The sequence below is a fragment of the Sporosarcina gallistercoris genome, assembly GCF_014836415.1.
Taxonomy (GTDB): Bacteria; Bacillota; Bacilli; order Bacillales_A; family Planococcaceae; genus Sporosarcina; species Sporosarcina gallistercoris.
In genome coordinates this window covers 1-57671 of record NZ_JACSQY010000011.1, presented here as the reverse complement: position 1 = coordinate 57671, position 57671 = coordinate 1, and the positions used below count along the sequence as shown (strand labels likewise).

Below are 57671 nucleotides of genomic sequence, written 5' to 3'. Positions count from 1 at the left end.
TTTCTCGACACCATCTGTCCATTCTGCTACTTTGTCTTCGTTGTCTTTAACCCAGTTCTCTGCCGCTACTTTAGGATCTTCTCCATCGATAATCGCAATCATCACTTCACCCATATCTTCTTCATCCCACTTGAAGTTTTGAAGAATTTGATAGGCTTCCGGATAGTCTTCTTTCAATCCAAGACGACCGATCGTATGGATTTCCTCTTCTCCCCCATAGGAGCCTTTCGGATCGTCCAAATATTTAAGATCATACTTTGTGAACATCCAGTGAGGAGTCCACCCCGTAATGATGATCGGCTCCTCCTTGTCAATCGCCTTTTTCAAAGAAGCCGTCATCGCAGCACCTGATCCGGTCGTCAATTCCCACTTGTCGAGCCCGTAATCACTAATGGCGCGGTCTGTTGCTTCCATGATTCCAGCGCCTGGGTCAATTCCCGTAATTTTGTAATCCACCATCTCACCAGCGGTTTTATCCGAACCACCTGAAGCATTGTCCTTATCGTCATCCCCACATGCTGCGAGACCTAATGCCAATAGTGAAACTGCGCTAATTCCTGCTAATTTCTTCGTCCATTTCATGATTCTTTTCCCCCTTGTTTTGAGCGACCTGCATGTTGTGTGATGCGGTCTAAAATTATAGCAACGAGTACGATTGCGACACCCGTTTCAACCCCTACACCGGTTTTCAGCTGCGTAACGGCTTGATACACTTTCGCCCCTAATCCAGGCGCCCCGACCATGGACGCGATAACAACCATCGACAGCGAAAGCATGATACTTTGGTTCACACCCGCCATAATATTCGGCTTCGCGAGCGGAATTTGCACTTTCAACAAGCGTTGCCACGTCGTCGAACCAAATGCTTCAGTTGCTTCAATCAAATCTTTCGGAACTTGTTCAATTCCGAGCATCGTCAATCGGATTGTCGGCGGCATCGCAAAGATGATTGACGCAACTAACCCTGGCACGACACCGATATTGAAGAAGAAGATCGCCGGGATCAAGTACACGAACGCCGGCATCGTCTGCATCAAGTCCAAAATCGGTGTAATAATCCTCCTAGCCGTCAGCTGCTGCGACATCCAAATCCCGATCGGTACGCCAATAATGATGGCGATTGCGACTGAGGTCAGAACGAGCGCAAGCATTTGAAGCATCGGATACCAATACCCTAAGTAGTCGATGAAGAGAAAGCCGATTAACGTGAATAGAGCAATCTTCTTCGTCGAGAACCACCATGCTAGCAAAGCAAAAATCACGGCTAGTAAAATCGATGGTGGAAAATCCATAATGTCGACGAACGTCTCAACGGTCGCTTCGAGTCCCGTGGCGATGCCGTCAAACAACGGTCCGAACACATCCACGAGCCAGTCAACGCCCGTATCAATCCAATCTGCAAACGGTAAGCGCGGTAATAACTCATTCATGTGCAGTCACCTCCGCTTCAACCTGTTTCGGCTTCGAAATCTCGCCGTTTTCGTTGATGAACTGATTATCACCAGCAAGCGCACCAATCATGGCGCCACGAATGATAATGCCTTTCAACCGGTTTTTTTCATCTACCACGGCAACAGGAATCGTCGCCGTCGAAACGATATCGAATAGATCCGTAAGCACACTGTCCCCTGTAGCCGTGATCACGTCTTTGATTAAAACGTCCTCGATTTTAAGATTTTTCTCTGCAGCAGCGACCGCGTCTTGAGCAGTCAGCGCGCCCATCAGACGGCCGCCTTTATCTACCACATAAATCGAAGAAATACGCAGACTCTCCATTAAACGAAGGGCAACACGAGGGCCTCTATCGATCTGAACCGTATCGGCATGTTTCATAATGTGGTTCGCTGTCAATACTTTCGACAAATCTACATCTTCCACGAAACGTTCGACGTAGTCATTCGAAGGATTCATCAGAATCTCTTCTGGTGTACCGATCTGCACGATTTCTCCGTCTTTCATAAGTGCGATTCGATCGCCAATCCGTAGTGCTTCATCCAAATCATGGGTAATGAAGATAATCGTCTTGCCCATATCTTCATGCAACTGGAGCAATTCGTCCTGCATATCTTTGCGAATCAATGGATCGAGTGCACTGAACGCCTCATCCATCAGTAAAATGTCAGGATTATTCGCGAGCGCACGCGCAAGTCCGACACGCTGCTGCATCCCTCCGCTCAACTGTCCCGGATATTGAGATTCATAGCCTGCTAGTCCAACGAGCCGCAATGATTCGATCGCTTGGTTCTTGCGCTCATCTTTATCTACCCCTTGAATTTCAAGGCCATACTCCGTGTTTTCCAAAATTGTACGATGCGGGAACAACGCGAAGTTTTGGAATACCATTCCGATTTTCTTACGACGGACATTTCGGAGCTGTTCTTTGTTCATCTTCACAATATCTTCCCCGTCCAACAGAATCTGTCCGGCTGTCGGATCGATTAATCGATTCAATAGGCGGACAAGTGTGGATTTCCCGCTTCCTGAAAGGCCCATGATGACAAATATTTCGCCATCGAGCACATCGAACGCGGCGTTATTGACCCCGACTGTCGCACCTGTTTCTTTTAAAATCTCTTTCTTCGTTTTACCTTCTTTAAGAAGTTGAGCCGCGCGTTTACTCGATTTCCCGAATATTTTCGACGCGTTTTTCACTTCTATTTTCTTTTTCAACAGTGCTTCTTCCATGCGAACCCCCCGATTCAATTTAAACGATGTTTCATAGTATAGCTGTAATCTGTTTGTAATACAAATTATTCACTTAATGTATCGTACGTACAGTTTTTTCTGTACATAACGATTGATTTACAACTAGAACTGTTCTAAGCTATACTGAAGTGTTCAAAGACTGATGAAAATGGTTCATCACAAGGAGGATCATCCATGACGGATGCGTACGAAAAACTAGAAAAATCCCGTAAACGAATTACCGAATCCATTGCCCAAAACATTCATCTCTATGGACTGCCGCCTTCTGCCGGAAGACAATTCGGCATGATGTTTTTTGAGAATCGCCCGCTCACCTTGGATGACATGTCCGCAGAACTCGGGATGAGTAAAACAAGCATGAGTACGTCGATCCGTTCACTTTCAGAAGCGAAACTGGTCGATCGAGTGTGGGAACGTGGCGTCCGCAAAGACTTATATGAAGTAAAAGACGACTGGTACCAAATCTTCGTCGATATGTTCACTGTCAAATGGAGAAGAGCCGTCTCGTTACATACGGCCGCTATCCGAAAATCACTGGCTGAATTGAAGGAACTGAAAAAAGCTGACGACATAACTGATGAACTCCTCGCACTTATAGAGACAGATATTGAAAAACTGCTGTACATCCGCGAATATTACGACTGGCTGGACCGGTTGATCGATGCGTTTGAAGACCAGAAGATATTCGATCTGGTTCCTAGATTAGAGGACGAAGCATAATAAAAACGACATCTCCTTGAATTGCGAGATGTCGTTTTTTGTGTGGATGGATATAAGGGCAGGGGAGCGCTCCTAATTAAACCCTTAAGATGGGTGAATTGTGTCCCATTATCGAGAAATTTCGCTAGGTGTCGGACAAATGCTGCTACGTGAGCGAGAAATTCCATCCATTGAACGGCAACCCGCTCCCAGTGTCGGATAACCCAGCATTTTTGATCGAGAACGCAGACAAGCAAAAAGCCCACCTGCCACTAGCGGCGGGTGAGCCTTTCTCCAAGCTATTTCACTTACAACTTGAATTCTCGTACCAATCCATTCAAATTTTCGGCAAGCTGGGCAAGTTGAGCAGAGCTGCCTGCCACTTCTTCCATGGAACTGCTTGTCTGCTGTGAAGCAGCTGCTGTTTGTTGAACGCCCGCAGCGGATTGCTCGGAAATGGCTGCGATTTCTTCGACTGATTCGCTCATTTCTTCACTTCCCGCTGAAATTTCTTCCAGGTTTTGAGAAATGATACCTATATCAGCCGTCATCTTATTGACTGCATCGCTGATTTCGCTGAACGTTTCGCGCGTCGTCTTAAGTTGTGCAGTCCCTTTTTCAACTTCTACATAACCCGCCTCAAGCGAACCCGCTACACTGCTGGACTCTTGCTGGATCGTACCGACGATTCCAGTAATGTCTGTTACAGATACAGCGACTTGTTCCGCCAGTTTGCGCACTTCTTCTGCGACAACGGCAAATCCTTTACCGTGCTCCCCAGCGCGAGCTGCTTCTATCGCTGCATTCAACGCTAAGAGATTTGTCTGATCTGCAATTGCCTTGATGACAACGACAAGCTTCGAAATTTCTTGTGACTGGACATCCAACCCTTTGATTTTCGCAACTGCTTCTTGGACAATGGTGTCAATACGCTGCATTTGTTCAGTGGATGTCTCCATCAATCGGGCACCGTTAGTTGTCTGTTCCAATACATTTTTAGACGTCTGCTGAATCGCTTCACCCTTCTGGTTGGCATCCTCAACCCTTCCCACAAAACGTTCCATCATCATCGCCAAATCAGTTGCAGTATTCGCTTCACTTTCGATCCCTGAGGTCAATTCTTGCATCGTCACTGCGATTTGTTGTGACGCCGCATTCACTTCCGTCGAGGACTGCGTCAGCTCTTCACTATGAGCTGAAACGGACGATGAAACATCATTGATTTCAGTGAGCATTCCACGCGTATGCTCACTCATTTCATTCGTAGCAGCCGCTAGTTGACCGACTTCATCCCGCGATGTCACGGCTAACGGTTCGTGGCTCAAATCACCTTCTGCAATCAGCTGCATGCGTTCCATTACTCGCTTTATTGGAGCTGTGATCACACGTGCCGTAACCAACGCTGCTCCAATACTGATGACGAGAACTAACAGCAGTACAATAGAAATCCAAATGAGCGTATGTTGACCACTCTCGATAATCTCTTGACCATGTGTTGTTGTCAGCTTTTCGCGTTTATCAGCAATTTTATGATACTCTGCAATCAATTCTGTACCTTCTGCAGATAATTCCTCCAGATTTTTAGCGGCACGCTCTTTACGGTTCGAGTCATACACATCGATTACATCAGACGCTAACTTCTTACGCCAATTGATCATTTTGTCGACTAAGTCCCCGAACTCTCCCGAAGTCCCTATCTTTTCAGCTTCAGCCTGCAGTTGGATACCGTCGTCAGTCAAAGAGAAAAATTCCTCCTTGTAGTGTTCATCTCCGAATAGCACGTAAGCACGAACTGCGGACATACGCCCCGCCATCGTATTCGCCAACTTCAAATCGATCGCCATTAACTGAGTATCTGTTTCAACAATCTCCTGGGTCTTTTGGTTAACTGCATTCACTGACAGTATCGTATAAATGCCCAACGCAAGAACTAATAGAACTACCACGCCAAATGCCGTCAACAGCCTGCTTTTCACACTTTTAAAACCTGATTTTCTTCTCATAACGCTCTCCCTCTAATGATTCTTTAGAATCATCCGTAACTATTTCTTTCGAATCAATTTCACCCATAATTATAGCCCTATAAATGTCTAAAGTCACTATCTTTTACATTATTTTAATGTTTTCATTTTATAACTCACAGTACAATACTTGTTGACCCAAGTTATTTACTAACATTCCGTACTAAATACGATACTTCTCAATAAGTAGTTATAAAATAGACATGACTTTGTATACTTAAATTAAAAATCTGTGAATAAATATTTAGACCTTTAGCAAGGCAAGGTGATAGTACCATTACTCTCTGACTTTCAACTGGATAACCTTTTATCATAAGATATGGAGCTTCGAGTACGCTACATGTTGAACTTCCAGCGGGTGTTTGCGCATTTTTCCGAACTTGTTCAGCAACATCTGCATCAGTTCTATGCACAATCCCCCTCGCTAACACCTTCTTTATCGGTTACGGTGCAGGCACTTTCAAGTCAGTTGACAGGAAATTTCTACTAGAGAGATAAATCCCGCTTTTTCAGAAGCCAAGCGATTGTTGAATCAGCTACTGACTTATTCTTATTAATCGATAAAAGCAGCCTACTCCAGAATATCGGAGAGGCTGCTTTTACGACGAAACTATGCTGGCTAATGAAATCTACTTCTTTACAATTTAAATTCACCCACTAGCTCTCTCAAATCTTGTCCTAGTTCAGCAAGCTGTGCAGAACTGCCCGCCAATTCTTCCATCGAACTGCTTGTCTGTTGTGAAGCAGCAGAGGTTTGCTGAACACCTGCAGCCGCTTGCTCAGAAATCGCAGCAATTTCTTCCACAGACTCGCTCATTTCTTCACTGCCAGCCGCAATATCTGAAAGATTCACCGAGATGACGCCGATATCCTCTGACATTTTGTTCACAGCATGACTGATCTCTACAAACGTTTCGCGTGTCGTCTTAAGTTGAGCTGTCCCTTTTTCCACTTCTTCATAGCCCGACTCAAGCGATCCGGCAACGCTGCTGGACTCTTTTTGAATTGTACCAACTATGCCCGTAATATCCGTCACGGAAACGGCTACTTGTTCAGCTAGTTTACGTACTTCTTCTGCAACAACCGCGAACCCTTTACCATGTTCTCCAGCGCGAGCGGCTTCAATCGCTGCATTTAATGCGAGTAAATTCGTCTGATCGGCAATCGCTTTAATCACAACGACAAGTTTCGAAATTTCTTGCGATTGGACATCCAACCCTTTAATTTTCGTAACGGCTTCTTGCACGATAGCGTCAATTCTCTGCATCTGTTCAGTAGAAGATTCCATTAACGCCGAGCCGTTTTCCGTCTTTTCCATGACGCTTTCAGAAGCTTTTTGAATCGCTTCTCCCCGTTTGTTTGCACTTTCAACACGTTCCACGAATTGTTCCATTGCCATCGCTAGATCGGTTGCGGTGTTCGCTTCACTTTCAATCCCTGATGTCAGCTCCTGCATCGTCACTGCGATTTGTGCTGATGCTTGTTTCACTTCAATGGAGGACTGCGTCAATTCCTCACTGTGTGCAGAAACGGATGAGGAAACATCATTGATGCGATTCAGCATATTACGGGTATTGTCACTCATTTCATTCATCGCGACCGCCAGCTGCCCGGCTTCGTCTTCCGAAAGAATTTCTAGTGGTTCCTGGCTTAAATCTCCGTCTGCAATAGATCTCATGCGATTTCTAACTTGCGTAAGTGGTTTTGTAATGGCTGCTGTAGTCGTAGCGGATGCCGTTCCACTAACTACCAATGTCAGAATTGAAACTGCAAATACCAATCTCAGCGTGATAATTCCACTGTGAATGATTTCATCGCCATGAGTCATGGTTTGTTTTTCACGTCTATCTGCAACTTTATGGTATTCAGCAATCAATTCCGTACCTTCTGCAGACAAACTCTCCAAATTTTGTATGGCTCGTTCTTTTCGATTTGCATCATACATGTCTAAAACATCTGTTGATAGCTTCTCGCTCCAATTTGATGTTCTTTCCTCTAAATCTCCCAAATCCCCTCCAAGTTTAACGGTCTCTCCTTGAAGGGTATTGGCATAATCCGTTAACATATTGAATTCTTCAATATATTGCTCATCGCCAAACAACATATAAGCCCGAACAGCAGACAGCCGTCCAGCCATCGAATTCGCCAATCGTAAATCCGCGACCGCTAATTTTGTATCATGTTCAATAATATTTTTCGTTTTTTCATTCACTCGTTGTATGGAATTCAACGTGAAAAACGCCAACCCTAAAACGAGCAGCATAACAATTCCAAATGACCAGTAAAGTCGCGATCTAATGCTTTTATATCTCATTCTTCTCTTCATAATAATGTCAATCTCCTTCTATTTAAGTAATAACACTCCAATATTCACATATACATCCGGTTCCTTCCAATCAACAATTATAGTCGTGATGAGGTCTAAAGTCACTACTATTTTCAGAATATGTCCTATTATTTAATAGGTCATTCAGATTAAAAACAGCCTATTCGCTATTCGAATCAAGCAAGTTGGATCTACTTATAGGTTAATAACAGAGATTATTGGAGCATACTAGGTAATCTATGAATTTTGTAAAATCAGTCCACCATGCACTCCGGGTTCAGCCATGGGCATGTCACTAACCTCTCCCTCAACAAACGAAGCGCTGCCAATTAATTCCTAAAACCCGTTGAATTGGGTCCCGTTATCGACAAACTTCACTAGGTGTCGGACAAATGCAATGAGCTGATTGGTAAAGGGCACTTTGTGATCGAGAACTCTTACCAGGTGATGGACAAACGGCGGAAAGTGTCGGTGAACGCAGAAACCGCTAGGGCCGATTGTCTAGCCTATCTCCCAACAAGCGAAGCGCTACCAATTAATCCCTTAAATCGGTTGAATTGTGTCCCGTTATCGACAAACTTCTCTAGGTGTCGGACAAATGCAATGAGCTGATTGGTAAAGGGCGCTTTGTGATCGAGAACTCTTACCAGGTGATGGACAAACGGCGAAATGTGTCGGTGAACGCAGAAACCGCTAGGGCCGATTGACTAGTCTATCCCTCAACAAGCGAAGCGCTACCAATTAATCCCTTAAATCGGTTGAATTGGGTCTCGTTATCGACAAACTCCGCCAAGTGTCGGTGAAATGCAATGAGCTGATTGGTAAAGGGCACTTTGTGATCGAGAACTCTTACCAGATGATGGACAAACGGCGGAATGTGTCGGTGAACGCAGAAACCGCTAGGGCCGATTGACTAGTCTATCCCTCAATAAGCGAAGCGCTACCAATTAATCCCTTAAATCGGTTGAATTGTGTCCCGTTATCGACAAACTTCACTAGGTGTCGTACAAATCCCGAGAGATGTCCAAGAAATCCTGGCCAGTGACAGACAAACACCCCTAGTTGATAGAGGAACGTCGATTGGTGAACGACAACACGAAAAAAACCCATCTCGCCAATGCGAAATGGGTCTTTCCTTAATCTTATATCTCCTAGCTTCTGTCCTGCATCGTCGGTACTTGCGGTGTTCGCAGCGATACTGTGATTCCTAGGATGATAATGAATCCGCCAATCAGCTGTGGCAAACTGATGATGTGCTGCAAAATCACGTAACTGAAAATCATGGCGATGAACGGTTCCAAGTTAAGCAGCAGCGCGATGTTCGATGCACCTGCTTCCCGGATGACGCCGTTCCACAAATACGTGCATAATCCGTGCATCACGATTGCGGTGACAATGAGCAGCAACCAATAGGTCCAATCGACTTCCAATGTCGAAGGAATCGCCTTCCAAGACACAAACGGCAACAAGCCGATCATGCCGATCAGGTTCGTGTACCAAGTGATTACACCTACGCTCATCGTTTTTGACATATGCTGAACGAGAAGCAGAAAAACGGAAAACGATAGCATCGTTCCTGCAATCAGCAATTCCCCCCGCCCAATGGAAGGGACAAACCACGTCCCTTCGGTGATGACCAGCCATACTCCGCAAAGTCCGATCAATGCCCCTCCCCAAAATATAAGTCGCCGCTTCTCTTTCAAGTAATAAACGGAGAGTGAAACGGTCACGATTGGGGAAAGTGCTAAAATCAGCGACGCCGTCACGGGATCGGTGTACTGGAGGCTCGCGTAAAAACTCCATTGGTTAAAAGAAACACCGATAAGTCCGCCCACAATGAGCAACAGCCACCCCTTTTTGTCTATGCGCATTCCGCGAACTTGCAGCCGGGTCACTGAATATAGGAACATTAATATGAACAGCAACCGGATAACCGCAATGATTCCCGGATTAAACTGCTCCACTAATATCGAGCCGAAAACAAAGTTGCTTCCCCACGCAATGACACAAAACAATCCAATCAGATATAACTTCATTTGACTACGTTCCACGCGTTCACCTGCCATCTAAAAAAGGATGGCTGCACTCGGCAGCCATCCCTTACTCATTACAATGCTGGAGTTACAATTTTACCTTTTACCATTACGCAGCGGTCGACCGGCTTTCTTGCGACCACTTCCGCCGTTGACGCAGCATCGAAGAAAACAAAGTCCGCTTTGTCTTTCACTAATGGCCACATGCGTTCGCCTTGGGCATTCAATGGCGTCACTCCATTCGTAGCAAAACGTAACGATTGGCGCAATGCTCTTTCTTCGATTTTACGGTTGAGCTCCCCGAAACGCGTCACTTTCTCTAACACGTCACCTGTTCCATACGGACTCCACGAATCATAAAACCCGTCGCACCCGAAATGCACGCGAACTCCGTGCTCGTCCAGCAATTCGATAGGTGGCAGCGTTCTGTTCAAGTTAATCGGAACTGTCGACATGATCGCCACGTCCTGTGCTGCCAGACGCTCTGCTATTTTCACTTGCTGTCCAATCGGTACATCGCCTAAACAGAACGAATGGCTCAGTGCTGTGCGTCCGCGATATCCTGCATCCTCCACTATATCAATCCATTTATCCGATGTATAGTACCCGACCATTCCGCCGTCATGCAGATGGATGTCGACATCCGCGTCAAACTCAGTCGCAATGTCCATCACTTCGTGCAGCGAGCGTTCAATGGACTGATCAATTCCAGCAGGATCGAGTCCCCCAACGATTGTCGCTCCACTCCGCATCGCTTCACGCATTAACGCCGGAACTTCACCTCGAAGCAGACCGTGTTGCGGGAATGCGACGATTTCATGAGTCACAATTCCATCATAGGCTTGAAGAGCCGCTTTCACCCCCTCCAAATTCTTCAATCCGATATAAGGATCGATGTTCACATGCGTGCGGATATGAGTGACACCGTAGCCAAGAAGTGTTTCAATCATTTTCTTTGCTCGCGTCTCAGTGGAACCCGCCAATTCATTCAGCTCCGCTGCTTCATGCTGCAGCCGCTCTTTCAAATTCGCCACTGGTGTAACTGCTTTCCAGTCCAACGTCATGTAGGTTTTGTCCAAATGATTGTGCATTTCTTTTAACGGCGGCACTGCAAGTTTACCTTTCATATCAATCTGTTCGCCATCCATATGGACAGGACTTCCGGCATCATGGATTTCCTCGATCACTCCATCCACAACTTTCAAAGTATGCAGCGCCGTCTCAGTTTCAACCGCTCCGTTATCCATCATTCTATTACCCGTCTCCAACTTTACATTCACAAGCCACGTTGTTTCAGCCACGTTGAACGCCCCCCATCTGTAAACCGCTCTGTACAATGCCATTTTCCGCAACCACTTTCCCTTGGAAGATGACTCGTGTAATCGGCTTGCGGCGAGCCACAGCTTGTGCTGAACAAACTGCATCGATTAGCAGGAAGTTTGCGTCGTCTCCGACTTTTGGCCAGACAGCATTGCCTTCGTCATCGAGCGGCATGATTCCGCCTGTCGCATACTGCCAAGTACGATTCAATGAGAATTCATCCATAAAACGGAAGCGTTCTGCCAGAATCGATAGCTTTTCAATGGTATCCCCGGTCCCATAAGGTGACCAGTGGTCTGTCAGACTATCGTGTCCCAGTGATACATTCACGCCGTTCTTTTGCAAATACTGGACTGGAATTGTTGGACGATTCGTTGGAATCGTTGTCGTCACGTCGATTTGAGCTTCTCTCAAAATCGCTGTCATCGCCTCAAGTTCAGCGCCTTGCAGATCGCCAAGAGCTATCGCATGGCTGATTGTCGTCTGTCCGGTTTTCCCTGCTTGTGTCGCAAGTTCAGCCAGCTTTCTGAATTCAAATGCTCCGAGAGAGTCACCATCATGGATATGTATATCCAATCCCTTACCTGACTCAGTCGCAATGTCCATTGTCGTTTCTAGTGAGCGCTCAATATCCCGATCGATCGTTGCAGGGTCGACACCGCCCACCAGCGTTGCGCCTTTTCGCATCGCTTCTCTCATCAATGATTCGGAATTCGAACGCAATAAGCCGTGCTGCGGGAATGCGACGATGTCATACGTCAACATCCCTTCGAATTTCGCAAATGCTTCCAACGTGATTTCAATGTGCTTCGTTCCAATTTGAGGATCGACATTACAATGAGATCGAATGTGTGTATGACCTTGTGACAACAGCCATTCAATCATTTTTTCTGCACGCTGCAAGGCAACAGGAAGTTGTTGTGGCAACAGTTTTTCTTCTTCTTCAATCCGGGTGATAATACCGTTTGTGATTGGCACACACGCTTTCCATGGACCGCTAAAATAGGTTTTGTCGACATGGATATGCATTTCACGCATCGAAGGCATGAGTAAGTTTCCAGACACATCGATGACGGTATCAGCTGGAACCGTTAGCGACTGCCCGATTGTCTCCACTTTACCGTCTTTTACAAGGACATCATATACAGCGGTATTCGTACCTGTTACTCGGTCCCCATCGTATTGGAATCCTGTTTCCAACGTTACATTTTTCAACAACAAAGTTGTCAATTCCATCACTCCTTCAAAAAGATAGAGTAAGGCCCGAACTTGCGGCCTTACTCTTCAGTTTTACTTACTCACAGTTGTTTCATTGATAATCAGATAGTTGGATGGGTTCAAATAGAAGTCTTTTACATCGTTATTGTAGACCGCTAGATGCTCATAGTTACGGATCGGAACATACACAGCGTCGTCCATCTCTTGCTGCATAGCTTGTTCATAGATCTCTTCACGTTTACTAGGATCCATTTCCACTCGGCCTTGTTCGATCAGCTTATCGATTTCAGGATTTTGATAGTAGAAGTGGTTCCCAGGGGATCCAATGGAATCTGAGTGGAACAGGTTATATTGGTTATAGTCTCCATCGCCTGTTGCATTTCCCCAGCCGCCAATGAACATCTGATGTTTACCGCCATCGACTTCATCGATATACGCACCATATTCCATTACTTGGATCTCTACGTTCACACCAATTCCTTTAAGTTGTGACTGGATGACTTCCGCCATGTTAATGCGTTCTTTCCGGTCACTCGTCAGTAATTTCACCGTGACTCCGTCTTCCAGGCCAGCTTCTTTCATCAGTTTCTTCGCTTCATTAATGTCATACGGATATGCTTCGATATTTTTACTGTAGCCGAACACTTTCGGACTCATGGCAGAATTCGCTAGTGTTCCTACATCATTATAGACACCACTCAAAATCGCCTCGCGTTCAATCGCATAACTGACAGCTTGTCTTACTTTCACGTTATCAAAAGGTGCTGCTGTCGTATTGAATCCTACGTACTCGACAGCCAACCCTTCAGTACGGTATAGATTCAGTGTATCAGAGCTTTCGATTCGATCAATTTCGGTGACTGGCACCTGGTCTGAGATTTGAGCTTCACCTTGCTCGATCATTGCGAGTCTAGTTGCATCTTCAGGAACCACTTTAAATACGACTTTATCGAGTTTCACTGGAGTGCCCCAGTAGTCTTTGTTTTTCACTAATGTGATGTCTTGACCTGACTTCCATGATTCAAATACGAATGGTCCTGTGCCGACTGGATGTGTCGCAAGTTTTTCAGCCGACTCGTCAATTGCCTTCGGACTAATGATACTTCCTTCATTACTTGCAAGGATTGAAAGTAACGGTGCATACGGTTCAGATAGTTTGAGAGTGACGTGAGTCGGATCTTTCACGACTACTTCTTGAATCATCCCAAGTTTCGATTGTTGAGGAGAACCCGTTGCCGGATCCAAGATACGATCTATCGTCTTTTTCACAGCTTCTGCATCAAACGGTGTACCGTCGTGGAATTTCACATTCTCGACGAGTGTGAATTCCCAAGTGAGGTCATCCGTCTGTTCCCACTCAGTTGCGAGCAACGGTTTAATATTCATATCCTTATCAAACTGGACGAGCGTTTCATAGACTTTGCCATGAATGACGTTTGCTGAAGGGATATCTGTGATGAAATGCGGATCGAGCCCTGTTGCATCCGATAATCGGACGACTGTGAGCGTACCGCCGTCTTCTGACTTCTCCTTATCCCCACCTGCACTTGCTTTATCATCTGAATTCGATCCGCTTGTTGAACAAGCTTGCAAAATCAGAAGCAACACCCCTGTTAGTACTACTGTAAGAACCCTTTTCCAACTCTTCATTGTGCTCCCCCATTTCAAATCGTTTTGTCGTTCTAATCTGATTATATAAAACTAAACCGGAAATCACTTTCACTATCTTGCTCACCTTTTTTAATATTTCAACTACTTAGAGTATTCCTATTTACAGGGACATCCAAGCGTTTTACATTTGAGTTATCTTCTACAGACTACCGCAGGGAGGGAATGGAAAATGGCTACAAAAATTACTGCAGCACAAACCATGGAATTAGCGAAAGCTAGACAGAACACACGCAAAGAAAGGTGGCAGTCATTTCGGAGTGTCATGACTCAGAACAAGGCGGCGATGGCGGGTGCTATCATTATAGGAATTTATCTCCTCATGATGCTTGTCGCTCCACTTGTCGCCCCTTACGATCCTTTCGAGATTTCACTGGAAGACAAATTGACGCCACCTTCCATGGAACATTGGATGGGCACGGACGATAAAGGCCGGGACATATTGAGCCGGATCCTCTATGGTTCACGATTATCCATCGGCGTCGGTTTCGCTTCCGTATTATTCGGGGCATTCTTCGGAATCACGTTAGGACTCATCGCCGGCTACTACGGTAAATGGGTGGATACCATTATTAGCCGCCTGTTGGATGTCATGCTTGCATTCCCAGGAATTTTGCTTGCACTTGCGATCATCAGTGCTCTTGGACCTGGTCTCATTAACGTAACGATCGCAGTCGGGGTATTCTCGATTCCCTTGTTTGCAAGGATTGTCCGGGGATCCACGATGGAAGTGAAAAAGCTCGAATACATTGATGCGATCCGTACACTTGGAGCCAATGACTTTACTATCATCTTTAAACACGTCTTTCCGAACGTACTCTCACCTATTATCGTACAAGGTTCTATGCGTCTAGCTACCGCAATCCTTTCAGCAGCCGGACTTTCTTTCTTAGGACTTGGCGCTCAGCCTCCATCACCGGAATGGGGTGCGATGTTATCCAGCGGACGTGATTTCCTGTTCAGCGCACCGTACATGGCCATCTTCCCTGGTTTGATGATTTCAGTTCTCGTTCTCGGATTCAATCTTTTCGGGGATGGATTACGGGATGCACTCGATCCTAAACTTAAAAAATAAGGAGGTCCATTCATGTTACTATTTATCGCAAAACGTTTAGTTCAAATTATCCCCGTCATATTAGGCGTGACACTTGTCGTGTTCTTGATCATGCAGATGGTGCCTGGAGATCCCGCGGCCATATTAGCTGGAGAAGGTGCGTCCCAAGAAACAATTGAACAATACCGTGAAGACTTAGGATTAAATCGTCCGATAGCGGAGCAATACATGTCCTACGTGGGCAATGTTTTTCAAGGGGACCTTGGGAATTCGTTAAAAAACAAGCAGCCCGTACTCGATGAAATCTTACTGCGACTTCCGATTACAATGGAACTTGCCTTCTATAGTATTCTCATCACCATCGTCCTTGGATTAGCTGCCGGAATCATTTCTGCAGTCAAACCTTACTCCATCCGTGATGTAAGTGTCATGGTTGTGGCATTACTCGGGATTTCACTGCCAAGCTTCTGGCTCGGATTACTATTGATGTACCTATTTTCCGTAAAACTTCAATGGCTCCCAGTAGCAGGATGGGATGGCCCCTTAAATATCATCTTACCCGCACTCACATTAGGCGTTGGCGGAGCAGCGATTGTTGCACGGATGACGCGTTCGAGTATGCTCGATGTCATTGGGCAGGATTACATTCGTACTGCACGAGCGAAAGGCTTGAAGGAACACTTTGTCATTTACAAGCATGCGCTGCGTAATGCTTTGATCCCCGTTATTACAGTAGTCGGATTGCAGTTCGGCAGCTTGTTAGGCGGAACTGTTCTCGTCGAATCCGTATTCGCGATCAATGGACTTGGACGAATGATTGTGGATGCCATCCGGACTCGCGATCTGCCAATGGTTCAAGGCGGTGTCCTTGTAGCGTCACTGGTTTTCGTATTTGTGAACTTACTCGTGGATGTGCTTTACCGTGCTGTGAACAAACGGATCGATTTAAACTAAAAGGAGGATTTAGCGATGAGCAAAGAAGTCGTTTTACAAGTGAAAAACTTAAAGACCCATTTCACAACTTCAAAGGGGACTGCAAAAGCGGTGGACGGTGTGGATTTCACGCTCCATAAAGGGGAGACGCTCGGGATTGTCGGGGAATCCGGCTGCGGCAAGTCGATCACCTCGCTCTCTTTACTGCGACTCATCCCTTCTCCTCCCGGGAAAATTGTAGAAGGTGAAATTTTACTCAACAACAAAGATATCGTACACATGAAAGAAGAAGAACTTCGCAAAGTCCGCGGCAATCAGATATCCATGATTTTTCAAGAGCCGATGACGAGTTTGAATCCGATCATTCCTGTAGGCGAACAAATTGCAGAAACCATCCGCTTACACCAGCGTCTGCCTAGAAAACAGGCATGGCAAAAAGCAGTGGACCTGTTGGAAATGGTCGGCCTCCCTTCGCCTGAGAAGCGTGCTAAACAAGAGCCGTTCCAATTGAGTGGCGGAATGCGCCAGCGTGTCATGATCGCGATGGCGCTTGCGTGTACACCAGAAGTATTGATTGCCGACGAACCGACAACTGCGCTGGATGTAACGATCCAAGCTCAAATCTTGGAGTTGATGAAAGACTTGCAAAAGCAGATTGGCATGAGCATCATCTTCATCACCCACGATTTAGGAGTCGTGTCCGAAGTATGTGACCAAGTGGCGGTCATGTATGCCGGTCAAGTCGTCGAGCATCGGAACGCGAAGGACTTGTTCAAAACACCGTTACATCCATATACGCAAGGATTGCTCAGTTCCCTTCCGAATATCCATGAAAACCAGCAGGAACTTCAGACAATCGAAGGATCCGTCCCGAGTCCCTATGACTATCCAGTTGGGTGCCGCTTTGCAGACCGTTGTCCGCATGCACGGGAAATTTGTCGGGCTGAAGCTCCAGTTTTGTTGGAAACGACCGATTCAGAGACAAAAGTCCGCTGCTTCATGTACACGGAAAAGTGGGAAGCGATTGAAGAAAAGGAGGAATTGGTATGTCCGTAAAAACGAAGGAACCCATTTTGGAAGTGAATCATTTAAAACAATATTTCTCACTGAAAAAAGAAACTCTTTTCTCACCGAAACAGACCGTGAAAGCAGTGGACGACATCTCCTTCAAGCTATACCCGGGTGAGACACTTAGTATCGTTGGTGAGTCAGGATGCGGAAAGTCAACAACCGGCCGCTCCATATTGCGTCTCGATGAACCTACAGAAGGAGAAGTCCTGTTCAACGGCACTTCCATGACGTCATTGAGTAAAAAAGAACTCCGCAGTATGCGCGGAGATATCCAAGTCATCTTCCAAGATCCATATGCGTCGCTGAATCCACGTCAAACGATCCGTAAAATGCTGCAAGAAGCCATGACCATCCAAAAAGTGATGCCGAAAGAACAAATGGAAGCACGCCTTCTGGAACTCATGTCACTAGTAGGTCTTCGTCCAGAATATTTGGAGCGTTATCCTCATGAATTTTCAGGAGGCCAACGGCAAAGAATCGGGATAGCCCGAGCACTTTGTGTGAACCCTAAAGTCATCATTTGCGACGAAGCCGTTTCGGCATTGGATGTCTCGATCCAAGCCCAAATCATTAACTTGCTTAAGAGCATGCAACGGGATCTGGACTTGACCTTTCTCTTCATCTCACACGATTTAAGTGTCGTACGCCATATTTCCGACCGTGTCATCGTGATGTATTTAGGAACTATCGTTGAAATTGCAGACAAAGACTCGCTCTTCGATTCACCTAGCCATCCTTATACGAAAGCCTTACTGTCTGCAATTCCATCAATCGACGAACAACGTAAAAAAGATCGCATCATTTTGAAAGGGGATGTCCCTTCCCCTATCGATCCGCCGACTGGATGCAGATTCCATACACGCTGCCCTTTCGCTACCGATCACTGCAAAAAGGAAGTCCCGGCGTTAAGAGCTTTATCCGAAACCCATCAAGTTGCATGCCATTACGCAGAAAGTCTACTCAGCAATTGACACATCTGCTAGAATAGGAACAATCCTTTACCCGCTGGAGGCGTCGCTCATGATGTCCATCGACACGTTTTCGCTATATGTATTATTATGTATACTCGCCCCTCTTGCAGGGGCTTTTACACTTGCGTTCATCATGATATTCGAAAGCCGATTCGATTTCCTTCAGAACGTTGCAAGTAAATCGAAACTGGAAAAGGAATTGCAATATGCCCAATATTATCAGCTCAACCAACGCATTAAACCCCATTTCTTCTTTAACACGCTAAATACTATGCTGAGCCTCGCACGATTGGATCGAAAGCAAGAGCTGATCACAAGTTTGGAAGTGATGTCGAAATTCATGAGATACAATTACCAAACGAACGAAATGCTCGTCCCACTCATGGACGAATTAGCTTATACGAATAGTTATTTGGGTATTCAGCAATTACGTTTCGGCCAGCGAGTCCAAATCCATCAACAAATCGAAGAGCAAGCGAAGCCAGCATACATTCCTCCCTTCGTCCTTCAGACAATGGTTGAAAACACATTCAAGCACGCTTTTGAAAAATATCCAGGGCCTGCAGTCTTAAAAATCATTGTATTCCGTCAAAAGAGTCTGATTCATATAGAAGTGTGGAATACGCATCTCCAACAATCCTCACAGAAAAAGGAAGACTTCACCCGGGAAGACGGTCTAGGTGTAGCCAACATCCGCGAACGTCTGAACCTGTTATTTCCAGATGAACCCGCCTCATTCACGATGTCGTTCGTCGGCGAAGAGGCGTGCGCACAAATCATTATCCCTTTTCGCGAAACACCTATTGTCTAAGAAGGAGTGAGCTTATGTACATTTTACTAGTCGATGACGAACCATTAGAGCTCGAGCAGCTTGAGTATCTCATGAAACCTCATTTCCCTTACTGGACGTTCTTAAAAGCGACGGATGCCACTACAGCATTAGCGTTGGCGAAGTCCCAAAAAATCTCCATTGCATTCCTCGATATTCAAATGCCAGGAAAAGACGGATTGACACTCGGTATGGAGTTGAAAGAGTTGTATGAATTAGACATCATCATGGTCACTGCTTATCAATCCTTCGACTATGCCCGTCAATCGATTCGAATCGGAGTGAACGACTATATTACAAAGCCGATCATCGAAGACGAACTGATCCAGACGTTGAAAAAGTATGAAAAATGGAATGCAAAGTCGGATGCTATCCAACAAGCATTACACATCATCCACGAACGCTATGCAGAAAAGCTCCCGTTAGCAGCCGTGGCAGAAAAGATCCACCTGAGCCCTACGTATTTGAGCCGGAAGTTCCTTGAGGAAATGGGCATCGGCTTCGCAGACTATTTGAATGCCTATCGTCTCGAGATGGCAAAGTCGATGCTGATCAATGATCCTGAAGCAAGTATTTCCGCTGTGGCTGACCATACAGGATTCAACAGTCAACATTACTTCAGTTCGTTGTTCCGAAAAAACTTCGGGATGACACCGACTGCCTATCGCGTACAATTTTCGAATGACTCCGAGGCGAGTCCTGTATGAAAAACTACAATTATTATATGACAGGGGCAATTACACTTGGCTTCTCCACCGCCATTATCTCGTTGCTTGCCCGCTGGATTACCGCAAACACCATTTTGTCATCTCCTGAAGCACTCATTAAATACGGGTTAGTCGGAAGTATCGGGTATTCGTTCATGGGAGCCGTTGCGCTCCTTTTATTCGGGTTCATCTCACTTCGTATCCGGACTTCCTACCCTGATTTACGGACGATTGGAGATTTGTTTCAAGTCCGATTGTACAAAGACGGCTATTATGTTTTGTCCTTTATCGTCCTGTTTCTAGGACTGGACTCCCTATTCATGCAGGCGATCGGAGCTTCCGTACTCTTTGAATTGCTGCTAGGTGTTCCCGTCTGGATTTCCTTACTCTTCTTTTTCATGTATACGTTCCTCCTAGCTGGAGTAGGCGGTATGAAATGGATCCATAGACTGGAAGGACCTGCCCTCATCTTTATTTTCAGCGCAATTATTTTCATCCCGATGTTTTTCTTTATAGGCGAAGGTGCCACAAACATTTATCAAGGTATACGGCTCTTGCATCCTTATCTCCTGTTCACAAACAACCAGGAAGCCTTCTACTTTACAGCGACTGCGATGCTGATCGGATTCGGTCAAATGCTATCCGATCGAGCAACTTGGCAGCGCTTATATATGATCGATTTGAAAAAGGTACGAATCAGCTTTTATTTGACTGCTTTAGTTTGGAGTACGATTCCTTTGGCTCTTGGCGGTATGCTGATGATTGTCATCTATGACCACTCGTTTACGGAGACGTATTCGCTATTATTTGAGCTCGTTAAAAAAATCAAGCCCTTATTACTATCGGTCATCTTTTTCCTATTTTGTTTCAGCACCATTTCAAGTACGATGAACGCAGAACTTCACGCAACTACGGTCCACTTTGTTCGCAATATCCGACAAAAGATTCGACCTGACATGAGTGATAAGCAGTTGCACAAAGCTTCCTATCAGTTTTCTGGAGTCATTTTACTCGTACTGCTCATTCTTTCACTTTTCTACAACTTTGATGCACTGCAGTTCCTGTTCTTCTTCGGAACGCTGTATGCGGCACTCGTACCAGTGATCCTGATTATCGTGCTCTCTAAACGTAAAATATCCCGGCTGCTGCCCTACTCAGCTCCGATTGCAGCCATTATCGTTCACATCTCACCTATTGCAGAAGGCCCTCTTTCAACCATCTGGTGGAGTTTCATCATTTCACTAGGGATTTCGTTCGGATCAATGCTTTTTGCCAAACGTGAACTTTTTAGTGATTAGGCTTTGCACAACTCCCTTAAAGTTGGTGAATTGTGTCACGTGGCCGATTCTTCTTGCGATTAGGCTGATTCCTGCCTCCATCTGGCCGATTACACCCGCGCAGCTGAAGTAGCCTACACATTCAAGCGGAGCGCTACCAATTAATTCCTTAATGCTAGTGAATTGTGTCCCGTTATCGAGAAATTTCGCTAGGTGTCGGACAAATCTCACGGAGTGTCCAACAAGTACTCTCCAGTGATCGAGAAGTGCCGCCGTGTTATGCTCAATCTCCCACAAGTGTCCGACAACGCCTCCCACTCTGGCAAATAGGATTCAGCGGAATCCAACCCTTCCGAACTGGGTGAATTGTGTCCCGTTATCGAGAAACTCTGCTAGGTGTCGGACAAATCTCGCAGAGTGTCCGACAAGTACTCTCCAGTGATCGAGAAGTGCCGCCGAGTGATGCTCAATCTCTCACAAGTGTCCGACAACGCCTACCACACTGGCAAATAAGATTCAGCGGAACCACCCCTTCTGAATCGGGTGAATTGTGTCCCGTTATCGAGAAACTCCGCTATGTGTTGGACAAATCTCGCGGAGTGTCCGACAAATCCCCTTCAGTGATCGTGAAGTGCTGCCAAGTGATGCTCAATCTCCCACAAGTGTCCGACAACGCCTCTCACACTGGCAAATAAAATTCAGCGGAATCCAACCCTTCCGAACCGGGTGAATTGTGTCCCGTTATCGAGAAATTCCGCTATGTGTCGGAGAAATCCCCTTCAGTGATCGAGAACTACAGCTAAGTGATGCTCAATCGCCCACAAGTGATCGACAACCTCCCAACACACGCAAAAAGACCCAGCTGCTGAATTGCGACTGGGTCTCTCTTCTTCTATTAAATAATTCCTTGGAACCGCAAGATGATCTCCGCTATGACCGCTGATCCGAGGAACGTTCCGATCATGACGAGGCTTGCGACGATCAGCGTTCGCCAGCCAAGCTTGACGAAATCGGACCAGGAGCGACCGATGGCAATACCGGCATACGCTAGAATTGGTGTCGTGAGCGCAAGTAACTGAACTTGAGTCGTCCATTCCACGACTTTATCAGAACCTGGGAACCACGGCATCGACACAACCACCCCAATGATGGAAATGTAGGCGATGCTCGGGAAATTCCAAGGGATGATTTCTTTTAAAATGAACCCCGCCAAGCAAATCCCGATCAGAACGGCCATGCCTGGAAGTGCAGCAATCGGCATGATGTCGTAGCCCAACCAGTTACCAACAAGGCCACTGACGCCAACAATAACTAATAACAATACCCACTCTTGAATATTTTTCAGCATCAATACCCCTCCTTCTTCCGAGTCATCCACCCATATAATTTTTCAGTGAGTGGCAATGCAATGAAGATACTGACCCAAAGACCGGTTGATAAGGAGAGTAAGTTACTCGCTCCTGAAAGCGCAACGATTTGTGTCTCAAGATCCGGAAACGCTGCAATCAGTGACCCACTCGCCGCAGCCATCATACTGCCGCTTCCAACTCCTGAAGCCAAAGCAAAAGACAGCGGACTGAGTGGTGTAATCGTTGCAAGTAGTCCTGACAACAAGCCCAAGAACACCGCGCCAAACACTGTACCGAAAATATACATCGCCATGACTCCGCGACCTTCCGGCGAACCCATCCCGTATTTATCCATAATCAAGCCCACGTTCGGCTCGCGTCCAATCGAGTGTGTCATCCCGATTGCTTCGCGTTTCATTCCGAGCCAAATCGCAACAGGCAGTGCCACCACAATGGTTACGAGATGACCGAATTCTTGAAGTAAAAGTGCTGGTCCCGCTGCAATCACTTCCGGAAGCGACGGTCCGATAATGACTCCAATTTTCGCCAGCAACAACGAAACCCCGAGCACAATAATCGGCTCCGCATTGAGCGACTGTCGTTCTTTCACAGCCGGTGTAAAGTACAAAATGATTCCTATGACGAGCGCGTACAGCATCGGCAGCAAAAGGATGACCCCTGGGCCGACTTGAATACTGAACGTACCGATTAGTTCCGTAACAACCACTATCGCTAAAACAATCGCATGTAAACGCCAATCCTTCCATAATCCCAGTGCCGTATTTCCTTCTTGCATAGTCGTTCTTCCCCCTTCACCTATCGGAAACTGAATCAGCGCAGACGATTCATTATCCAACTATAATTTCTGATTATACTGACTTCTAATCCGTCACAAATTTACCACTTCATAAATTCGAAGCGAACATCCAAAAATCTATGTTATGCAGTATACTAGATAATTCAGTCTAAGGGAAGATATATTTTATCCTAGTAAAGCGTTAACAAAAAATGTTATTCGAAAAGAAGTAAAAGTTGATCTACTGAAAAGCAGATCAACTCTTAAGAGTTCTATATCCATTACATCTCCGCAACCTTTTCAAAGACAAGTTTTAAATCTGTTGTCCCCCCTGTAGTGGTAGAGAACGGAATGATTGAATGCAACCGCCAGCCTTGTGCTGCAGCCTCATTCATAATCTGTTCTTCATCCTCTTTAGGCGTCCCCTTCCAACTGCTTTTGATGGTAACGACTTTATAGGTATACATAGTAACACCTCCTTTGGAGAACACCGAAATTTGATAGTCTTTGATAATCACTGATTGTTACTCAATAGCGTTATGATATACTGAATTCACTGAAATCTCAAAAGAGGAGTTGTATCTGACATGAGAGCATTTGTAAAACGGAGTGCCGCACCGGATGATATTGCCCTAGAAGAAGTGAAGATTCCCCTTATCAATGACGATGAATTGCTCGTTCGCGTAAAAGCAATAGGCGTCGGGATTCACGACTCTTATTTCCTCCCAAATGAAATCGAATATCCTTATCCAATCGGGGTAGAGGCAAGCGGTATCGTTGAAGGAACCGGTAGTCTAGTAACGCGCTATAAAAAAGGCGATCGCATCGCTTTCGTCAGCATGATGCAGCCAAAAGGCGGGACGTGGGCAGAGTTTGCAGCTGTCCAACAAGACTCCCTCATCTTACCCATCCCGGATACTATGGATTTTGCAGAGGCCGCTGCAGTCCCCGTTGCGGGCAACACGGTTTTACGCGCGCTTACCGCACTCCATTTAAAAGAAGGCGATTCGGTATTCATCGCAGGCGCTTCAGGGGCTATCGGGACGTTCGCCATTCAGTTTGCTAAGGCACGCGGCTGGAAAGTGGCAGGTTCAGCTTCTCCTAAAAACCACGAATATATGGAATCACTCGGTGCTGATAAAGCCGTCGATTACCGGGATCCCAATTGGATGAAAGAAGTCCGTGAGTGGATGCCAAACGGCGTCGATGCAGCCATTGCGATTCAACCCGGAACTGGTACTGAAAGTATGCACGTCGTCAAAGACGCAGGCACCGTCATCACAATTTCTGGCGATCGGATTGTGCCTGAACGCAGCATCACCGCTGCATTCGTACCTCATAAAGCAGACGTTCGGAATGAAGTCCAACAGCTCATCCAAGAAATTGCTGCAGGTACATACCAGCTTGTCATTGAACAAACATATCCATTTGAACAAGGACTCGAAGCCTTGCAGAAAACCCAAACCCGCCATGCACGCGGGAAGCTAGTACTCACTTTGGAATGAACCATACCCCCTTTCGCTCTGTGAAAGGGGGTTCTTTTGCTTACTTTTACAAGTACCACGCCACACTACGTCCCCTACATTCAGCTTGCTCATGTGTGTGATGCTTGTACATATCTCAACTAGCGAAGTGCTATTGCTTAATCCCTTGATAGAAGTAAATTGTGTTCCGTTATCGACAAATTCCGCTAGGTGTCGGACAAATTCGAAGGGCTGATTGGTAAAGGGCATTGGGTGAGCGAGAACACGCGCCAAGTGATAGAGAACTAGTGAAATGTGTCGGGGAACGCGGAATTAGCTGAACCGGGTAGGATAGCCCCTCCCTCAACAAGCGAAGCGCTACCAATTAATCCCTAAAAGCACTTGAATTGTGTCCCGATATCGAGAAATTCCGCTAGGTGTCGGAGAAATCTTCGGGAGTGATGGAGAAAGCGAGGCGAGTGATGGAGAAAACGCTGCGTATGTCGGACAACCACCAACAAGTGTCGAAGAAAGCACTTATCCTATAGTCAGTGCACTAGCCCTCCCTCAACAAGCGAAGCGCTACCAATTAATCCCTAAAAAGCACTTGAATTGTGTCCCGTTATCGACAAACTCTTCTACGTGTCGGAGAAATCTTCGAGAGTGATGGAGAAACTCCGCCGAGTGTTCGAGATTCCGACGGGAGTGATGGAGAAACTGCCCAACTTGTCGGAGAAGGCAGCTGTCCCCCCACTATCCTCTCAATTCCTTTCTATTCCCCCTCCCCCCTACATACCATGACTATAGCGAGCACCATCCATCAAAAAAAGGAGTGATACCCATTAAAACTTGTCCAGTTTGCAGCCATATGCAACTTGACGGAAATTACTGCGGGGAATGCGGCAATTCATTTTCCGCCGTTCGTAAGAGAACGGCAGCCATGGAAGTACCGACCTCTTCACCAAACGAACCCTTTGAAAAGTTAAAAATGGACGCAAAGAGTTTCATCCAATTCCTAGTTCAGCAACTCCAAACGCCATCCGCCCACTTCCATTCGACGAATGTTTCACCCCAAAACAGCTTTCTGAGTATCATTTTATTCATCCTACTCACATCCGCCACTTTCTACGCCGCATTCCCTACAAGCCTGATCACTCTCAGTCCGTCCTTTTTCCAAGTCGTCCTCTACTTAAGCATCTTCTTCCTGCTAGTCGTCGCAGTCAATCTCATCGCCGTCATCAGTACGGTAAAACTGTTTTCAATCCAAGAATCAGTCCCTGAACTCCTCCAGAAACTAGGTGGATTCTATGCCATTCCTATCGCTCTTTCTGCAGTTAGCCTACTTCTCACACTCGTTCACTCATTCACGCTATCTGCCATTATTCTTGCTATCGCCATCTTTCTTGCATTCATCCTCATTCCTTTATTCACAATCACAAAGCTTCTACTCAAGAATCCTGCAGCCACCGACAGTTTTTACGGCATCCTCTTTTACATCGCCGTCACGACGGTCGCTTCCATTCTTCTGGCTGCATTCGTAGCCGATACGGCGATTGGAGAAATCTTGAGACTCCTGAACTTCTAGCAAACATTCACCTTCCACTCCCTACGCGAATCACACGCTCGTTCGAACTCGTCCGTCATACACTAGAGAGTACTTACAGATTAGGAAGGTGAAACTCATGAAAGATCATCATACAAATTGCGATGGTGGCGGCCCAGACAAACAGCCGAATATTCTATTCCTAATGGTCGATCAGGAACGGTTCCCTCCCGTATATGAAAATGCAGAACTGCAAAAATGGCGCCGTGAACAGTTACTTGCGCAGCAGCTACTGATGAAAAACGGGATGACGTTTTTGAACCATTACGTCGGCAGCACTGCTTGCGCGCCGAGTCGGACGACGTTATATACCGGCCATTATCCTTCCCTGCATGGAGTCTCACAAACACCTGGCGCCGCAAAAGGTTCGTATGATGCGGATCAGTTTTGGCTTGACCCTAACACAGTCCCTACAATAGGCGATTACTTCCGCGCTGCCGGATATGATACATTCTGGAAAGGAAAATGGCATGCTTCAGAGGAAGATATAGTAATTCCAGGTACAAAAAACGCATTGCCAAGTTACAACACAATCACCGGAGCACCGGATAAAAACAAGGAAAGAATTTATCGCATAGGTGATCGTTTAAGTGCGTTTGGATTCTCTGATTGGATTGGACCGGATCCACACGGCACTGACCCGAGAAATTCCGGGTCGTCCGCGGGATTCGGGACGAGTGGACGGGACGAAGTGTATGCAGCGGAAACGGTGGAATTGATAGAAGCATTGGATCATGCAGCGCAATACGAGGAAGAAAAAACGCCTTGGTTCATTCAATGTTCATTCGTGAATCCTCACGATATTGCGCTATTCGGCATTTTTTCGTCCCTCGTCCCTTCCTATAATTTCGAAGTGGATCCAACGCTTCCTTACATCCCTCCTGCTCCGACCACCCATGAGTCATTGGCAACGAAACCATCCGTGCAAGACAGCTATCGACTCACCTACCCAAAAGGACTGCAGCCGATCATCAATAACAACTTCTATCGTCAACTGTATTACAGCTTGCAGAAAAAAGTCGATGACGAAATGATGAAAGTGCTTAATGCGCTTCACCACTCCAGCTTCTCAGATAATACGATTATCGTCTTCACATCCGATCACGGCGAGCAACTCGGCGCTCAAGGCGGACTTTATCAGAAATGGTATTCGATGTACGAAGAATCCATCCATGTCCCATTCATCATCCATAGCCCCCAGCTATTCCCTCATGCCAAACAGACAACCGCCCTTACGAGTCACGTCGATATTTTACCGACATTGCTTGGATTAGCCGGGATTGACGTCTCTGACATCCGGAAGACATTAGCTCTCGATCATACGGAAGCCCAACCTCTCGTCGGCAGGGATCTAACCCCTCTCCTGGAAGGAAGTCAAACCTTTTTCCGTGCAGATGAACCCCTATACTTCATGACAGATGACAATGTGTTCAAAGGGCTTCATCAAACGAATTTCATCACAGGAAAGCCTTATAAGTCCGTCGTCCAACCAAGTTCAATCGAAGCCATCATCGTCTCCCTAAAAACGGGACCTAACGGTGAATCCGAAATTTGGAAGTTCGCCCGCTACTTCGACAATCCCCAGTTTTGGACAGAACCCGGCGTCAGCGATACGACATTTGTGGATGAAGACGGCTGTATCGTCGAAGCCGTCAAAACCGAACCGATTTCCGACCAATTCGAACTGTACAATCTAGCGCACGACCCGCTTGAAACGGAAAACCTGGCGGATCCCGGGTGCTGCTCCCCCGAAACCGAAGCGATCCAGCGTACCCTTCTGAATATGCTGGAAGGGCAACGTTGTCAGAAGCGATTGAAGCCTAAAAAGGGCTGAGTAGTCCCTTCTTTGGATACGTGCCGATAAAATCTCTTCCCTTTTACTCAGGGAGGAGATTTTCTTTTTCAGAAGATTATTGCTCAGTCCATGAAGGCATTTGTAATGGGGGAATGAGCGGGTGGCTCGCGGAAACGAGCGGGTTCCACATCGAATGGGAAGGAATTCGTAAACCTGATGTTTCAGAAAACACATACTCCGCCTCATTGTTAAAAAATCTTAAAATCCCTCCTCTCCAAGAAACGGGAGTGGAGGGATTGCTTAAGTATGGATGATTTCTTTCAATGACTCTGTTCAGTTCCCTTCCATCGTAACCTCATCCACATCGTCTCTCTTCCGACTAAAGATCCCAATCGCAAAATACCCTAACGTCGGAAGAATCACGATCAGCAACATTCCAATTGGACTTTGGAGTGCATTCACCAAATACCCCGCATTCGGAACAAAGAATGTATGCTTTCCTAGCAGACTTTCCGCCTTCACCAGTTCGTCATCCACCCTATTGTTATTATCCCCTTTTGTCACAAAACTGAGGGACCCGGAATCGGTGAGGACTTCCACGACTCTGTGGGTGATTAAATTGCCCCCACTTTCTTTGAACGTGATAATATCGTCCACTTTAACTTCCGCTGCGTCCACTTTTTTTACAAATAGCATATCCCCCGTCTTGAAGATGGGATTCATACTATTGGAGAGGACGGTTAACGGTTGGTACCCGAAAAAGGAAGTGGGCTCACCCTTATTGGTGAACTTTTGTGTTGCTGTCATAATTACTAAACCGATTACTGCAATGACGAACAGACGAAACGCTAGTGTACTAAATGTCTTTAAGCCATCCTTCATAGTTTCACCCCATCTCCCCGATCCGTTCCAGGCGAGTTATTAGTTGTCGTCTTCGTTATTCACATCTTCTTTTTTAGTTTCGTTTTCATAAGTTGAACCCGTATCCGTTTGCTTCGCGATTACATTCAGCCCTGCTTTGTATGAAGCCCCTTGGTATTCGTTCCCCGCACTTTCATCCAGCTTAATCCCCATCATGATGTCGATATACTGACCTTCATCCAACTCCCAGAACTGCTCGTTCTCGCCGTCACCTACTAGGATTTCTCCGGATTTCACTTGGTCGGTTGATAGAATGGTGCCCAACATTTCAATACGGTTTTTACCATCATTTGCAGTTGACAACACTTCGTTTGTCGTCCCATTGAATAAGTTGTCGAGTTTGATTTTCGAGTCTTCGTACGTGTCCTGTCCTGGTTTCACGCTGTATTTCATGGCAATGAACCCGACTTCATATCCTTCAAGCGATGCTTTGTCGACAGAGTGGGTATACGTCGCTTTGATGTGTGCATCCATGTCTCCCGTGTTGGAAATCGACAACCACTCCCCGTAGTGTAGCTGAGATGGCGCGAATTGCTCGGCCGTGAAAATCGGGGTGTCAATATTCCCCCCGCCATTGATTTGCAAGATTCCGTTTTTCATTTCTGCTTGTGCATTCGACTCCGAAGTGAACCAAGAATACGTGCCAAATCCTGTGGATACAAGTAAAGCCCCAGCAAGTGCTGTTCCTAACAAGACATTCTTTGTCTTCTTCATCCCTTGAGTTTTAACCATTCTCGTATTCCCCCATATCCTGATAGTTTTAACAAAGTATTTCGCGTTTCTTGTTGAAAAGGAACTGATGCGCAGCTAAGCTATGCCCAGTCCCCTTCCATTTCTTACTCTTTCGGCTCCAGACCAATTGACCTTAAGAGATCATGAATACCTTTCTTACCAAGCTTTTCTACCGGCTTTTTCTTTGTATCTTTTGCACTTCTTAAGAAGTTCTGCTCGACGAGACGGACATCCAGTTCATCGACAATTCCATCGAGATTAATGTCTGCTGCCTTATCCTTCTTTCCGTACTGTGCAACAATGCGCATGACATCCATAATGTCGATCACACCGTCGCCATTCACATCGCCTGCAAAATTCATCGGTGGATACGTACGAGACCAAAGCCCTCTCCACTCCCCATCCTTGAATGTTGCTACATCGACCGTGCTCACCGAATTCAAATGTCCAGGTACTTCAACGACTAATTCGAATTTCCCTTTTTGCGCTTTGATATCTTCGATGAAGAATCCGCCACTTGGTTGGATATTTCCAGAATATTTCTTGCCATCCGGTCCTTTCACATAGACCTTCGCACCGATTTTACTTAAATCGACGTCATAGAAAATCTCACCGGTCTCTTCCATCAACCCTTCTGGAGCAAAATACCCTTCCAACTTACCAGTTGACGGCACCAAATCGAATGGTTTCAGCGTGAATGCCGCCATCTTAGTCGCATCGGTGCTATTGACCGCTGTATACGACACGTTATTAAAATAGAATCCGTGTGCATCAGAGTAAGACTCATCATTGATGACCTCGAACGTGATATCCAGGAAGGCTTGGTCCCCTTTGAGTCCTTTCATGTCAGACCCTTTCAGTGAAGCACCTAAAGAAGCAACCGTTTCACGGAATCCCTCTTTGAATACAGGTTCCGCTACGTCGATTTCAAGGTTGTTTTTCTTAGCAAACTGTATGAACTCTTGATTCGCTTTCACGTTTTTGAACTTGAAGAGTCCATTCAAAAATGCAATGTCGAACTTTCCGCTTTCCAAATCTGTTATATTGTTCAACGTCAATGTAGTCGTAATCTCATCGCCTTTATGAACTTTGCTTTTGTCATAGGAACCAGAGGCATATTCCGTTCCTTCTTTGACAAATACATAGTTGTCATATCGTGTACTTGTCCCCATTTCAACGGTTTGCAGCGTCAGATTCAGCGGTTTCTTGGCAGTATCTTCCGGCAAAATCCCAACCTTCATATCTCCATTTTCACCAACCGGTAGTAACCCACTTGGAAACGCAGAGTTCTCATAGTAGACTGTCATATTAGCCGATTGGTCATAATTGAGCCCCTTTAACTTTAGATAATCCATGGATGCATCATAAATGTTTGTGTGAACCCATAACGCATGATGTCCATCTTCATCGGTATACATGGAATCATTTACTTCTATGATTCCCGGCTTATAATCCTTAAACGAAATTTCCGGCTCCGTATTGTCAACGACCGCAACGCTTTCATCCACATACGTATTTCCTTCCTTATCTTTTGCGATCATTAAGAACTTGTATCCACCCTCAGGTAATTTAACGTTTTCATTTGAAATTGGATAATTCGGATCACCTGTGAATTCATTTACAATCCCTGCAAATCCTTGGGTGATATAAATTTCACTACCTGGTAAAATGTTTGATGCTCCATAGAGTGAGCCGACGTAGCCAACCGGTTTGCCCGTTTCACCATCTGCAATGACGATATCCACAGTCTCCATCGGACTTTTGAATTTAAATGTGACCGGCGTGAATGGAAGTAAGAACGCATGGAAGTTATTCCAGGAATTCGTGATGACGGGTCTTTCCAATTCTACATAGTCGATCCCTTTACTCGTCACCCGAATTGCAAATGGCACTTTGTAACTTTCACTTAAATCGCTTTCATTGACAAAGTGAACGTACCCTTCATAAGTTCCTTCCGCTGCACTTTGAGGTACTTGAAGCTTCGGCTCCGCTGTAGTTTCACCGTTCGCAGCCACTGTGATTTTTGGGTCCGCTGCAAATTTCACACCGTTTTTCGCAGCATCTTGTCTGACATCCTTAGCTCCCAAGAATTCGACGTCCACTGCGAATTCTTTGCTTTCTTTGCTACTGTTTTTAATGTGAATCGGTCGGGAAACTTCAATGTTTTTACCCGTGTCCGATAGATAGTGCGAGCGGAATGAAAGAGAAGCTGTTTCCTGCTCAATCACAACAACTTCGCCGTCTTCGACCATTTCAGTTTGGTCGAGCACTTTTATCGATGTGTCTGCGTGAACGGCGCCGTATGCGTTAATACGGCCCGCTCCCACCTCATACACGGATTGGTCTCCCTTCAACTCGACGGATGTGTTCATCAATGCTGCTTTCACGTCAAAAGGGGTGTAGTCTGGATTTTCTTGTAAAATCAGGGCAGCTGCACCTGCCACGTGTGGCGCCGCCATCGAGGTCCCTTGGATTCTTGCGTATGCTGCATCGTAACTATTGCCCCCTGGATCGTTCATATAGGAAGGATACGTAGAGTAAATCGCGACACCCGGTGCGACAACGTCCGGTTTGATGTCATAACTTTGTGCGACAGGTCCTCTTGAGCTGAAATCCGCTAAATGATCCCCTTCAGATTTCGTATTGCGTACATCTTTGAACTCGAATGTCGTTTCACCCGACTCCGCTTGAGCTTTCAGCTGTTCTCCATCTTTTTTCGATAAACGGAATGAGGGAATGTATCCCGTACTCTCTCCGACATAATAAGGAATTTGGCCCTCTTCATTGTTGTAAATAATTACAGCCGCCGCTCCCGCTTTTTTAGCGTTCTTGATTTTATCGTCAAACGCCAGAGTGCCCCGTTCGATCAATGCGATCTTTCCTGCGAACTCTTTCCCTTCAAAGTCTTTCACATTACCGAGACCCGCAAAAACAACTGGATACGACTGGTTCTGTATCTCTTCAATTTTGTCAGTGAAGTTTTTAGCTAGAAGTTGTACATCTGTAAACCCTAGATCCCCAGCATCCGCCGTAAAAGTCGGGATGTTTTGTGAGACATCACTCGCCCCAACGGTAATCGCAAGCGCCGAGGTTCCTGGTGCTCCGACCGTCATCGCACCCGGTCCTGCATTTCCTGATGCAACGGTTGCCACTACACCAGAAAGCATGGCATTGTTCACCGCAATGGAAAGTGGTGAAAGTGCACTATTGACGTTCGCACCTAGGGATAGATTTATGACATCCATCTCATCTTTCACGGATTTATCCACACCTGCGAGAATGCCACTTGTTGCGCCACTTCCGTAAGGACCGAGGACGCGATAGTTATACAAGTCCACTCCAGGCGCGACTCCTTTGACAGCACTGTCTACATCATTTGCTTGTTGACCTGCGACCGTTCCTGAAACGTGGGTTCCGTGAGACGTGTAATAGACATTTCCATAGTTATCTCGCTCCGGTTTCCCTGACTTCTTCCACGTTTCGTACGTTTCTTCCATAGGATCCGCATCATTATCAATGAAGTCCCAGCCTTTCACACTATCTGGATCGACCTTACTTGGATCTTCCCCATCTTTTGCCTGATATCCCTTATAGGCGCCTATCAAGTCGGGGTGATTGTAGTCAATCCCTGTGTCCAGGACGCCGACTTTGATTCCTTTCCCTTCAATTTTTTCGTCATGGAGCTTGTCCACACCGATTTGAGGCACGCTGTCGATCATTTTCGGTTCCATCGGGTATTCTTTCGGATCTGGCAAATCCAGTTGAATCGCATCGTCTTTCCAAACACGCTTCACTTCACCAATACGTACTAAGTCTTCCACTTGATTTCCCGGAAGCGTGATGGACACGCCGTTAAACGCATCACGGTATTCATGGGTGATCTCCACATCAACGGATAGGTTCAACTTCGATTGGCCAAGAATAGCTTCTTTGAATTTCCTATGGGATGCGTCGACTTTGTTCTCAGCTTCGTACAGGCTAAGCTGGTTTGGATTCTTGGCTTGTTGAACTTTGGCAGGGTCTTGCTTGAATTCTACGATTACATTCACCGGCTGCTCACTTGTAGTATTGATGCCCGGTTGAATCGTAAATCCAGTTTCTGTTCGGATTTCATTGAGCGATCGTCGCTGCTCATCTGTCAGTTTGCTCAATAATTCTTTTACATCATTGACGTTCGTTGCAGCGCCGACTGTTGCTGTCGGCTGGAATGCCGCTGCCGGTAACAACATGGCTGCGAGCATCACTTTTGCCACTTTCGCCTGGACCTGGTTCCCCTTTTTTCGTTCCCCCACTGTGTACACCCCCGAAATATTGTAGTTTCCTCTTCGAATTCCTGATGGGGACGAGGCGCATGCACCCTGTCTCACATCTGTAACGTTAACGCTACATCATTTTCAACCAATAAGGTATTGGGGTAATCTCAGTATTCAGACTATTTGTAGATGCATTTAGAACCACCTATTGAATATCAAGTCATTACGAAAGGTCCTAGCAGCAGGAGAGCAGTAAGGAACAAGGTTCCATTTGTTGTAGTTTAATGAATAAAGGTCATTACAATTTTTCGTATATTGTGTATAATTACTTTCAACTCCGAATAGTTCGATAGATAAAAAAACTTCTTAAAGATTTGCGTTCATCCCCGTCATCTAAGAAGAAAACCACCTCAACTTAACCTTTTAATATCTGGCACATTGAATTCCCCCAATTAGTAGATGAGGGAATCATGTATATCTATGAACTGTGGATATTTTCAGAAAAAACAAGTCTTTTGGTTTATATTCATTTTGAACAAACAACATGTTGTGAATGGAGGGATTAGTGATGTATGAAGGCAAAATCATTAAATTTTACCGTCAGAAAGCGAAAATCACTCAAGAAGAGTTAGGTAAGGGGATCTGTTCAGTTACGCATATTAGTAAAATTGAACGTGGTATAACGGAATATTCTCCTGAAATCACCATACTCTTGGCGAAACGTCTCCAAATTGACATGGAGGAAGAATTAACTAGCTTGGAAAACTTGAAAATCAAACTCGACGATTGGCATGAGTGCATAATTTCTCAAAATCAACAAGCTTCGACCCGCCTTCATAATGAGTTGAAAGAATACAAACTTCTGGAACTCTCAGAACACGCGACTTATTACAAGATCCTTGTCGCAAATTACTATCTCACGCAAGGCTGTACGAAAAAAGCGAAAAAACGAATTTATGAAATTCAACGATCCGTTGAAGAGTTGTCAGTTTACGAATCGAACTTATTCAAACATATACTCGCTCTTTACTATAGTTCTGTAGATGACTATACAAAATCCATCGATATTTTCAATACGGTGGACTTCAAGTTTTACGCGAACCCTTCCATCTACTATGACCTAGCAGTGGCTTATCAAAATGTGCATTCACCTGTCTTAGCGTACCACTATGCAGAGAAGGCGTTACATCACTTCAAAAAGACCAATCAATTCCTTAGAATCATTGACACAGAAAATCTCATGCTCATCCAAGTCGAATCCGATCAATATCGTAATTTCAACGACACCATTGAACAATATGCAAACTTAATAAAACTGTGTGACCTCTGTAATTCTTTGGAGAAGAAAGCAAAGGTACTGCACAACTTTGCCTACGAACACTTCAGAAGACAGAATTACGAGACTGCAGGAACACTCTATAAAGAATCCATGGCTCTGAAAGAAAAGGATTCCCCGCTCTACTTATTGTCCTTGGAAGGGTATACCCGAAGCGCACTCATTGGAAAGTTCGTGACTCAAGAAGACCTCGTCGCGCTTATTGAAGAAGGTCTAACGATTGCAGATCGTTGCGATGAAACCTTGTACAGACTCATCTTCACCCTTCATCGGTATTCAGCGTTTCAACAAAAAGACGACTATCATACGTACTTATTCGACATGGTTTTACCTTATTTAAAATCCCACGGCTATACATTGACTGCACAAACTTACGATCGCGATCTGTTCAACTATTACAGCGAAAAAGGAAAGCCTGATAAAGCGCTGGAAGTGGCGGAGCGTTTAATCAATATGGATTATGTGAAACAGGAGGAGACGTTGGAGTTGGTAGAGTGAAAGGAACTCTAGAATACTAACGAGTGCAGTGGCACAACGCTGTACTCGTTTCATCCCTCAGTTCACTCCATCTTCCCCTCAATAATACCGAATCCACATTTCCTTCCCGATACCTCACTAGAACTTAATTATTTCAATATTATTCTACAAGACATTTGAACTGCTTGGACGGTATCAACTCCCCGATTGAAGTAAAATGATTGACCAACTGAAATGCTCAGCTAAGTGGAGCTGTTATTGCAGTTTTGTTGATTATATACCTATAGGGGTATACAATATGATGTATAGAGTAGTTTCAATGACAAGGAGATGACTGGAATGGGGAAAAAGATTGTAGTAGTAGGTGGGGTAGCCGGCGGTGCTTCAACAGCAGCACGGATTCGAAGGATTGACGAGCAGGCGGATATTGTCATATTTGAAAAGGGACCGCATGTCTCGTTTTCGAACTGCTCCCTTCCCTTCTATTTGAGCGGAGTTGTCGAAAGCAGCGACAAACTTGTTTTAATGGATCCTGTTGCGTTTAAAAAGAAGTACAATATCGAAGCACGCGTCCATTCAGAAGTACTTTCCATTAACCGCGAAACAAAAACCGTTCGTGTGAAAAATGCAGTCACTGAGGAAACCTATGAAGAAAGCTACGATCACTTAGTGCTCTCTCCAGGCGCTAGTCCCATCGTTCCTAATTTGCCAGGTGTCGACTCGCCGCATGTTTTCACTGTGAGGAATGTCCAAGATATCGAGCGGCTCAGCAATTACGTAGAAACGAAAGACATTCAAAATATCGCAGTCATAGGCGGGGGATTCATCGGTGTGGAGGTCGCTGAAAACTTGAAACTTGCGGGTCGTAGCGTCTCTCTCGTCGAATTCGCCAATCAAATCATGATGCCGTTCGACTATGACATGGTCCAGATATTGCATAAGGAAATGATCGATAAAGGCGTAGAAGTCATTGTCGACGATGGGTTAGCGGAAATCACCGACTCCCACGTGACGTTGAATTCCGGTAAACAAGTTCAGGCTGAAGCCGTCATTCTTGCAATCGGTGTACGTCCTGAAACGAAACTTGCGAAAGAAGCGGGTCTTGAAATCGGAGAACTTGGCGGCATTCAAGTGAACGCGAACTACATCACGAGCGATCCTTCCATTTACGCAGTCGGTGACGTCATCGAAGTGTATCATCAGCTGCTACGAAAACCGACAAGACTTGCACTTGCGGGACCGGCACAGCGACAAGCACGCGCTGCTGCGGATCATATGTATGGCATTCCTCACCAAAACAAGGGCGTCATCGGGTCATCGAGCATTCAGATATTCGATTTAGCAGCAGCATCGACAGGACTTAACGAAAAAACTGCAAAACAAGCAGGCATCCAAGCGGATAGCGTCTACATCATCGCTCCCGACAAAGTGGGTCTCATGCCGAACAGCAATCCTTTGCACTTCAAACTCGTATTCGAAGTACCGACGGGTAAAATCCTCGGGGCGCAAGCTATCGGTAAAGGTGCAGCAGACAAACGAATCGATGTGATTGCAACGCTCATTTCGATGGGTGGTACACTCGAAGACTTGAAAGAGCTCGAACTCACTTATTCTCCGATGTACAGTACAGCAAAAGACGTTGTCAACCTTGCTGCACTCGTTGCACTCAATATCTTGTATGATCGGTTCAAACAAGTACACGTCTCCGAAGTCCGCGGTCTCGTCGAACAAGGCGCAGTGATCATCGATGTACGCGAGAAAAACGAATTCGCAAACGGGCATTTATTGAACGCCATCAACATCCCACTCAGTGAATTGCGAGAGCGGATGGATGAGATACCGACAAATGTACCTGTCTATGTTCACTGCCGCTCTTCACAACGGAGCTACAATGCAGTGATGGCGCTGCAAAACAGTGGTTTCGCCAACGTCGTGAATATCTCAGGGTCCTATTTAGGGATTTGCTTGTATGAATACTACAACGATGTAACTATGGAACGTTCACCGATTACGACAGCTTATAATTTCAAATAAAAGTAAAACGCGGACCCTAGCAATCCGGGAGTCCGCGTTTTCATATGTTCCGTATTATAATTTCTTCAAATACCAAGCATCCATCGCCCCATGCTCAGACCCTTCCAAAGGTTCTTCAAGCAGGTCAAACCCTAATTTGCTATATAGCCGATTCGCAATTGACAGTTTCTGCGACGTCTCCAAGTAACAATAGTCATAATGATCGCGTGCAAATCCAAGCGCAGTTGCCATTAACTCTTTTGAAAGGCCCTGTCCTTGAAATTCCGGCGCAATATACAGCTTCTGCAGTTCGCAGATCCCATTCTTCTGGTCATAAGGTCCAATACCTACGCCACCTGCAACTTTACCCTCGTCATCTACGGCTATCCAATACGCTGCCCCCTGCTGTCCGCGATAAAATTGCGCCAGTTCTCCCAACTGAGGATCGAAATATGCCGTCCCAGGAATATCTAGACCCACTGATTCCAATGAATGCTTAATGATCTTTTCGATCGCAGTATTATCTTTTTCTTCTATTTCACGGATGTGCATCATGATTCCCCCTTTCCTGCTATTGGATGGAGTACGTTTGCAAATGCTGTAAACTTAAAATCCCTTTGCCAAAACGGGAAAGGGATGCTGTTCTTCTATGAATCTTAACACATCGCGATTCACTCGTGCCTAAATACTCAAACGGTATCCTCTGAAAGTTCAGGAAAACGAGTTATTGATATCTATTAAGAATATAGCACTGCAGTTGATAGGCTTTCCATAAGTGGTCTGATTGGTTATGAAATCATATTGCCATTCAATGAAATGAAACCAAACCAATACAAGCCCTTTGCCCGAGTTATGGACAAAGGACTTGGTGCACAACGGTATAATCGGTTGACGTTTACTGTTTCGGTGCCCGGTAGCCAGCCTTCTCTGCTTCTTCGGTGCTGCAGAACCAGCGTGCCACATTTTTGGTCCGGCTGTAATACGTACTTCCCGGTACATGGTATATCCCTGAATTGCTTCCTTTAATATCGCATTGACCTTGACTAGATACGATTGCCGCAGACTGACTGCTCGCTTGACTTCTAGTGGAACTTTGCGAAGTAGAGTTGGAAGAGGCAGACTTAGAAGCAGCAACCTGCTCACTCATCTTCTGAATGGCTTTGTCCTTTTCTCCAACGGAAGCCATCAGTTCCGTGTTCTGTGTCTCTAACGCCGTAATCGATTCAGTAAGAGTTGCGTTCTCTTTTTGTAGGGACTCTACGGTTTCTTGAATCTTCAACTGTTCAGCTGTTTTCCCCTCGAAATCACTTTGAAGCTTGTCTATTTCTTTCTGAAGGGCTAATAATTCTGTTTTGAGAGACTGATTCGCTTCCAGGACAGCGGCATTTTTTGTTTCCAATTCCTCATTCAGCTTTACCTGCTCTTGATTGGTTCCACAGCCTGCCAATAGTAGACTTGAAAAACCAATAGCCGCAAAAGCCAGCATGCTTCGTTTCATAGTACCGGAATACCACATTCTCCTGCACACCATTAACAATAAGACAATCGCTACACCAACTGCTGCAATTCCCATCCTTTTCTCCTCCCCATTCTCCGTTTTAATCAGAAGGGTACCAAATAAGCATTATTACCTACTACCACTGTATCTATACAGGATGTTTTTTGGGTGAAACTAACAGAATGTGGAGATGGAAGAGTGTACGTAATCACACACAACTTTACTTGAATGCAGAATACCTGTCTGGAATTCATTATTGAACATCTCTATTCTCGTTGGAAGTAACAAAAAACTCCGGCCGATTGAAATTTGCAGTGCTCTAGTATGCAATTCGGTTATGGTAAGATGAATTCAAATCACGGCGCAGAAATTGTAATTTACGATACAAATGAGCATTCCAAGAAAGAAGGTGAGGGGCTTGAGTAAAACAGTTTGTGTCATTGGAGCGGGTATAGGCGGATTAATGGCGGGTGCTCTGCTAGCCAAAGAGGGATGGCACGTCACGGTGGTTGAAAAGGCGACGACTGTCGGGGGCTCGGCTGGTTCCTACGCACGGAAAAACCGGCGTTTCCCTACCGGTGCGACCATCGCCTTCGGCTTAGAAGAACGGGGTCTATTGGATACGTTGTTCCATGAACTCGACATGAATATCCCATTTGAATTGCTGCATCACCCGATGGACATCCTATTGGATGATCGGAAAATCTCGATTTTCCGAGACAAGACCGAGTGGGAGAATGAGATGAGGCGTGCGTTTCCTGAAAGAATCGGGGACGTACTCGCTTTTTGGCGCAGATTGGAACAAATCAGTGAGGCCGTGTACGCGGTAACGGAGACACGGGTTTCCCTGCCCATCCAACGTTTGTATGATCTTGGAAATCTGCCGCTCCATGTACTTGCCCACCCCGGAAGCATGCTGCAGCTGGCACGCTATGCGACCCATACCGTTGAAGATTTACTACGTATGTATAAGCTCGACTCCTATACGCCTCTGCGACAGTTTTTGGATGCGCAATTACTTGACGCCGCGCAAACGGACTGCACAGAAGCTGCTTTGCTGCCATCGAGTCTTGCATTGAACATCTATAGAAGAGGCAGTTTTTACGTCGAAAAGGGAATGGGTCAGTTAAGTGAAGCACTGGCACAGCGCATTATCGAACTAGGCGGTGAAGTGCTGACGGCATCTCCTGTGAAAGAGCTGCAGTATGAGGACTCAAAGTGGCGCATCTCCAGCAGGAAGCGTAATGAAGTCTACGACACGGTCATCAACAATACCGGCATTTCATTCGGACCGGGGACAAGCCATTCAGAATCCGAAGACGTTTCCTGGGGTGCGTATCGCATCGATGCGCTTCTGAACGCGTCATTCTGGCACCAGGAGCTCAATGGCAGGCCGCTCCCTTTCGCACTTCAGATTGTCCCTGAAAAAGAACAAGCCATTTTATATTCAGACGGCCACGGTCCGGTATACGTCACTTTCCAGCCTGCCTACAACCGGCAGCATGAACCGGTGGAAGACGAAATCATGATGACCTGTTCCATCCATACACAATCGAAGCAGTGGGAACAGTTATCAAAAGAAGACTATCAAGACAAAAAGAACAGCGTAGCGAAAGCCATGTTCCAAGAGATCCAAAAAGTTCTCCCCGTCGAGGACTACTTACTCTATTCGGAAGCAGGTACGCCACTAACCTATCAAAAGTATATTGGTAAAACGGAAGTAGGCGGTTTTCCGCTAACAGTAAGAAATGCGATCTTAAAACCGAAAAGCGTACGTTCTTCCCATCCGCAATTATACATTGCAGGCGAACAGGCTTTCCCGGGACCCGGTACGTTGTCCTCAGCCCTAAGCGGCTATCATGCTGCGCGTGCAATTATGAAGTCGCATCCGAGTTGAGTAAGGTACCTGGACCACACACAATTCAAACACTATTCCGTGAATTGAACAGCGATCATTAAAAGGACTGGCTTTCATGTCGGTCCTTTTCTACATGTACACAAAAATACTCCCCCTTCTAAATAATCGTCCAGGTATCTGTTTGTAATAAAGAGTTGAACAATAAGCAGGAACAGTTTGGATAGAAATAGCCCAAAACCGATTTCTCGTTCAGAGGACCTTCTCACTCATTCACCTGTCGAGTGGAACTGTTTATAGCATAATCATATATCTATATGGGTATACTTCTGATACAATATAAAAAACAAGGTATTTTTAAAACTCAGGAGGTTAAGTGATGACATATGATAAGTTATCCAAACTTTTTTACAAGTTAACTACCTCGGATTATAATCTAGAGTACCAAAAACGGAAAGAAAGTTATGGTTGCTATTCCACAAACTTGACGATTAAAGGCTTCAAAAGGGAGCGCCTGACAAATGATACTTTCGAGCTGTTTTATGTAAATATACCTGAATTAATGAAGTTGAATAACGAGGTATTGTTAAACAGCTCAAAAATTTCTTCGTTAGTGAACAAGTTACCGGGTTTTGTGATTGAACCCTATTTTAACAAGTTGATCATAAACGAGGCGCAAAGCAATAACGAAATAGAGGGTGTTAAAAGTACAAAGAAAGAGCTGAGCGACGCATTAAAGGAATTGACAAAACCAGAGCCTAAAAACAAAAAATTCCTAGGACTCATGAAAACTTATTTGCATATAGAGGACATAGATCCTTTCGAAAAAACAGAATCATTCAGAGTTCTATACGATAATTTAGTTGCAGATGAAATTTCTTCTGATGATATCCCTGACGGTGAACTCTTCAGAAAAGGGTACGTAGAAGTCAACGACGGGAATTCAACAACCCATATAGGGATCAGTTCGGAAAAGAACATCATAATCGCTTTAAAAGAACTAATTGATTACTTGAATGATCAGTCTCATCCTAATTTGTATCGTTACATGGTGGCACATTACTTTTATGAATACATTCATCCTTTTTACGATGGGAATGGAAGAACCGGCAGATTGATTGTAGGAAGTTACTTATCAAGATACCTGGAAAAATACTCAGCTATCACATTTTCCTACGCTGTAAACAAAAATAAATCGAAATATTATAAAGCACTTGAAGAAGTCCCTTCCCCTCTTAATAAAGGCGAAATCACTTTCTATTTGATCGATATGCTGCAATTGCTATCTTCTGGACAAAAAGGGATTATAGAAGATTTAGAAGAAAACCTTCTCAAATTGAATCGAATAAATGAATACCTTTCCCACGACAACTGGACAGAAAAAGCGAACGAAAGGGAATTACTGTATATTTTAATAACAATCAACGTATTTGTACAAGAGGATACCGAATTATCCCTGGCAAATCTAATGACATTATCAAAAAAGTCCAGGTATCTCATTAATAATTCCATGACTTATTTGATAAACCACGACTACGTGGAAGTAGCTACACACTATCCGAAGTCTTTCAAAGTAAGCAGGGAGTGTTTAGAAACTATCATCCCCGTATGAGTGAGATACCTGGACCTCATACAATTCAGCCAATGAAGTTGCATCCATCATTTAGCGCGCACGCATCTAGAAGAACGAAACCGCGCACAGACATTCTTTCTCACATCACCCAATCATATTAGTGAAGCACAAACCCCAACACCAGTATCTTGATGTTGGGGTTTCTTGTGTTGTATTGTGTGACACACCGGTACTTCACACCGGTACACTTCGGTTCCTGTCAATACGCTTCTGCCGTTTCTCCGCCTTATTCCGATACATTTCCGCATCCGCCTGTCTGAACAGTTGCGACATGCAGCCGATGGAATTCCCAGTGTACGCACTGCCGATCGACAGGTGAATTTCCTCTTCGGGATGAATCCCATTGTAATCTTCCAGCTCTTTGGCCATCACTTCGTCCAGTTCCTGCAGGTGATGGTGTGCATTTTCGCCAGTTATCAGGATGATGAATTCATCTCCGCCAATACGGGCAATCGTTGTATCGTGATCGCTGAATCGCGTCAAATAACGGGCCACACGTTTCAACAGTTCGTCACCAGCTTCATGGCCGAACTGATCGTTGACCATTTTCAATCGATCCACATCACATAGAATCATACCCGCCGGCGTCGAAACTTCCACGTTCAGCTGCTCGATTATTTCATTGAAAAACGCCCGGTTATGGATATCTGTCAACGCATCATAATTCGCCTGGTATTCAAGTCGCCGTTGTTGCTCCATCCGCTCATCGATGTTGCGAGTAACGCCTTGCAGTGCGACCAGTTCGTCATTTTCATAGATGGGTGTGATGCGTTCTTCAAACCAGTGGTAGATCCCGTCCTGGTCCTTCCATCGCTGGATGAGCATGTCGCCATAGTCGACTTCGTTGCTCACTTTATCCATCATTTCCGCCAAGTCATCCGGATGCACCAATTGGAAAGGAACAGAAGGATCCTTCATTGCCGCTTCTGCCGTCCCTTCCCCTAGCCACAGGTCGATTGCGGGACTTAAGTAGATGAACTTCCACTCCGGCTTGATTTGGAAGTGGTAAATCACGTCTTTTGAATTGTCCAACATCGCAAGCATATTCTGTTGCTGTTCTGAAATAGTTGTTTCACTTTCCAAACGCTTTAACGTTCGCTCCGGAGTCAGCCGGCGCAGGAAAACCATTGCTTGTTTCAGTAGATGATTTATTTTCAACCTGCTATCACTCCTGTCACCGTAACCCGTTTTTAAAATCCAGTATTTTAATGAGCCCTTTGATGGAATCATTTAGCCAATGATTGTAAAGATGTGATTTTCTATGAAGTATACCATTTATCTTATTATAGGTAAATAGTTCGTAGTCTTTTATCACTAGATAAGAGGAAGTTTTATATTTCCAGAAAATACTACCTATTACATCCATTCTAGATTCCTTTGCTCATTCTGCTCGTACAAATTCTTTTCTCTCTTGAATGGGATTTCATAATATCCTCGAACATACAGGTGTAATTCAATTGGTAACTTTTAAGACTCCCGCTCGTTACCTGTATACGTTCTTAGCTAGCCATCTCCCGGAAAGCGTCAATCTTACTTTCAGCATTCCATCTAATTTTTCTATATACTCGGAATATACTTTCAAAAAGGAGAGATTGGATGACGCACACCAAAAAATATAACCAGACATGGGATTTGGACCAAATCTTTACAGGTGGCAGCACTTCTGAAGATTTACAACAGACCGTGAAACAGCTGACTGAAGAAATCGGACAAATGGACGAGCAGATCACCCAGTTCAATCCGGAGAATGCAACGGCTGAATCGTTGGCTGCCATCACGGACAACCTGTCTCCTGTCCAAAAACAGTTGCGGGACGTGTACGCGTACATCAGTTGTCTGAGTGCACAGGACGTCAATGATGAGGAGGCTGCTGTATGGGTCGCAAAGCGCGGGGAGTTGAGCGCGAAGATGGGAGCAGTTGGTACGAAACTTGACCAGAAACTGAAAGCAATCGATGACACATCCTGGGAACAGCTGTTGGGATCGCCGCAATTGAAAGCAATCGCTTTTCCTCTCAGTGAAGCCAGACTCCAAGCAAAAGAATTGCTGCCCTTGGAGCAAGAAATTCTAATCAATGATTTGGCTGTGGATGGCTATCACGCCTGGAATCAGATGTACGATACGATTGTCGGCAGCATGCACGTGACCGCAGAAGAAAACGGGGAGACGAAACAGTATTCAATTGGGCAGGCATCGAATAAGATGTCCACTCCCGACCGCAATGTACGGAAAAATTTGTTTGAAAAAATCCATCGGGAATGGCAGAAAAACGCCTCGCTATTCGGGCAAACGTTGAACCATTTGGCCGGATTCCGCCTGCACACGTACCGCCAACGTGGCTGGGACGACGTTTTAAAAGAACCACTTGAAAATAACCGGATGCAAAAAGAGACGCTCGATGCCATGTGGACAGCGATTGAGCAGAACAAAGCGCCGTTTGTTGACTTTCTGAATCGGAAAGCCGACTTACTCGATTTGGATAAATTGAGTATCTATGATATCGGCGCTCCCTTAGGCAAAAGTGAAACGAAGATGTCCTATACTGAAGGTGCCGACCGCATTATCAGCCAGTTCCAGAAGTTCAGCCCGAAGATGGCCGAATTTGCAAAGATGGCGTTCGAAAACCGCTGGATCGAGGCGGAAGATCGACCTGGAAAACGCCCAGGTGGATTTTGTACGAGCTTTCCGAACAAAGAACAGACACGCATCTTCATGACCTTTTCTGGATCAGCATCCAATATCGCAACATTGGCACACGAACTCGGCCACGGATTCCATCAGCATGTCATGAATGATCTGCACATCATGAACCAAAAATATGCCATGAACGTAGCAGAAACTGCATCGACGTTCGCGGAAATGATCGTGGCAGATGCAGCCGTGAAACAAGCTGCGTCAGAAGAAGAAAAAATAGCTTTATTGGAAGACAAAGTGCGCCGGGGTGTAACCTTCTTCATGAACATCCATGCCCGCTTCCTCTTCGAAACACGATTTTACGAAGAACGGAAAAATGGGATGATACCCGTCGACCAGCTCAATCAGCTCATGATCGACGCTCAAAAAGAAGCCTACTGTAATGCGCTCGACGAATACGATCCGATGTTCTGGGCATCGAAACTGCACTTCCACAAAACGGGTACCCCTTTTTATAACTTCCCGTATACGTTCGGTTACTTATTCAGTCTCGGCATCTATGCACACGCACGTGAACAAGGAAGCGGCTTCGAAGACGAGTATATCGCCTTATTGCAAGACACCGGCCGCATGACGGTGGAAGACTTGGCCGAGAAACACTTAGGTGTCGATTTGACGAAGCCGGACTTTTGGGAGAAAGCCATCCAATTGTGCGTAGAGGACGTCCATGAATTCATGCAGCTGACGGAAAAGTGAATTTGTGGAATCAAGTTGAAAGCTTCAAGTCTTTTCCGTTCTACAAACAAACGTTACTTTAAGGGGATACTCCTCTTCTGCCGGTTTGCTACCCAGTGGATGGAAGACATGCATGTTGAATATCCCGAAATGTATAAAAGCAACAACCGCCCTGGACTCATGAACAGGGCGGTTGTTGCTTTTCATGGAAGGATTTTGCAGCGAAATGGGACTGTCATCTATTCCAGCCCAGTTATCACAGCACGTTTACTCTTCTGAGTAGTTCACCCCTTTTCCGTTTCTCTTGATCACATAAGACTGCGTGTACTTCTCACGCACCTTCATGACCTGATTCGTATTCAGTTCAATCTTGTACTGCAACTTGCACGTGCGCAAATATCGATTCTCAAAAACAGTGCAACTGATGGGTAAGACGACCCGACTGCCGTTATTTAAAACGACCATTACTTGGCCGTCCTCATTATTCTTGTATTCATACACATGCTCGATTGCTACCCAAGCACATTCCGGATTTTTCGGAGAGTAAGTCGGTGCCATGTAAATGCCATGTTTCTTGCTGATCGCTACCGGAGGATACGTTCTGCTCCCTAAGATCTCATCCGCACAATCGATAGCTCCTTTCAAACTGGAACCTGAAAGGCGCAAGTTATAGTCTACAATCTTCGTAGGTGTGCTCTCGACGATTATAATCTGGTCCCCTTCCAAAATCATCGAAAGCAAACGACCGCACTCATTAAAGTAAGGAAAAATAACGCACGTTTCAGTTGTAATCATGTACTTGTTTGTAGTTTTCAACATCCTATCCCCTTTTTAGAAATTTTCTCTTTATTTTCACGTAAAAAAGGGTATACTAGCATAAGCTGGTACACCCAGCAGAACTGCCTTAAGTGATTGGTTTTCGACGGCCGATTCTCACTTAAGGCTTTTTTGTGCCCCATTTCCCCACCTACTCCTCACCCCCTTAACTAAGCAAATCCGTATACTATGCAAGCCTATCATCAAAAATAATAGACAATCCTTAGTGATGAATTAACAGAATTTACTAAATTAATTTTATTATATAATATCTTATGCAAATAGCAATAGATAATTTGTAATATATAGGAGTATTTACCGTATTATTGACTATCTCTGTCTAAGGTTCCAAAATTAGTGTCGAATTGGAAACCGAATTGTTAGTTGCGTGTTTAGAATGCTAGTAGCATCAGGAAAATCCCGACGGCAACCCCTAATTCTTCATTAGCTCTTCCTTTCCTGCATCGAAACATCGAATTTTTCACATTCACTAAGCGAAACTTATAACCCCTCCTACCATTCTTCGAAGTTCGTATACAGCAAACCACTAATACCACGATTCGTTTTTCTTAATCGACCATTCTATGATGAAGTCACCCAGGGAATAAACGAGCGTCGTGCACGGCCTGTAAAGGCTGATTGAATTGAAATCATTTGAAGAGGTACTCGAACAATATACACCCATGCTATCTGCAGTTATGCGGAAATTGAACATTTATCGGGATTTTGAACACTTCCGCCAAGCGGGGCGAGTTGCGTTGTGGCAAGCATGGCAGCGGTTCGATGAAACAAAAGGGAATTTCACGCCTTATGCGTATCGTTCCATTTATGGGGCGATGCTCGATGAACTGAAACGGGAAAACCGTTTCAGTGACGTGCATATGCCGGCAGAAGACGACCTTCTGGAATTCGCAGGAACCACTCCCCAAGAAACCGAAGCCGATTACGGTGGATTGGAAGATGCGGTGAGAGACCTCTCCGTACAGGAACGCGAACTGCTGATTATGCTCTTTGTAAATCGCTGTTCCCAAGCTACTTGTGCTGCCCACTTCGGAATTTCCGTTCCGGGTATCAAGAAACGGAAAGAACGCCTTCTGCTGAAGTTGCGGAAACAGCTCGAGTGAGGTACATGGACCACACACAATTAATACGCTATTCTGTAAATTAAATAGCAATCAGTAAAAGGACTAGCCTTCGAGTTGGTCCTTTTATTCATGCACTCCCCAAACCTCCTCCCCTTCTACGAATCGTCCACGTACCTGTTCTTAATAAAGAGTTGAACAATGAGCAGGAACAGTTTGCACAGAAAAAGCCCCCGACCGATTTCTCAATCAGAGGACATTCTCCCTCATTCATCCGGTTAGTATCTAAATTGAGTGAGGTCCAGCATCTCTTTTCAAAGAAAAATAGTGAACTGTCTGTCTACTTTCTTCCGACTTCTTTCTATATAGAAGGTAAAAAGGGGGATCACACATGACACACTATCTATCTCGCTACGCCAATTTCACCAAAGCAGAGGAAATGGACGCCGCTGCCCAACAACATGTCGATATCCACTGGAATGCGATGAATAAGACAGACCGCGCCGTACTGGAGATGATTCGCTATTACTCCGTTAAATACCTGGCTGCACATTTGAAACATCAGACAATCGAAACGAAACTAGGGGTTTCAAACTCCACAGTGAGACGCGCGCTGCGGAAATTAGAGAAGCTCGAAATCATCGAACGCATCCATTACGTGCGACCTGTGATGAGCGGTCTCGGTGCCAACATCTATGCTATTTTGCCCGTTGTTGACCAGGGGAAAATGGACAGTGGAACAACCGGCCAGGAACTCGATGAGCACAAGGTTTCTCAACCATTATCAGGAATCGAACCTTCTTTCTTTAAATCTCAAAAGCCTAAAGATCCTATAAAGACGTCTCAGCCTCCGTCTGATAAGTTATCCACAACTCTTTTCGGCAGGATGAAATCCTTACTTGCATTTACAGGGGATCACTCAAAAGCACGTGAATTTTACGGAATCCACAAAGTTCTATCTGGACGGATGCTGAAATTCGAAATCTATAAAGGACTAGAAGAACTTTTTGAAACACTCGCTTATCGGGCGACACATATTACGGTCATGGCGACAAAAACTAAAAACATCCGAAGCTTGCCGGGATACTTCAAAGGAGTCCTCCGACAACTCATGATAGACGAGCTGTTCTCTGATATTTACCAAGAATATAGCATTTCGGTTGATGGATTCACACTGCCGTTGTGAGTGATTGGTGATGCATATCTAGTGCATCTAGTGAACCTTAACCATTACAAGCCCTTTAACCGAAATCCGTACAACGGGTGAATCGCACTAATTCTGTATGGATGGACCGTTCCTGTTTCGGTGTTCGATAGCCTTCCTCTTCCGCTTCGATGATGCTGAAGAATCAGCATGCCATACTTTAAGTACGGCTTTAATATGTATTTCCAGGCATGCGGTATATCCCTGACTGGCTTACTTTGAGTTCGAGTCGGCCCTGACTCACACAGGTTTCTGCAGATTGCCTTGCTGGATGGCTGTGTTCCTTTCTCCCACTGAAGCCATCTTCCTGACTCTTCATGGAACAATTGTTGTATAGTAGGCTTGTTTCCTCTAACACTCGTAAGGATACAATGACTACTCGCTTTGCTGGATGAGTCTTGGAATGTGCCGAATGTGTGAGTGCTGTTTCGAGGACTGTCGAGTGTTCGTTTAGTGGTTTGTTTCAATGGTCTTCCTCCTAAATTAGAAAAGGCCCTCACCCGGTCGATTGGATGAGGACGCCTTGTGTATCCAGGAATACACGATCTATTTGAAAAGCTAGTTGGGACGGTTGTGTCGGCAAAGGAAAAGTTCTCTAACCGATTGCTCGATTAGAAGGTCCTCTCCTTCATTCACTTAGCCAATTGTCTGTTTAGTGTAGGGTCCAGGTACCTGTTACCCATAGTCAATACCCAGCGTATAGCTCAATTTCGGTTTTTGCCATTTGCAACAGTTCCTGTTCCTCTAGAACAGTCAGAATCTCCAATCCCTTTTGCAACCATGGTAATCCGTCTTCACCTAATCTGCTCAAACAGATCCCTTTCCGTACGTAACAGACCGCCCGTTGCAAATATGCTTTCTGTTTTTCTGAGTAAATGATTGCAGTTTCAATTTCTTTTAACGCTTCTTCATAACAGGCTTCTTTTATCAACATGAGTGAAATATTTACACAGAAATTTATTTTCAGACGCTGGATGTCTTGAAACTCTCCATATCGATCAATACTTTTGAACGCTAGCTTTTTTATTTCGATCATCGTATCCAGTGGAAAAAAGTAAAAAATCGCATTTAACACGTATAGATCTGAAAAGTAAAATTGGTTTTTGACGGACAACCTTTTCCATACATTCGATACACTTGTTAAAAGCATTTCTTTATCCGCCGTATGTATGAGAATGAGCAGCGCTTCTGCTAAAGACTTGATATCGCTAATTAAATGGTCGTCTTTTTTCTTTAAATAGCTCACTGCCATGGTTAGTAACTCTTTCACCTTTTCCTCATTATTGTATGAAATTGAAAGGAATTTCTTAACGATTGCATCCTTTTCACTATGCTTGAACTCATTTTGAATGTATAGGAATTCTTCAAAAGACACTTCGAGATTTTCAAGAATTCGTGACAGAGACGAAAAAGTAATATCCGTCTTATTCAACTCGAATTTTGAATACGCACTTTGCGTCATGACTCCATCCACAACATATTGCTGAGAGTAGGCTTTATCACTTCGAATCTTTCTAACAACGGAACCTATACTTGTGTGCATCGAGCCTCTTCCTTTCTAGTCATTTACGACTTTTTTATTCATCTTCTATTCTGTTGAAAGTATGATTACATTCAGTGGAAGTAAACTTACAAAGATAGGAGGTAACCGCCATGTTAGAATTGCTGATAACACTATTGGATATCTGGTTTATCAATTAACTTTGTGTACGTAACGTATTGCAGTCACGGAACTGGACCCCCGATTTTGACGTATATTCAAGTTTTAAATTAAGCTGCAAAAAAGACTGAATATTACAACTAGAATAACTATCCTCGTATCGTCTTTGCAAGTGGTAACCGTATTAGCATTTGTCGGACGTTTTCATACACTACAGCCATAGAATTTTCAATGAGTATACCTTAAGGGAGTGGATATTGTAATTCTCACTTCTTACCCTCAACCTCTAATCAACATAAAAAAACTATAAGGGAGTTGCAAAAATGAAAAAAACAATTATAGCCCTCTCGTTATCTACTACTTTGTTATTCGGCCAGGCAAGTTCGGTCTCTGCTATTTCGGGGTTAACGAATGGTAGTACAGATCTCCATGAAATCCTCAAACTACAGCCTGATATTTCAAAACGGGAATTACTGAAGGATGTCAGGGAAATTGCTGCGAATACCGGTCAGTCTGAAGAAAGCGTCCTTGAGCAGATCTACACAGAGTTGAAGAACAATGATGAAAAGGGCAAACAGGAAAAAGCCGCGACTTCTGATGTATCTGCTTATGGTGCTTCCGGCGGTACTAAAAGTGTAGGCTCCAGTACGAAAGGTAACTTCTATTATACCCCTTCACAAACTGCTTATTTAGATCATGGCCATGTAGGGTTATACTATACGTCCACAACGATTGTGGAATCCGTCCCTTCTGCTGGCGTTCGAACCATTTCAACTACAGCGCGCAAAGTAGATAGTTCAGGTGCGAAGGTGAAGTCGGTCACCACTTCTACTACAAACCGGAACAATGCTGCCAACTGGGCTAGGAGTCAAGTTGGACAATCCTATTCTTATAATTTTGCAACCAATCGTCAAACCGGTCATACGGGAGCTAAAAACTGTTCCAAACTCATTTGGTCGGCTTACAAACTTAATGGCTCCTTGGACTTGGATGTAGATGGTGGATTAGGAGTGTATCCACGTGATGTAAGAGATGCAAAAGGTACTGTTCTCGTACGAAATATTTAAATCTCAAAACAAGGCCGTCTAATCCTATCAGATGGTCTTGTTTGTCGAGTTGGAGGAACTGGAAATGAAGAAAAAGAGAGTTATCCTACTAGTTGCTTCTCTACTCCTAGTACTTATTTTAATCCTGACCCTTACGAAAGAGAAAAGCATCCCTGCTTCGTCATTACTTTCTCTAAATGAGGTTTCCGAAAAAAAACTACTAGAAAATACAAAAGCCATTATCTATTTGTCCACAACAGCTGATCAGGATATTGACGGAAAAGGAGTCAGTTATGGCGTTTTCGTTCAGGAGGATCACTCCGTTCAAGCACTGCCCATGAAAGGGCTTGAGCTCGGAAGCGTAGCAGTCGGTAAAGATCAGCTTTTATTAGAAGACAAAAACAATGTCACACTAATTAGCGACAAGACGAAAAATTTTAAAATGGACGCTCCGCAATATACAGGAGAACGGACTGGTTACCTACCCGAACACGACCTGTTTTTCAGTATTTATAACAGTGGTTTTGTAGAAGACGGATACAGCTCCGATGTACGATATGGAAATTCGAACGGCTTCCAGGTAGAGAGCATCCCTTATTATATTGCTGCTTCCGGAGCTAACGATCGTACTGTGGATATCCTTACACAAGATTTAGAAAAAAACGAATTCCATCTTAAGGAAGTGACATTTGATAAGGGACTTAATGTAAAAGATGTCGCGGCGATTCAATCCGAATCCACTGAAAACTTGCAAGTACTCGCACCCGTATTATCGGATGAAAACTACTACTATCTGATTATCTCTGAAATTATCAATGATACGAGTGAAGCCGTATCCATTTATCGAGTAAATAAAAACACATTTAAGCAAGATACATTTGAAGTCATCAATTACAAAGATACAGACTTAACCGCCACCATCCCATACAATTATAAAAATTCTGCAGCCATCCATAATGGTAAGCTGTATTACGCCAATGGATTGGGTGATATCTACTCTTTCCATTTAGATACAATGGCAGTAGAGAAAGCATTCAGCCTTGAAAAAGCCAGTGATTCGAGTGTCCGCCACAACGAAGAAACCTATTTCAAAGATGGCAATCTCTACGTATTGCGACATAGTCCGGATAAAAAAGAGCACTATTATTTGGAGACTTATTCGCTCGAGAAAGGGATATTAACAGAGTCCATAGATATTAACGGTCTGGATGCCATCCTTGAACAATCCAAAAACAAGAACGTCTACTCATATGACTTGAAAGTTTTTGAATAGGTACCTGGACCACACACAACTCAATAAAGCAGGCAGGTGTTTACTATGAAAATTTTACTCATGGTTGTTTGGGGTGTCATTCTTCTTTATCTTTTAAATGTATTTCATATCGAGAAGACCATTTTTAACTATGTCATTGCTTTCGTTGTTTTAATGGCGGGCATCTTTCTCATTGAGCGCGTTGGTAAAAAAACTCCCCATAAGTCACGGTAATTATTTTAAAATGAATACTTTTATATTAACAAAAGAAATACGATGACACCTAGGTACCTCACCTAGGTACCTGGATCACACACAATTCCGAGACAATTCATTCACTCGAATCACGACTACATCGGTTCTTAGAGACTGCACATTTGTAGTGGCATTTGTATTCTCATCACAATAAAATGAACACCCTACATGTATCAACTCTCATATATTTTAAATTAGAAATCATCAGGTATTTATCAGTGGAACAAGTTCATCGATCCCTTTGTAAACAGAAAGAGCTCACCATTCCTTCATAAGGACGGATGAGCTCTTTCTGTGCTGAATTCAGCCAAGCTCTCTACACTTACTTCATCTCCATCATCCATTCCGACAGTTCTTCCAGCTCGTCCACACCAAACTCCTGCAAGCAATACGTACTGTAACCCTCAATAGTTTTTTCAAATGATACAGGTAGAAATTGGAATAAAAGACTCGTATCCATGTAAGGGGGTGGTTCAGAATAAGGATCGACGTAGAATGGAAACGAACTGTGAGGATAATCTTGCAGATTCGCAACGAGCGGAATTCTCGTTTCAATCGGGTTCCGGTGGATGTACCGACTAACTATCAATTGTACATTAGGATTGATAACCAGCTTCGAGTAGTAGCGCCGCTGATAGATGCGACCTACGTGACTGTATCGCTTGGAATAGTAATCGCTGTACCGCCGGTTAATGAGCTTCATGATTTTACTGAGATCCTCCTCTGACTTCATGAGGATATGAAAGTGGTTCGACATGATACAGAATGCTACGATGGTAAAGGAATAGTGGGTATATGTATGATAAATGCAGCGCATTAGGTGATATTTGTCCTCAGGATCGTTATAAATATCGGAACGGTTGTTACCGCGCATGATGACATGATAATAAGCTCCTTGGCGCCAGTTACGTTTCTGTCTAGGGATTTCAGTCGCCTCCTACCGTAATGATTCATCTCGTGTATTTGATGCAATTAACGATGCAATTCACGGGGTAATCCCTATCTTGTATACGAATTCGCTACTTCAAATAATGAATCGTACAGTCTAAACATACTTCCAGCCGTCTCGAATTACCCATTGTTTTTCATCCCCTGCTTCCTCAAGCACACACAAATTTCAACTGAGCAACAAGCCCGGTCACCTCTCTTCCTTCACTAACACTTTTGGATTCTCAAGCTCTATGGTATCTATTCAAGTAGACAATCCAACAGACACTTCTTTGTTTTTTCATGCTAAAAACACTACCAGGCAACCGCCAATAAAATTTCAATCCTTACAAAAATCTAATAAAATTTAACTTTCTAACCTCATGCCAGATAGTATACCCAAAGACGTACCTACTGCCAAAACAGTGTTTTCAAATAGTGTAACAATTCAATCCTCTTACAAAAGCCGTAATGAAGGGGTTCGTAGTTCAATTCATTTACTTAGATGAAACCAAATCTGAGTTTTGAGCTATTAAAACACCTCAAAACTCAGAAATGGTCAAATTGATAATAAAAGCATAAGGAATTTCGCCAACTAGGTTTAATCGAAAAAAATCCTCCACCCGAGAGTTCGAGTAGAGGATTTATAAGTTACTCTATGTGAAGAGTTTTCTGACTAGTGTCTGAATTGGGTGTGGTCCAGGTACTTCTACCCCTTCGAGCGATCAGCACGGGTAAAAATCCGATATACAATAAATAGACAGGAGCCAAAGGAGCTCGGTAACGCTGTCCGCCGATCAGCAATCCGAGAGCGGTTAAAGAGGTGAAACCAATCATATAAATCAGCATCGACAAGTGAAGGAGCCTTCGTTTCTTGTCGAAAATAATCGCAGCCACTAAGCCGACTCCACTCAAGATCATCGATAGCAAATCTACAGTATCGAGAGGTTGAAAGAATAAGACCATCTTACCTATGACATTCTTCAAGGTTTCAACGGGATGGCTCAGCATATATTCCTTGGCCCGTTCTTTTAGAATAATACTACGTTCTGGGAGTGATTTTTCACTCAGCGTGTAGAAGTACGGCTCAACAAACTCTTCTTGAATTGTCGTAGCGAAAAAATCTACCTTCGTGGACGGGTTATTCGCGATATATAAGTTTTGTCCACTGTAATTCTCTAATGTTACATACTCCCCGTGCAGATGTTGGTTGTACATCCCGTTCACCATCAGCAAACCAATCGGAACGAGGCCAAACAGGACGATCAGCAACTTCTTTTTGTCTTTCCATACATAGTAAAGAAGCAACATTCCAAGCAGGACAAACATAAACATCAGGTGTGGCCGGAACAACAACGTGAAGCTGATAAACACAATCAGGTACCCTGCATTTTTAATACTTCCCTCTGAGTCAATCCACTTTTTCAGCAATAAAACCGAAATCAGAATCAGTGTGATGAAAATGGTTTCAGTAAGCAGGAATTGAGGACCGTTACGTATCAAGACCGTTTGGACGGCATACAACAAACCTACTATAAGAGCTGACGCATTGTTCTTAAAAAAGTTTTTAGCAATCGCCGCGACTAGGATTGCATTCATCCCATACAGGATATACTGAAAAACGAAAAAAGACGTTTCAGATTTGAATAGAAAAGCAAACACCGATAGAATGATCGCAAATAGAGGTGGGACGATGATCTCTTCCACCCGTACTTGGTTAATTAGACCATTGCCTTCCAACAAATTCTCCGCCATGTTATAATACAGTTGCCCATCTGGCGTTATATTCATGAACGGCACTTGTACTGCCAGCAAGTAAGCAAATAGTGCTGTTAAAGCTGCTACAAAAATCGTGCCGTACATCAGGATTGACTTCCAGTTCACACAATACACCTCGTTAGTGGCAAAATCCAAGTAAGGAGACCCTCCATGACTTCACCTGTTCTCATAATTATTCCTGCTTACAATGAGGAAGCAACAATTTTACAAACCGTGCAGACAATCGAGACCAACACTCCTTATGATTATATAGTAATTAATGACGGTTCAACAGACCTGACATTGAATATTTTAAAAGCGCATCAGAAACCGCATATCTCGCTTCCCGTGAATCTCGGGATTGGCGGTGCCATGCAGACCGGGTACAAGTACGCCCATCGGCAGGGCTATGAGTATGCGATGCAGCTCGATGCAGATGGCCAACACGATCCAGCAGACATCAGCCTTCTACTGGAAAGCATCCAGGACGGAGATTATGATATGGTCATCGGTTCCAGATTCCTCGAAAAAACCGCTTACAAAGGGTCCATCATCCGAAGAATCGGGATCTCCTATTTTTACTACCTTCTTAAGATGATTGCCAAAATCGATGTATATGATCCCACTTCCGGTTACCGGATCGTAAACAAGAGAGTGATTACACTATTTGCTCAAGACTACCCGGTCGACTATCCTGAAGTGGAAGTGCTCGTTACGCTCTCCCGAAAAAAATACCGCATCAAGGAAGTAAAAACGGAAATGAACGATCGACAAGGCGGTGCCTCCAGTATTACGAACGTAAAGGGACTGTACTATATGATAAAGGTAACGTTCTTTTCATTGATTCGATCGTTTCTATAAAGGAGATGTAACCCATGTCAGGAACTATCCAACTCATTACATTCTTGGCCGCACTTCTATTCTTCCTACAAGTCATTTACCTGACGGCCAGGAATAAGCTACATGACAAATATGCATTTTTATGGATTTTGTTTGCATTAGTCGGGATTGGCGCGTCATTTTGCCTGCCGCTCCTCAATAAGATCGCTACACAAATCGGCATCACCTACATGCCTTCACTGGTCTTCATGGCCGCATTTCTGGTCGTCCTAATCCTATTGACATACCAGACGGTCATCATCTCCAAACACGAAAAACTGATTAAACAATTGGTTCAAGAAATCGCATTCCTGGACCATGCGAAAGAACAATCTGAAATGAGAAGTGAAAAATGAATCCAAGTTATCTGCTGCTCATCGCATTGAACACGATCATCCTTGTAATAGGACAGTTCCTATGGAAAACCGGCATGACTAAAAAAGAAGCCGATTTTTCATCCGTTTTCGGCATTTTGAAATTACTATTCTCTCCCTATGTCTTTTCAGGGCTCGTAATGTACGGCTTCGCCACCATCCTTTGGCTCTTCATCCTGTCCAAAGTTCAGCTAAGCGTGGCCTATCCGCTTCAGTCATTCGCCTATCTATTCACAGTGATCGGCGCTTACTTCGTCTTCGGGGAACCTATTACGTTGTGGAAAGTGGTTGGTGTTTTGTTTATTATGCTGGGGGTTTCGATTATTGGGATTTCTGAGGCGAGTTTGTAAGTGTGGATAAGAATATTGTTATATCCCAATATTTTTCAACAAGAAAACTCTCCAATCAACACTTGGGTACTGACCTAAAAAAGTGAGACAAATAAAAACACCTTACGTTGTAAAACGGGTATTGAACCTTAATACATCAACG

At 44.7% G+C, this 57671-nt stretch carries 46 protein-coding genes (1 of these 46 running past the window's edge); 24 read left to right on the top strand and 22 right to left on the bottom strand.

Features of this window, described 5'->3' with window-relative positions:
* The 3 genes in view from H9659_RS13115 to H9659_RS13105 are tightly spaced (each overlapping or abutting the next) and all read right to left on the bottom strand, a layout consistent with a single transcriptional unit that may run on beyond the window.
* A protein-coding gene (locus tag H9659_RS13115) for a glycine betaine ABC transporter substrate-binding protein (protein WP_191691315.1) crosses the window boundary here: on the bottom strand, positions 1-582 show its 5' portion. Its footprint begins 321 nt before the window's first position; the window shows 582 of its 903 coding nt (coding positions 1-582); the start codon lies at positions 580-582; the stop codon falls past the left edge of the window.
* On the bottom strand, positions 579-1430 hold the full coding sequence (locus tag H9659_RS13110) for an ABC transporter permease (protein ID WP_191691313.1): 852 nt from the start codon (positions 1428-1430) through the stop codon (positions 579-581). The genes H9659_RS13115 and H9659_RS13110 overlap by 4 nt, the downstream gene beginning before the upstream one ends.
* The gene (locus H9659_RS13105) at positions 1423-2685 is read right to left on the bottom strand and encodes a quaternary amine ABC transporter ATP-binding protein (protein ID WP_191691311.1); all 1263 of its coding nucleotides are present in this window, start codon (positions 2683-2685) and stop codon (positions 1423-1425) included. Before H9659_RS13105 ends, H9659_RS13110 begins: the two co-directional genes overlap by 8 nt.
* A 195-nt stretch (positions 2686-2880) precedes the next feature.
* Between H9659_RS13105 and H9659_RS13100 the strand changes: the two genes are divergently transcribed.
* A complete protein-coding gene (locus H9659_RS13100; RefSeq protein ID WP_191691309.1) occupies positions 2881-3426 on the top strand; it encodes a GbsR/MarR family transcriptional regulator in 546 nt (181 codons plus the stop codon).
* 287 nt (positions 3427-3713) lie between these two features.
* Here the strand turns inward: H9659_RS13100 and H9659_RS13095 are convergent, their stop codons facing one another.
* The 6 genes from H9659_RS13095 to H9659_RS13070 all read right to left on the bottom strand — a co-directional run bounded on the left by H9659_RS13095 (position 3714) and on the right by H9659_RS13070 (position 13973).
* Positions 3714-5408 carry a methyl-accepting chemotaxis protein gene (locus H9659_RS13095; protein WP_191691307.1) on the bottom strand — a complete coding sequence of 565 codons (1695 nt, stop codon included), beginning with the start codon at positions 5406-5408 and terminating at the stop codon, positions 3714-3716.
* A 655-nt stretch (positions 5409-6063) separates the two neighbouring features.
* Positions 6064-7752 (bottom strand): methyl-accepting chemotaxis protein, encoded by a 1689-nt coding sequence (locus H9659_RS13090; RefSeq protein WP_191691305.1) that lies wholly within the window; start codon positions 7750-7752, stop codon positions 6064-6066.
* Between the two features lie 1151 nt (positions 7753-8903).
* Complete coding sequence (locus H9659_RS13085) at positions 8904-9803, bottom strand: DMT family transporter (protein ID WP_191691303.1); 900 nt, start codon at positions 9801-9803, stop codon at positions 8904-8906.
* A 56-nt stretch (positions 9804-9859) separates the two neighbouring features.
* Positions 9860-11086 carry an amidohydrolase gene (locus tag H9659_RS13080; RefSeq protein ID WP_318240732.1) on the bottom strand — a complete coding sequence of 409 codons (1227 nt, stop codon included), beginning with the start codon at positions 11084-11086 and terminating at the stop codon, positions 9860-9862.
* The gene (locus H9659_RS13075) at positions 11079-12335 is read right to left on the bottom strand and encodes an amidohydrolase (protein ID WP_225217838.1); all 1257 of its coding nucleotides are present in this window, start codon (positions 12333-12335) and stop codon (positions 11079-11081) included. The genes H9659_RS13080 and H9659_RS13075 overlap by 8 nt, the downstream gene beginning before the upstream one ends.
* Positions 12336-12395: 60 nt before the next feature.
* The gene (locus H9659_RS13070) at positions 12396-13973 is read right to left on the bottom strand and encodes a glutathione ABC transporter substrate-binding protein (protein ID WP_191691298.1); all 1578 of its coding nucleotides are present in this window, start codon (positions 13971-13973) and stop codon (positions 12396-12398) included.
* Positions 13974-14193: 220 nt separating this feature from the next.
* On the opposite strand from H9659_RS13070, the gene H9659_RS13065 reads away from it, so the two are divergent.
* The 7 genes from H9659_RS13065 to H9659_RS13035 are packed head-to-tail and all read left to right on the top strand — an operon-like array spanning position 14194 to position 20854.
* Entirely contained in the window at positions 14194-15066 is an 873-nt protein-coding gene (locus H9659_RS13065; protein WP_191691416.1) for an ABC transporter permease, read from the top strand.
* 12 nt (positions 15067-15078) lie between these two features.
* Complete coding sequence (nikB, locus tag H9659_RS13060) at positions 15079-15999, top strand: nickel ABC transporter permease (protein ID WP_191691295.1); 921 nt, start codon at positions 15079-15081, stop codon at positions 15997-15999.
* Positions 16000-16014: 15 nt separating this feature from the next.
* The gene (locus tag H9659_RS13055) at positions 16015-17034 is read left to right on the top strand and encodes an ABC transporter ATP-binding protein (RefSeq protein WP_191691293.1); all 1020 of its coding nucleotides are present in this window, start codon (positions 16015-16017) and stop codon (positions 17032-17034) included.
* Positions 17025-18020 carry an ABC transporter ATP-binding protein gene (locus tag H9659_RS13050; RefSeq protein WP_191691291.1) on the top strand — a complete coding sequence of 332 codons (996 nt, stop codon included), beginning with the start codon at positions 17025-17027 and terminating at the stop codon, positions 18018-18020. Before H9659_RS13055 ends, H9659_RS13050 begins: the two co-directional genes overlap by 10 nt.
* 49 nt (positions 18021-18069) lie before the next feature.
* Positions 18070-18831, top strand: coding sequence for a sensor histidine kinase (locus H9659_RS13045; RefSeq protein WP_191691289.1), 762 nt, complete (start codon positions 18070-18072; stop codon positions 18829-18831).
* 14 nt (positions 18832-18845) lie between these two features.
* Positions 18846-19556 carry a response regulator transcription factor gene (locus H9659_RS13040; RefSeq protein ID WP_191691287.1) on the top strand — a complete coding sequence of 237 codons (711 nt, stop codon included), beginning with the start codon at positions 18846-18848 and terminating at the stop codon, positions 19554-19556.
* Complete coding sequence (locus tag H9659_RS13035) at positions 19553-20854, top strand: sodium:solute symporter family transporter (protein WP_191691285.1); 1302 nt, start codon at positions 19553-19555, stop codon at positions 20852-20854. The genes H9659_RS13040 and H9659_RS13035 overlap by 4 nt, the downstream gene beginning before the upstream one ends.
* Before the next feature lie 874 nt (positions 20855-21728).
* On the opposite strand, the gene H9659_RS13030 is transcribed toward H9659_RS13035, so the two are convergent.
* From H9659_RS13030 to H9659_RS13020, 3 genes are all read right to left on the bottom strand, one after another.
* Positions 21729-22181 (bottom strand): hypothetical protein, encoded by a 453-nt coding sequence (locus H9659_RS13030; protein ID WP_191691283.1) that lies wholly within the window; start codon positions 22179-22181, stop codon positions 21729-21731.
* Positions 22181-22978 (bottom strand): DUF3100 domain-containing protein, encoded by a 798-nt coding sequence (locus H9659_RS13025; RefSeq protein WP_191691281.1) that lies wholly within the window; start codon positions 22976-22978, stop codon positions 22181-22183. The genes H9659_RS13030 and H9659_RS13025 overlap by 1 nt, the downstream gene beginning before the upstream one ends.
* Before the next feature lie 281 nt (positions 22979-23259).
* Positions 23260-23445, bottom strand: coding sequence for a DUF4177 domain-containing protein (locus H9659_RS13020; protein ID WP_191691279.1), 186 nt, complete (start codon positions 23443-23445; stop codon positions 23260-23262).
* A 120-nt stretch (positions 23446-23565) separates the two neighbouring features.
* Between H9659_RS13020 and H9659_RS13015 the strand changes: the two genes are divergently transcribed.
* From H9659_RS13015 to H9659_RS13005, 3 genes are all read left to right on the top strand, one after another.
* Positions 23566-24483, top strand: a complete 918-nt coding sequence (locus H9659_RS13015) for an NADP-dependent oxidoreductase (protein WP_191691276.1) — start codon at positions 23566-23568, stop codon at positions 24481-24483.
* A gap of 898 nt (positions 24484-25381) precedes the next feature.
* Positions 25382-26026 (top strand): hypothetical protein, encoded by a 645-nt coding sequence (locus H9659_RS13010; protein WP_191691274.1) that lies wholly within the window; start codon positions 25382-25384, stop codon positions 26024-26026.
* A 97-nt stretch (positions 26027-26123) separates the two neighbouring features.
* Positions 26124-27878 carry a sulfatase-like hydrolase/transferase gene (locus H9659_RS13005; RefSeq protein ID WP_191691272.1) on the top strand — a complete coding sequence of 585 codons (1755 nt, stop codon included), beginning with the start codon at positions 26124-26126 and terminating at the stop codon, positions 27876-27878.
* A gap of 294 nt (positions 27879-28172) precedes the next feature.
* On the opposite strand, the gene H9659_RS13000 is transcribed toward H9659_RS13005, so the two are convergent.
* The 3 genes from H9659_RS13000 to H9659_RS15600 all read right to left on the bottom strand — a co-directional run bounded on the left by H9659_RS13000 (position 28173) and on the right by H9659_RS15600 (position 33823).
* Positions 28173-28721: a signal peptidase I gene (locus tag H9659_RS13000; protein ID WP_191691270.1), complete on the bottom strand. Its 549-nt coding sequence runs from the start codon at positions 28719-28721 to the stop codon at positions 28173-28175.
* A 39-nt stretch (positions 28722-28760) separates the two neighbouring features.
* Complete coding sequence (locus tag H9659_RS12995) at positions 28761-29492, bottom strand: hypothetical protein (RefSeq protein WP_191691268.1); 732 nt, start codon at positions 29490-29492, stop codon at positions 28761-28763.
* Between the two features lie 104 nt (positions 29493-29596).
* Complete coding sequence (locus H9659_RS15600; RefSeq protein WP_404828989.1) at positions 29597-33823, bottom strand: S8 family serine peptidase; 4227 nt, start codon at positions 33821-33823, stop codon at positions 29597-29599.
* A 490-nt stretch (positions 33824-34313) separates the two neighbouring features.
* On the opposite strand from H9659_RS15600, the gene H9659_RS12985 reads away from it, so the two are divergent.
* Together H9659_RS12985 and H9659_RS12980 are read left to right on the top strand one after the other, a co-directional pair.
* Positions 34314-35579, top strand: a complete 1266-nt coding sequence (locus H9659_RS12985; RefSeq protein ID WP_191691263.1) for a helix-turn-helix domain-containing protein — start codon at positions 34314-34316, stop codon at positions 35577-35579.
* A 318-nt stretch (positions 35580-35897) separates the two neighbouring features.
* Positions 35898-37592 (top strand): FAD-dependent oxidoreductase, encoded by a 1695-nt coding sequence (locus H9659_RS12980; RefSeq protein ID WP_191691261.1) that lies wholly within the window; start codon positions 35898-35900, stop codon positions 37590-37592.
* Between the two features lie 54 nt (positions 37593-37646).
* Here the strand turns inward: H9659_RS12980 and H9659_RS12975 are convergent, their stop codons facing one another.
* Both H9659_RS12975 and H9659_RS12970 read right to left on the bottom strand, forming a co-directional pair.
* Positions 37647-38123, bottom strand: a complete 477-nt coding sequence (locus H9659_RS12975; protein WP_191691259.1) for a GNAT family N-acetyltransferase — start codon at positions 38121-38123, stop codon at positions 37647-37649.
* 343 nt (positions 38124-38466) lie between these two features.
* Positions 38467-39144 carry a sunset domain-containing protein gene (locus H9659_RS12970; RefSeq protein WP_191691257.1) on the bottom strand — a complete coding sequence of 226 codons (678 nt, stop codon included), beginning with the start codon at positions 39142-39144 and terminating at the stop codon, positions 38467-38469.
* Between the two features lie 343 nt (positions 39145-39487).
* On the opposite strand from H9659_RS12970, the gene H9659_RS12965 reads away from it, so the two are divergent.
* Entirely contained in the window at positions 39488-40966 is a 1479-nt protein-coding gene (locus H9659_RS12965; protein WP_191691255.1) for a phytoene desaturase family protein, read from the top strand.
* A 337-nt stretch (positions 40967-41303) separates the two neighbouring features.
* Positions 41304-42536: a Fic family protein gene (locus tag H9659_RS12960; RefSeq protein ID WP_191691253.1), complete on the top strand. Its 1233-nt coding sequence runs from the start codon at positions 41304-41306 to the stop codon at positions 42534-42536.
* Positions 42537-42731: 195 nt separating this feature from the next.
* Here the strand turns inward: H9659_RS12960 and H9659_RS12955 are convergent, their stop codons facing one another.
* On the bottom strand, positions 42732-43715 hold the full coding sequence (locus H9659_RS12955) for a sensor domain-containing diguanylate cyclase (RefSeq protein ID WP_191691251.1): 984 nt from the start codon (positions 43713-43715) through the stop codon (positions 42732-42734).
* Positions 43716-44153: 438 nt separating this feature from the next.
* On the opposite strand from H9659_RS12955, the gene H9659_RS12950 reads away from it, so the two are divergent.
* On the top strand, positions 44154-45947 hold the full coding sequence (locus H9659_RS12950) for a M3 family oligoendopeptidase (RefSeq protein ID WP_191691245.1): 1794 nt from the start codon (positions 44154-44156) through the stop codon (positions 45945-45947).
* A gap of 246 nt (positions 45948-46193) precedes the next feature.
* On the opposite strand, the gene H9659_RS12945 is transcribed toward H9659_RS12950, so the two are convergent.
* On the bottom strand, positions 46194-46745 hold the full coding sequence (locus H9659_RS12945) for a competence protein ComK (protein ID WP_191691243.1): 552 nt from the start codon (positions 46743-46745) through the stop codon (positions 46194-46196).
* Positions 46746-47386: 641 nt separating this feature from the next.
* Here H9659_RS12945 and H9659_RS12940 point away from each other — a divergent pair.
* Together H9659_RS12940 and H9659_RS12935 are read left to right on the top strand one after the other, a co-directional pair.
* Positions 47387-47866 (top strand): sigma-70 family RNA polymerase sigma factor, encoded by a 480-nt coding sequence (locus tag H9659_RS12940; RefSeq protein ID WP_191691241.1) that lies wholly within the window; start codon positions 47387-47389, stop codon positions 47864-47866.
* Between the two features lie 349 nt (positions 47867-48215).
* Positions 48216-49010, top strand: a complete 795-nt coding sequence (locus tag H9659_RS12935; protein ID WP_191691240.1) for a DeoR family transcriptional regulator — start codon at positions 48216-48218, stop codon at positions 49008-49010.
* A 703-nt stretch (positions 49011-49713) separates the two neighbouring features.
* On the opposite strand, the gene H9659_RS12930 is transcribed toward H9659_RS12935, so the two are convergent.
* A complete protein-coding gene (locus H9659_RS12930) occupies positions 49714-50571 on the bottom strand; it encodes a helix-turn-helix domain-containing protein (protein ID WP_191691238.1) in 858 nt (285 codons plus the stop codon).
* Positions 50572-51011: 440 nt separating this feature from the next.
* Between H9659_RS12930 and H9659_RS12925 the strand changes: the two genes are divergently transcribed.
* The 3 genes from H9659_RS12925 (at position 51012) to H9659_RS12915 (ending at position 53220) form a co-directional block, all read left to right on the top strand.
* Entirely contained in the window at positions 51012-51755 is a 744-nt protein-coding gene (locus H9659_RS12925) for a YiiX/YebB-like N1pC/P60 family cysteine hydrolase (RefSeq protein WP_191691236.1), read from the top strand.
* A gap of 64 nt (positions 51756-51819) precedes the next feature.
* Positions 51820-53007, top strand: coding sequence for a hypothetical protein (locus H9659_RS12920; protein ID WP_191691234.1), 1188 nt, complete (start codon positions 51820-51822; stop codon positions 53005-53007).
* Between the two features lie 45 nt (positions 53008-53052).
* A complete protein-coding gene (locus tag H9659_RS12915; protein WP_191691232.1) occupies positions 53053-53220 on the top strand; it encodes a hypothetical protein in 168 nt (55 codons plus the stop codon).
* Positions 53221-53563: 343 nt separating this feature from the next.
* Here H9659_RS12915 and H9659_RS12910 read toward each other — a convergent pair whose 3' ends face one another.
* Positions 53564-54166, bottom strand: a complete 603-nt coding sequence (locus tag H9659_RS12910) for a transposase (protein WP_318240734.1) — start codon at positions 54164-54166, stop codon at positions 53564-53566.
* Between the two features lie 653 nt (positions 54167-54819).
* On the bottom strand, positions 54820-56052 hold the full coding sequence (locus H9659_RS12905; RefSeq protein ID WP_191691228.1) for a glycosyltransferase family 39 protein: 1233 nt from the start codon (positions 56050-56052) through the stop codon (positions 54820-54822).
* A 24-nt stretch (positions 56053-56076) separates the two neighbouring features.
* On the opposite strand from H9659_RS12905, the gene H9659_RS12900 reads away from it, so the two are divergent.
* From H9659_RS12900 to H9659_RS12890, 3 genes are read left to right on the top strand one after another with little or no spacing between them, the layout of a single operon-like run.
* Positions 56077-56787 (top strand): glycosyltransferase family 2 protein, encoded by a 711-nt coding sequence (locus tag H9659_RS12900; protein WP_404828988.1) that lies wholly within the window; start codon positions 56077-56079, stop codon positions 56785-56787.
* Between the two features lie 14 nt (positions 56788-56801).
* Positions 56802-57161, top strand: coding sequence for a DUF2304 domain-containing protein (locus H9659_RS12895; RefSeq protein WP_191691224.1), 360 nt, complete (start codon positions 56802-56804; stop codon positions 57159-57161).
* A complete protein-coding gene (locus tag H9659_RS12890; protein ID WP_191691222.1) occupies positions 57158-57529 on the top strand; it encodes an EamA family transporter in 372 nt (123 codons plus the stop codon). Before H9659_RS12895 ends, H9659_RS12890 begins: the two co-directional genes overlap by 4 nt.
* Positions 57530-57671: the final 142 nt, after the last annotated feature.

Coding starts and splice junctions, on each gene's coding strand:
- H9659_RS13005 (WP_191691272.1), top strand. CDS start 26,124: ATGAAAGATCATCATACAAATTGCGATGGTGGCGGCCCAGACAAACAG.
- H9659_RS13020 (WP_191691279.1), bottom strand. CDS start 23,445: ATGTATACCTATAAAGTCGTTACCATCAAAAGCAGTTGGAAGGGGACG.
- H9659_RS13000 (WP_191691270.1), bottom strand. CDS start 28,721: ATGAAGGATGGCTTAAAGACATTTAGTACACTAGCGTTTCGTCTGTTC.
- H9659_RS13070 (WP_191691298.1), bottom strand. CDS start 13,973: ATGAAGAGTTGGAAAAGGGTTCTTACAGTAGTACTAACAGGGGTGTTG.
- H9659_RS13055 (WP_191691293.1), top strand. CDS start 16,015: ATGAGCAAAGAAGTCGTTTTACAAGTGAAAAACTTAAAGACCCATTTC.
- H9659_RS12960 (WP_191691253.1), top strand. CDS start 41,304: ATGACATATGATAAGTTATCCAAACTTTTTTACAAGTTAACTACCTCG.
- H9659_RS13105 (WP_191691311.1), bottom strand. CDS start 2,685: ATGGAAGAAGCACTGTTGAAAAAGAAAATAGAAGTGAAAAACGCGTCG.
- H9659_RS12915 (WP_191691232.1), top strand. CDS start 53,053: ATGAAAATTTTACTCATGGTTGTTTGGGGTGTCATTCTTCTTTATCTT.
- H9659_RS13095 (WP_191691307.1), bottom strand. CDS start 5,408: ATGAGAAGAAAATCAGGTTTTAAAAGTGTGAAAAGCAGGCTGTTGACG.
- H9659_RS13010 (WP_191691274.1), top strand. CDS start 25,382: ATGGAAGTACCGACCTCTTCACCAAACGAACCCTTTGAAAAGTTAAAA.
- H9659_RS13035 (WP_191691285.1), top strand. CDS start 19,553: ATGAAAAACTACAATTATTATATGACAGGGGCAATTACACTTGGCTTC.
- H9659_RS12890 (WP_191691222.1), top strand. CDS start 57,158: ATGAATCCAAGTTATCTGCTGCTCATCGCATTGAACACGATCATCCTT.
- H9659_RS13110 (WP_191691313.1), bottom strand. CDS start 1,430: ATGAATGAGTTATTACCGCGCTTACCGTTTGCAGATTGGATTGATACG.
- H9659_RS12895 (WP_191691224.1), top strand. CDS start 56,802: ATGTCAGGAACTATCCAACTCATTACATTCTTGGCCGCACTTCTATTC.
- H9659_RS12930 (WP_191691238.1), bottom strand. CDS start 50,571: ATGCACACAAGTATAGGTTCCGTTGTTAGAAAGATTCGAAGTGATAAA.
- H9659_RS12920 (WP_191691234.1), top strand. CDS start 51,820: ATGAAGAAAAAGAGAGTTATCCTACTAGTTGCTTCTCTACTCCTAGTA.
- H9659_RS13065 (WP_191691416.1), top strand. CDS start 14,194: ATGGAATTAGCGAAAGCTAGACAGAACACACGCAAAGAAAGGTGGCAG.
- H9659_RS13025 (WP_191691281.1), bottom strand. CDS start 22,978: ATGCAAGAAGGAAATACGGCACTGGGATTATGGAAGGATTGGCGTTTA.
- H9659_RS12950 (WP_191691245.1), top strand. CDS start 44,154: ATGACGCACACCAAAAAATATAACCAGACATGGGATTTGGACCAAATC.
- H9659_RS12985 (WP_191691263.1), top strand. CDS start 34,314: ATGTATGAAGGCAAAATCATTAAATTTTACCGTCAGAAAGCGAAAATC.
- H9659_RS12945 (WP_191691243.1), bottom strand. CDS start 46,745: ATGTTGAAAACTACAAACAAGTACATGATTACAACTGAAACGTGCGTT.
- H9659_RS13100 (WP_191691309.1), top strand. CDS start 2,881: ATGACGGATGCGTACGAAAAACTAGAAAAATCCCGTAAACGAATTACC.
- H9659_RS13030 (WP_191691283.1), bottom strand. CDS start 22,181: ATGCTGAAAAATATTCAAGAGTGGGTATTGTTATTAGTTATTGTTGGC.
- H9659_RS12975 (WP_191691259.1), bottom strand. CDS start 38,123: ATGCACATCCGTGAAATAGAAGAAAAAGATAATACTGCGATCGAAAAG.
- H9659_RS12935 (WP_191691240.1), top strand. CDS start 48,216: ATGACACACTATCTATCTCGCTACGCCAATTTCACCAAAGCAGAGGAA.
- H9659_RS12925 (WP_191691236.1), top strand. CDS start 51,012: ATGAAAAAAACAATTATAGCCCTCTCGTTATCTACTACTTTGTTATTC.
- nikB (WP_191691295.1), top strand. CDS start 15,079: ATGTTACTATTTATCGCAAAACGTTTAGTTCAAATTATCCCCGTCATA.
- H9659_RS12980 (WP_191691261.1), top strand. CDS start 35,898: ATGGGGAAAAAGATTGTAGTAGTAGGTGGGGTAGCCGGCGGTGCTTCA.
- H9659_RS12995 (WP_191691268.1), bottom strand. CDS start 29,492: ATGGTTAAAACTCAAGGGATGAAGAAGACAAAGAATGTCTTGTTAGGA.
- H9659_RS12970 (WP_191691257.1), bottom strand. CDS start 39,144: ATGGGAATTGCAGCAGTTGGTGTAGCGATTGTCTTATTGTTAATGGTG.
- H9659_RS13045 (WP_191691289.1), top strand. CDS start 18,070: ATGATGTCCATCGACACGTTTTCGCTATATGTATTATTATGTATACTC.
- H9659_RS13050 (WP_191691291.1), top strand. CDS start 17,025: ATGTCCGTAAAAACGAAGGAACCCATTTTGGAAGTGAATCATTTAAAA.
- H9659_RS13040 (WP_191691287.1), top strand. CDS start 18,846: ATGTACATTTTACTAGTCGATGACGAACCATTAGAGCTCGAGCAGCTT.
- H9659_RS13015 (WP_191691276.1), top strand. CDS start 23,566: ATGAGAGCATTTGTAAAACGGAGTGCCGCACCGGATGATATTGCCCTA.
- H9659_RS13090 (WP_191691305.1), bottom strand. CDS start 7,752: ATGAAGAGAAGAATGAGATATAAAAGCATTAGATCGCGACTTTACTGG.